Source organism: Mesorhizobium caraganae, from assembly GCF_016836705.1.
Classification (GTDB): Bacteria; Pseudomonadota; Alphaproteobacteria; order Rhizobiales; family Rhizobiaceae; genus Mesorhizobium; species Mesorhizobium caraganae.
Genome location: NZ_JAFCGY010000002.1, coordinates 393017 through 443813 on the forward strand (window position 1 = coordinate 393017; position 50797 = coordinate 443813).

At 63.6% G+C, this 50797-nt stretch carries 44 protein-coding genes and 2 pseudogenes (1 of these 46 only partly in view); 25 read left to right on the top strand and 21 right to left on the bottom strand.

The window, feature by feature from the left end; genetic code table 11:
* Positions 1 to 810, top strand: the 3' portion of a protein-coding gene (locus JQK88_RS09550) for a dihydrodipicolinate synthase family protein (RefSeq protein ID WP_246749784.1). 87 nt of this gene lie to the left of the window's left edge; 810 of the gene's 897 nt are visible here — the last part of the coding sequence; its start codon lies off the left edge, out of view; the stop codon is at positions 808 to 810.
* A gap of 94 nt (positions 811 to 904) precedes the next feature.
* Here JQK88_RS09550 and JQK88_RS09555 read toward each other — a convergent pair whose 3' ends face one another.
* Positions 905 to 1327: a hypothetical protein gene (locus JQK88_RS09555; protein WP_203278155.1), complete on the bottom strand. Its 423-nt coding sequence runs from the start codon at positions 1325 to 1327 to the stop codon at positions 905 to 907.
* Between the two features lie 125 nt (positions 1328 to 1452).
* Positions 1453 to 2004 carry a cytochrome c gene (locus JQK88_RS09560; protein ID WP_312037255.1) on the bottom strand — a complete coding sequence of 184 codons (552 nt, stop codon included), beginning with the start codon at positions 2002 to 2004 and terminating at the stop codon, positions 1453 to 1455.
* 532 nt (positions 2005 to 2536) lie between these two features.
* Between JQK88_RS09560 and JQK88_RS09565 the strand changes: the two genes are divergently transcribed.
* The 7 genes from JQK88_RS09565 to JQK88_RS09595 all read left to right on the top strand — a co-directional run bounded on the left by JQK88_RS09565 (position 2537) and on the right by JQK88_RS09595 (position 10405).
* The gene (locus JQK88_RS09565) at positions 2537 to 4063 is read left to right on the top strand and encodes a DUF2778 domain-containing protein (protein ID WP_246749785.1); all 1527 of its coding nucleotides are present in this window, start codon (positions 2537 to 2539) and stop codon (positions 4061 to 4063) included.
* Between the two features lie 173 nt (positions 4064 to 4236).
* On the top strand, positions 4237 to 5022 hold the full coding sequence (locus tag JQK88_RS09570; protein WP_192248616.1) for a ThuA domain-containing protein: 786 nt from the start codon (positions 4237 to 4239) through the stop codon (positions 5020 to 5022).
* 114 nt (positions 5023 to 5136) lie between these two features.
* Complete coding sequence (locus tag JQK88_RS09575; protein ID WP_203278157.1) at positions 5137 to 6195, top strand: Gfo/Idh/MocA family protein; 1059 nt, start codon at positions 5137 to 5139, stop codon at positions 6193 to 6195.
* Positions 6196 to 6216: 21 nt separating this feature from the next.
* On the top strand, positions 6217 to 6618 hold the full coding sequence (locus JQK88_RS09580) for a GFA family protein (RefSeq protein WP_203278158.1): 402 nt from the start codon (positions 6217 to 6219) through the stop codon (positions 6616 to 6618).
* A 54-nt stretch (positions 6619 to 6672) separates the two neighbouring features.
* A complete protein-coding gene (locus JQK88_RS09585) occupies positions 6673 to 7488 on the top strand; it encodes an N-formylglutamate amidohydrolase (RefSeq protein WP_203278159.1) in 816 nt (271 codons plus the stop codon).
* Positions 7485 to 9347 carry a flavohemoglobin expression-modulating QEGLA motif protein gene (locus JQK88_RS09590; RefSeq protein WP_203278160.1) on the top strand — a complete coding sequence of 621 codons (1863 nt, stop codon included), beginning with the start codon at positions 7485 to 7487 and terminating at the stop codon, positions 9345 to 9347. The genes JQK88_RS09585 and JQK88_RS09590 overlap by 4 nt, the downstream gene beginning before the upstream one ends.
* Positions 9348 to 9358: 11 nt before the next feature.
* On the top strand, positions 9359 to 10405 hold the full coding sequence (locus JQK88_RS09595) for a glutathione synthetase (RefSeq protein ID WP_192248631.1): 1047 nt from the start codon (positions 9359 to 9361) through the stop codon (positions 10403 to 10405).
* A gap of 42 nt (positions 10406 to 10447) precedes the next feature.
* On the opposite strand, the gene JQK88_RS09600 is transcribed toward JQK88_RS09595, so the two are convergent.
* Positions 10448 to 10990: a class I SAM-dependent methyltransferase gene (locus JQK88_RS09600; protein ID WP_246501465.1), complete on the bottom strand. Its 543-nt coding sequence runs from the start codon at positions 10988 to 10990 to the stop codon at positions 10448 to 10450.
* A 294-nt stretch (positions 10991 to 11284) separates the two neighbouring features.
* Between JQK88_RS09600 and JQK88_RS36030 the strand changes: the two are divergent.
* From JQK88_RS36030 to JQK88_RS09610, 3 genes and pseudogenes are all read left to right on the top strand, one after another.
* A pseudogene (locus JQK88_RS36030) lies at positions 11285 to 11914 on the top strand (AfsR/SARP family transcriptional regulator); the annotation flags it as partial.
* A 206-nt stretch (positions 11915 to 12120) separates the two neighbouring features.
* Positions 12121 to 12828 (top strand): alpha/beta fold hydrolase, encoded by a 708-nt coding sequence (locus JQK88_RS36035; RefSeq protein WP_246749786.1) that lies wholly within the window; start codon positions 12121 to 12123, stop codon positions 12826 to 12828.
* A 98-nt stretch (positions 12829 to 12926) separates the two neighbouring features.
* The gene (locus tag JQK88_RS09610; protein ID WP_203278161.1) at positions 12927 to 13664 is read left to right on the top strand and encodes an alpha/beta fold hydrolase; all 738 of its coding nucleotides are present in this window, start codon (positions 12927 to 12929) and stop codon (positions 13662 to 13664) included.
* Here JQK88_RS09610 and JQK88_RS09615 read toward each other — a convergent pair.
* The 8 genes from JQK88_RS09615 to JQK88_RS09650 form a co-directional block, all read right to left on the bottom strand.
* A complete protein-coding gene (locus JQK88_RS09615) occupies positions 13661 to 14389 on the bottom strand; it encodes an amino acid ABC transporter ATP-binding protein (RefSeq protein ID WP_192249214.1) in 729 nt (242 codons plus the stop codon). The two genes, JQK88_RS09610 and JQK88_RS09615, sit on opposite strands and share 4 nt — an antisense overlap.
* A 56-nt stretch (positions 14390 to 14445) precedes the next feature.
* On the bottom strand, positions 14446 to 15120 hold the full coding sequence (locus JQK88_RS09620) for an amino acid ABC transporter permease (protein ID WP_192248643.1): 675 nt from the start codon (positions 15118 to 15120) through the stop codon (positions 14446 to 14448).
* Complete coding sequence (locus tag JQK88_RS09625) at positions 15117 to 15794, bottom strand: amino acid ABC transporter permease (protein ID WP_203278162.1); 678 nt, start codon at positions 15792 to 15794, stop codon at positions 15117 to 15119. Before JQK88_RS09625 ends, JQK88_RS09620 begins: the two co-directional genes overlap by 4 nt.
* A 122-nt stretch (positions 15795 to 15916) precedes the next feature.
* Positions 15917 to 16705, bottom strand: a complete 789-nt coding sequence (locus JQK88_RS09630; protein ID WP_203278163.1) for an ABC transporter substrate-binding protein — start codon at positions 16703 to 16705, stop codon at positions 15917 to 15919.
* 112 nt (positions 16706 to 16817) lie between these two features.
* Entirely contained in the window at positions 16818 to 17981 is a 1164-nt protein-coding gene (locus tag JQK88_RS09635) for a saccharopine dehydrogenase family protein (protein ID WP_203278164.1), read from the bottom strand.
* The gene (locus JQK88_RS09640; RefSeq protein WP_112560910.1) at positions 17978 to 18487 is read right to left on the bottom strand and encodes an Lrp/AsnC family transcriptional regulator; all 510 of its coding nucleotides are present in this window, start codon (positions 18485 to 18487) and stop codon (positions 17978 to 17980) included. Before JQK88_RS09640 ends, JQK88_RS09635 begins: the two co-directional genes overlap by 4 nt.
* 183 nt (positions 18488 to 18670) lie before the next feature.
* Positions 18671 to 19402 carry a 3-keto-5-aminohexanoate cleavage protein gene (locus JQK88_RS09645; protein ID WP_192248655.1) on the bottom strand — a complete coding sequence of 244 codons (732 nt, stop codon included), beginning with the start codon at positions 19400 to 19402 and terminating at the stop codon, positions 18671 to 18673.
* Between the two features lie 208 nt (positions 19403 to 19610).
* The gene (locus JQK88_RS09650) at positions 19611 to 20084 is read right to left on the bottom strand and encodes a MarR family winged helix-turn-helix transcriptional regulator (RefSeq protein WP_192248658.1); all 474 of its coding nucleotides are present in this window, start codon (positions 20082 to 20084) and stop codon (positions 19611 to 19613) included.
* 154 nt (positions 20085 to 20238) lie between these two features.
* On the opposite strand from JQK88_RS09650, the gene JQK88_RS09655 reads away from it, so the two are divergent.
* Positions 20239 to 21054: a p-hydroxycinnamoyl CoA hydratase/lyase gene (locus JQK88_RS09655; protein ID WP_192248661.1), complete on the top strand. Its 816-nt coding sequence runs from the start codon at positions 20239 to 20241 to the stop codon at positions 21052 to 21054.
* A gap of 33 nt (positions 21055 to 21087) precedes the next feature.
* Positions 21088 to 22581 carry an AMP-binding protein gene (locus JQK88_RS09660; RefSeq protein WP_192248664.1) on the top strand — a complete coding sequence of 498 codons (1494 nt, stop codon included), beginning with the start codon at positions 21088 to 21090 and terminating at the stop codon, positions 22579 to 22581.
* Between the two features lie 22 nt (positions 22582 to 22603).
* On the opposite strand, the gene JQK88_RS09665 is transcribed toward JQK88_RS09660, so the two are convergent.
* The 3 genes from JQK88_RS09665 to JQK88_RS09675 are packed head-to-tail and all read right to left on the bottom strand — an operon-like array spanning position 22604 to position 26690.
* Positions 22604 to 23911 (bottom strand): c-type cytochrome, encoded by a 1308-nt coding sequence (locus tag JQK88_RS09665; RefSeq protein WP_203278165.1) that lies wholly within the window; start codon positions 23909 to 23911, stop codon positions 22604 to 22606.
* 10 nt (positions 23912 to 23921) lie between these two features.
* Positions 23922 to 26222 carry a xanthine dehydrogenase family protein molybdopterin-binding subunit gene (locus JQK88_RS09670; RefSeq protein WP_192248671.1) on the bottom strand — a complete coding sequence of 767 codons (2301 nt, stop codon included), beginning with the start codon at positions 26220 to 26222 and terminating at the stop codon, positions 23922 to 23924.
* A 15-nt stretch (positions 26223 to 26237) separates the two neighbouring features.
* Positions 26238 to 26690: a (2Fe-2S)-binding protein gene (locus JQK88_RS09675; protein ID WP_192248673.1), complete on the bottom strand. Its 453-nt coding sequence runs from the start codon at positions 26688 to 26690 to the stop codon at positions 26238 to 26240.
* A gap of 76 nt (positions 26691 to 26766) precedes the next feature.
* Here JQK88_RS09675 and JQK88_RS09680 point away from each other — a divergent pair, with 76 nt between their 5' ends.
* A complete protein-coding gene (locus JQK88_RS09680) occupies positions 26767 to 27165 on the top strand; it encodes an AMP-binding enzyme (protein WP_192248676.1) in 399 nt (132 codons plus the stop codon).
* A gap of 42 nt (positions 27166 to 27207) precedes the next feature.
* On the opposite strand, the gene JQK88_RS09685 is transcribed toward JQK88_RS09680, so the two are convergent.
* The gene (locus JQK88_RS09685) at positions 27208 to 27870 is read right to left on the bottom strand and encodes a phytochelatin synthase family protein (protein ID WP_192249218.1); all 663 of its coding nucleotides are present in this window, start codon (positions 27868 to 27870) and stop codon (positions 27208 to 27210) included.
* 150 nt (positions 27871 to 28020) lie between these two features.
* Here JQK88_RS09685 and JQK88_RS09690 point away from each other — a divergent pair, with 150 nt between their 5' ends.
* The 3 genes from JQK88_RS09690 (at position 28021) to JQK88_RS09700 (ending at position 31002) form a co-directional block, all read left to right on the top strand.
* Entirely contained in the window at positions 28021 to 28440 is a 420-nt protein-coding gene (locus JQK88_RS09690) for an OsmC family protein (RefSeq protein WP_203278166.1), read from the top strand.
* 20 nt (positions 28441 to 28460) lie between these two features.
* Positions 28461 to 29204 (top strand): 2OG-Fe(II) oxygenase, encoded by a 744-nt coding sequence (locus tag JQK88_RS09695; protein ID WP_192248683.1) that lies wholly within the window; start codon positions 28461 to 28463, stop codon positions 29202 to 29204.
* A gap of 175 nt (positions 29205 to 29379) precedes the next feature.
* Entirely contained in the window at positions 29380 to 31002 is a 1623-nt protein-coding gene (locus JQK88_RS09700) for an ABC-F family ATP-binding cassette domain-containing protein (RefSeq protein ID WP_192248686.1), read from the top strand.
* 54 nt (positions 31003 to 31056) lie between these two features.
* Here JQK88_RS09700 and JQK88_RS09705 read toward each other — a convergent pair whose 3' ends face one another.
* The gene (locus JQK88_RS09705; protein ID WP_192248689.1) at positions 31057 to 32580 is read right to left on the bottom strand and encodes a winged helix-turn-helix domain-containing tetratricopeptide repeat protein; all 1524 of its coding nucleotides are present in this window, start codon (positions 32578 to 32580) and stop codon (positions 31057 to 31059) included.
* Here JQK88_RS09705 and JQK88_RS09710 point away from each other — a divergent pair.
* A complete protein-coding gene (locus JQK88_RS09710; RefSeq protein ID WP_192249264.1) occupies positions 32544 to 32876 on the top strand; it encodes a hypothetical protein in 333 nt (110 codons plus the stop codon). The genes JQK88_RS09705 and JQK88_RS09710 overlap by 37 nt on opposite strands.
* Positions 32877 to 32990: 114 nt before the next feature.
* On the opposite strand, the pseudogene JQK88_RS09715 reads toward JQK88_RS09710, so the two are convergent.
* From JQK88_RS09715 to JQK88_RS09725, 3 genes and pseudogenes are all read right to left on the bottom strand, one after another.
* A pseudogene (locus JQK88_RS09715) lies at positions 32991 to 35593 on the bottom strand (bifunctional diguanylate cyclase/phosphodiesterase).
* 299 nt (positions 35594 to 35892) lie between these two features.
* A complete protein-coding gene (locus JQK88_RS09720) occupies positions 35893 to 36786 on the bottom strand; it encodes a hypothetical protein (protein WP_203278167.1) in 894 nt (297 codons plus the stop codon).
* A 244-nt stretch (positions 36787 to 37030) separates the two neighbouring features.
* Positions 37031 to 38677 (bottom strand): acyl-CoA synthetase, encoded by a 1647-nt coding sequence (locus JQK88_RS09725; protein WP_246749788.1) that lies wholly within the window; start codon positions 38675 to 38677, stop codon positions 37031 to 37033.
* Positions 38678 to 38944: 267 nt separating this feature from the next.
* On the opposite strand from JQK88_RS09725, the gene JQK88_RS09730 reads away from it, so the two are divergent.
* The 7 genes from JQK88_RS09730 (at position 38945) to JQK88_RS09760 (ending at position 47548) form a co-directional block, all read left to right on the top strand.
* Positions 38945 to 40045, top strand: coding sequence for a KamA family radical SAM protein (locus JQK88_RS09730; protein ID WP_203278168.1), 1101 nt, complete (start codon positions 38945 to 38947; stop codon positions 40043 to 40045).
* 138 nt (positions 40046 to 40183) lie between these two features.
* Positions 40184 to 43993, top strand: coding sequence for a methionine synthase (gene metH / locus JQK88_RS09735; RefSeq protein WP_203278169.1), 3810 nt, complete (start codon positions 40184 to 40186; stop codon positions 43991 to 43993).
* Positions 43994 to 44177: 184 nt separating this feature from the next.
* The gene (locus JQK88_RS09740; RefSeq protein ID WP_203278170.1) at positions 44178 to 44417 is read left to right on the top strand and encodes a DUF680 domain-containing protein; all 240 of its coding nucleotides are present in this window, start codon (positions 44178 to 44180) and stop codon (positions 44415 to 44417) included.
* Between the two features lie 116 nt (positions 44418 to 44533).
* Positions 44534 to 45505, top strand: coding sequence for an MBL fold metallo-hydrolase (locus tag JQK88_RS09745; RefSeq protein ID WP_203278171.1), 972 nt, complete (start codon positions 44534 to 44536; stop codon positions 45503 to 45505).
* 30 nt (positions 45506 to 45535) lie between these two features.
* Complete coding sequence (locus tag JQK88_RS09750) at positions 45536 to 46015, top strand: tetratricopeptide repeat protein (protein WP_203278172.1); 480 nt, start codon at positions 45536 to 45538, stop codon at positions 46013 to 46015.
* Positions 46016 to 46398: 383 nt separating this feature from the next.
* Positions 46399 to 46920: a DoxX family protein gene (locus JQK88_RS09755; RefSeq protein WP_203278173.1), complete on the top strand. Its 522-nt coding sequence runs from the start codon at positions 46399 to 46401 to the stop codon at positions 46918 to 46920.
* 310 nt (positions 46921 to 47230) lie between these two features.
* Positions 47231 to 47548 carry a DUF2934 domain-containing protein gene (locus tag JQK88_RS09760; protein ID WP_203278174.1) on the top strand — a complete coding sequence of 106 codons (318 nt, stop codon included), beginning with the start codon at positions 47231 to 47233 and terminating at the stop codon, positions 47546 to 47548.
* A gap of 130 nt (positions 47549 to 47678) precedes the next feature.
* On the opposite strand, the gene JQK88_RS09765 is transcribed toward JQK88_RS09760, so the two are convergent.
* Both JQK88_RS09765 and JQK88_RS09770 read right to left on the bottom strand, forming a co-directional pair.
* A complete protein-coding gene (locus JQK88_RS09765) occupies positions 47679 to 49547 on the bottom strand; it encodes a CHASE2 domain-containing protein (protein ID WP_203278191.1) in 1869 nt (622 codons plus the stop codon).
* A 20-nt stretch (positions 49548 to 49567) separates the two neighbouring features.
* On the bottom strand, positions 49568 to 50098 hold the full coding sequence (locus tag JQK88_RS09770; RefSeq protein WP_203278175.1) for a FecR domain-containing protein: 531 nt from the start codon (positions 50096 to 50098) through the stop codon (positions 49568 to 49570).
* Between the last annotated feature and the right edge of the window lie 699 nt (positions 50099 to 50797).

A 50797-nucleotide genomic window follows, 5' to 3' on the forward strand; every position in this document is an offset into this window, starting at 1 on the left:
ATCAACGATTACGTGCTGCGCCAGGGCCTGGCCGGCCTCTATGTCGGCGGCTCAAGCGGCGAGTCCGGCCTGCTGACGGTGGACGAATTGTTGGCGCAGCAGGAAGTGGTCTTTACAGGCGCCGCGGGGGCAGGGGTAAACCTGATCGCTCATGTCGGTATGCCGAACCTGCGCGATTCCATCCGCCTCGCGCGGCACGCGAAAAAGCTCGGCTATCACGCGCTGTCGGCGCTGCCGCCGCATTCCTATCCGTTCTCCGACGAGGAGGTTTTCGGTTACTACCAGGCGCTGGCGGCGGCGACCGACCTGCCGCTGATCGTCTACGAGATCCCGTTACGCACTGGCCGTCCCTTGCCGCTGGCGCTGCTGGTCAGGCTGCTCGACCTCGGCAATGTCGTCGGCATCAAATACACCTCCACCGACTTGTTCAAATATTCGCAGCTGCGCAAGCGGCAGCCGCAAAAGCTGTTCTTCTACGGCTTCGATGAGATCTACGCCGCTGCCGGCATGCTCGGCACCGAAGGCGGCATCGGCACCACCTACAATCTGCTTGGACGGCTCTATGTGGCGGTTGACCAGGCGGTCCGTGACGGTGATCTGCTGCGGGCGAAAACCCTGCAGATGGTGTCGCAGGATTTCGTCGAAGTGCTGCTCGAAACCGGCGTGCTGCCGGGTATGAAAGCGGCCTTCCGGGTCATCGGTGTCGATTGCGGTCCAACCCGCGCACCGATGGCGCCAGCCGTCAAGGACGCCGAGGATCGGATGCGCGCCGTTCTCGCCCGCCCGGCGATCAGGGAGTGGCTGGCGTGAGATGGCCGCGCTGACGACGGAACGCGGTCGCCTCGTCTGGCCCGGCCGGACTCGCGACGGCGTGCAACCGCCCGTCCGGCCGGAATCCCATCTGCTATGCAGGTATCAATACGGCGATGCGATGCACGCCGACCTCCTTGCTTGTATTCGTCGATTCGTCGGTCTTGCCCTTGGCGCACGTATACATGTCGCCCACCTTGAGCTTGAATTCCTTGTCGGCTTTCTTGATCGTGAATGCACCTGAGGTGATGGTGCACACCATGTCGTTGTCCATCACCGACTGAGGCGCGTGTGCTCCGGGCTGAAACACCACGTCGACAATTGCGATGCTCTTGTAGGCGGGAATGTCTGCATTGCCGGTGCCGACCTCAACCATCCTGACACCGGGCGCAATCTCCTTACCCTCTTTCGGGCCGTATTTCTTGATTTTTGCGGATGCCGCCAGAGTGAACAAAGGCGTTACCGCGGCGGTCGTCAGACCGAGGGCAATTGCAGACCTGCGATTCATGGTTTTCATCGCATCCTCCCGATGCTCGTCATGCATGGATATGCACGACCGGGAATATATTAGCACAAACGAATTTACTTGTATGCCAAGCGGCTCTGGCGCAGACCCGCAAAGGGGGTCGCTCCGCCGGGTGCTCACTGCACCTTTTGCCGGAACTTCGAATGACAGTTCGAGCAATCCTGCAGGATGAGATGCAGGATATGCTCCGCCGGCAGTTTGGCCGGATCGGCTTCCGCCGGCATCGCGCGCTTGCCGAGCAGGCTGCCGCCGCCCATTGCCAGGCCGGCCCCCATGCGCATGTCGTCGGTGATGCTTTCAGGCGCGTGCTCGGCCTTGGCGGCCAGCGCGTCGGCCAGCGTCCCGATGTGATTTGCCAGCGCCTCGAATTCCGCCCGCGACTGATCGATCTCCAGCCTGGCCTGCGAAGGTGGCCCAAGCGAGGCGCTCGGAAACTCGGCAATCAGGGCAGGGCCGGTGCGTGCGCGAAGGGTTTGCGCCGCCGCCTTGAACGTCGCGGCGTCGTAGGCTTGTCTGCCGTCAAACATGCCGGCGATGGTTTTCGCCGCCGCCGCCATCTCCTTCATCGACGCCTGCCGTGCCGTCACGATCGGTCCATCGCCGGCAGAGGCGGCCATCGTGAGGGCGCAGACGAGCCACAGCAGCGCCGCTTTCACAGTCCACCTCACGGTGCAATGTCCTCGCCGCCCCATCCAACCGTGATAAGCCAGCCGCAGCAGGGGTTCGACTTCAGGTCGGATTCTTCTGTCGTGGTGCCGATACTCATCGGTAAATATCCGTGGTCGGAGGCCTCTGTCTCTGAGCGGATAGACCTTCCAGCCACCGGAAGGTCAACTGCTTGAAACAGCCGATCGGCGGGCAATCAGCGCGGGCTTGCAGAGACCTGACGCAGCGTTTCCTTGACTTGGATCGCAAAAACGGGCAGCAAAGCACAGGTGAGGGAGAGCATTTCTACCGTGGCGCAGACCATGGAGGGCTCTTTTTCGTATCGACCGCCGCACAATGTGCGACCGGTGGAGGGATTGGTTAACCAACTTTGTCCATCTTTTGATTCAATCGGCAACAGACGCGAAAGGTGCAGGGGGCACCAGCGAACTGTGGATGTCACGGATGCGAGGGTCGCAAGCCTGCATGCCGATTGAGAGTGGTTGTATGGCGTTTTTGCGTTTGAAAGACCGGGGCGACAATCCTGAACGGGATTTGACTTCGAAGAGATCCGGCCAGCGCTGGGTGGTGGTGCCGGTTATCGGCGCGGCCCTTGCGCTGTGGTCGGTGGGGACCATGGCCGGCCTCTATTCGCTGGGAACCTCGCTCACTGCCGCTTCCAACACCTTGCCGCAAAGCCTGCTTCTGCCAAACGCCGCGCTGGCCGATTCGCGCCGCAGCCTTGCCAATTCGTGGGCGCCGCGGCTTTCGGCACAAAAATTACAGGCATTGCTGCTCAGCCAATGCGACGCCGGCTGCAGGCGCGCCGCCGCGAGCTTCGCGCATGACGGCAAGACGGCTCGGCTGAAGCCGGCCGCGCATGCCTCGAATGCCGATGTCGCGCAAAACATCGGTACGGCGCAAAACACCAGCATCGCACTTGTCACCCCGCGCGATGCGCGCTTCGACGGCGTGGTGGCCAAGGCAAAGCTGTCGCCGCAAAAGCTGGCTGCCGCCTTCGCCAAGGCCTCGAATGCGCCCTTCATGCTTGCCAGCCTTCCGGCCGCTGCCCGTTTCGCCGAAGTCCGCATGCCCGACCAGAATGGCCCGGCCTCGGAGCGCTTTGGGCCGGAAGTGGCCGAGATCGAACGCTCGTCGCGCCTGGCGTTGGCGCTGGCCAACACCTTGCCGGATCAGGGCGCCGACATGCTGGCGCCGCCGCCGGCCGTCGCGGCAATCGTCGAAGCGCAAAATCCTGAGCAGGCCGAGGTTCAGGTGGCCTCGCTGCCGCCGCAGGATGATCTGCCCGACAACATTGCACTGCCGGGTCGGCGTCCGCGCGCCGAAACCGCTCAGCCTGCAGAGGCGCCCAGCAAGCCCAAGGCGCAAGCGGCCAAGCCTCAGGCGGCCAAGCCACAGACCGACCGGGCGGCCGAGACCGCGGCACCCCAGTCGCCGGGCATTGTGTCGCCGCGCTCGCCGCGCAATTCCCAGGACGTCGCCGCACTGCCGGGCGTGCCAGGCAGCGAGACCATCCGCACCAAGCCGGGCAAGCGGGTGAAGGCGCAAGCCGGCGAGATGCTGGCCTATGCCACACCGGATGTCCCGGCTGGCGGTGTCGGCCGCGCGTTCAAGGATCTGTTCGCCACGCCCGGAATGGGCGGCGGCGTCGCCGTCTACGACATCTCGGCCAAGACCGTCTACATGCCCGATGGCTCGCGGCTCGAGGCCCATTCGGGGCTAGGCTCGATGGTCGACCAGCCGCGTTTCGTCCACAAGAAAAATGTCGGCCCGACGCCGCCCAACACCTATGATCTGAAGCTGCGTGAATCCCGCTTCCACGGCGTTGAGGCGCTTCGTCTCACCCCAGTCGACGGCCGGAACAAATACGGTCGCGATGGCCTGCTCGCCCACACCTACATGCTGCGCGGCGGCCGCGCGGAATCAAACGGCTGCGTTGTCTTCAAGGACTATGCGCGCTTCCTCTCCGCCTACAAGAAGGGCAAGATCAAGCGCCTTGTCGTCGTGCCGCGCCTGACCAAGCCGCTGACGCGGGTCGCCCAGGATGGGCGGGGAGCGTAGGCAGTAGGGCAGTAGGCAGTAGGCAGTAGGCAGTAGGCAGTAGGGGAGGAAGTCTCCCCGCGCTTTTTCCTTGTTCCTGCCCTATTGCCTATTCCCCACTGCCTATTCCCTTTTCCACGCCCGGCAGTCTATGACTGATCGCGGCGGATCGGCTGGAATTCCACGAGGACATCATGACAATACGCGCTGTCGTTTGGGGCGAGAATATCCATGAGCGGACCAATGAAGTGGTCGCCGCCCTCTATCCCGAGGGCATGCACACGACCATCGCCAAGGCGCTGAACACCGACAAGGCGATCTCCGCCTCGACCGCCACACTCGAACAGCCCGAGCATGGCCTGTCGGCCGATCGTCTGGCCGAGACCGACGTGCTGGTCTGGTGGGGTCACAAGGACCATGGCGCCGTTGCCGACGAAGTGGTCGAACGCGTCGCCCGCCGCGTCTTTGAAGGCATGGGGCTGATCGTTCTGCATTCCGGCCATTTCTCGAAAATCTTCAAGCGGCTGATGGGCACGCCCTGCACGCTGAAATGGCGCGAGGCCGGCGAGCGCGAGCGGCTCTGGGTGACCAGCCCCAGCCATCCGATCGCCGAAGGCATCAGTGAGTATTTCGAGCTCGAGAACGAAGAAATGTATGGCGAGCAGTTCGCCGTGCCGGAGCCGCTGGAGACGGTCTTCATCTCCTGGTTCCAGGGCGGCGAGGTGTTCCGCTCAGGGCTGACCTACCGTCGCGGCGCCGGCAACGTCTTCTACTTCCGCCCCGGACATGAGACCTATCCGACCTATCACGATGCCACAGTGCACAAGGTGCTGCGCAACGCTGTGAAGTGGGCGCACAACCCGCAAGGTACCAAGTCGGCGATCCTCGATGCGCCGAATGTGCCGGTCGACAAGGCGCTGGAGACCATCGTCGAGCGCGGCGGCAAGCTGCACGCCTCGGGCGAGGCGGGTTTCCGCTAAAACAACCCCAGGAAAAGGCGCAGCGGCTTTCCGTCTGGAGTTGCGTATGAACAACGCTTGGACCACATTCGGCTCATTTCATTGAATCGAACCAATTTCGCTCGGAGTGCAAAAATGCGGCTTTTGATATTGGGTACCGGCTGGATGGCACAGGAGCATGCCCGCCGCTTTGGCGCCATTGATGGCGTCGAGATCGTCGGCGCTGTCGATGTCGATGAAAAGCGCGCCGGCGAATTCGCCGACGGCTTCAAGATCCCGAAACGCTTCACCTCGTTGGAGGCAGCGCTCGACTGGGGCGGCTTCGATGCGGTGGCCAACGTCACGCCTGACCGTATCCACCATCCGACGACCATGGCGCTGATCGCGGCCGGCAAGCCGGTGCTGTGCGAAAAGCCGCTCGCCGAAAACTTCGGCAAGGCGAGCGAGATGGCTGACGCGGCGCAAGCCGCTGGCATCGTCAACATGGTCAACCTCACCTATCGCAACGTTGCTCCCTTGCAAAAGGCGCGGCAGATGGTGCTGGCCGGCGAGATCGGCACCGTCCGCCACGTCGAGGCCTCCTATCTGCAGAGCTGGCTGGTGTCGAAATTCTGGGGCGACTGGCGCACCGATCCGAAATGGCTGTGGCGGCTGTCGCGCGGCCACGGCTCCAATGGTGTGCTCGGCGATGTCGGCATCCACATCCTCGATTTCGCCAGCTATGGCGCGGCGCTCGACATCGACCATGTCTTCTGCCGGCTGCGCGCCTTCGACAAGGCACCGGGCAACCGCATCGGCGAATACGACCTCGACGCCAATGACAGTTTCGCCATGACACTGGATTTTTCCAACGGCGCCTTCGGCGTGGTGCATGCCAGCCGCTGGGCGACCGGCCATATGAACGAACTGCGCCTGCGCATCTATGGTGACAAGGGCGGCGTCGAGGTCGTGCACAATCTCGAGGGCTCGGAGCTGAAGGCGTGCATCGGCGACGACATCGAGAGCGCCAAATGGGAGACCCTCGACGCCGGCACTGTGCCGTCGAACTACCAGCGCTTTGTCGATGCCGTCAGAAGCGGTGTGCAGGCCGAACCTTCGTTCCACCACGCTGCCGAACTGCAAAAGGTGCTGGATCTGGCTGTCGTGTCGGACGAGAAGCGTACGGAGTTGAGGGCCAGCGCCGACACGCAGTGATGTGAAGGGGAGGAGCAAGCCATGGTCACGCGGCGCGCGCAATGTCTCTGCGGCCAGCTGTCAGCAACCTGTACGGGCGAGCCGGTGCGCATCTCGGTCTGCCATTGCCTAGACTGCAAGCGCCGCACCGGCAGCGCCTTCAGCTACAATGTCCGGTTTGCGGAAGGCGATGTATCGATCGAGGGACGGGCGAAGCAGTTCACCCGCACGGGCGATCAGGGCGGCCGCATCATCTACAATTTCTGCCCAGAGTGCGGCGCCAGCGTCCACTACCGGATCGACACGCAGCCCGGCGTGATCGCCATTCCCGTCGGCGCCTTCGCCGACCCGTCCTTCCCGCCGCCCTTCCAGTCCTTCTACCACGACAGCCGGCGCTGTGACTGGGTCGAGATCAAAGCCGAGCCGCTGGCGACGTTCGACTGAAGGCCGCTTTCGACACGAAGCGGAACCGTCCGCACGCTCCGCGCATTTCGGAGCATGAACAAGACGATTTCCAACACCGATACGGGCGGATCGGGCTGGACGATCAAGCTCGGAGACGGTCCTGTCGTCGGTACAGCCATCCACAGCGGCACCGACGTTGGCAGTGCTTGCCGAGGGCTTATGTGTCTTTCTGATCCAGACCGGCTTCGAGAGGAAGATCCGTTCACTGAGCGCTTCATCGCCGATTTCCCGACCCGGATCATCGTTCATCGGTCGCGCTTCCAGGTCGATCTGAACCGCGCGCGCGACGCTGCCGTCTACTTGTCGCCGGACCAGTCCTGGGGGCTCAAAGTCTGGCGGGAGTTGCCGGCCGAGACCATCGTGAAGGAGTCTCTGTCCTTTCACGACGCCTTCTACAGTGAGCTGAAGCGTGTCCTCGCCGATATCGAGAAGCGCTATGGCCGGTTCGTTCTCGTCGACGTCCACAGCTACAATCACCGCCGCGATGGGCCGCAGGCCCAGCCGACATCTCGCGATCTCGCGCCCGACATCAACATCGGGACGTCTTCCATGGACCGCGAGCGCTGGGCGCCGGTCGTCGATGCGTTCATCGAAACGCTTCGCGGCCACCAGCTCAACGGCGAGCCGATCGACGTGCGCGAAAACGTGTCCTTCCAGGGCAAGGGCGAACAGACGCGTTTCGTCCACACCAATTTTCCACAGACCGGCTGTGCAATCGCGGTGGAGTTCAAGAAAATCTTCATGGACGAATGGAGCGGCGAACCCGACTGGACAGCAATCGATCAACTGCGCGCCATACTGGCGTCGACTGTGCCTGTCCTGGCAAAGGCGCTGCGGGCCATGCGATGAAGCCCAAGCTTGTCGAGTCCACATCTCCACTGCTGCAAATCGAAGCGGACCTTGGCGCGCTTTTCCGCGTCGGCAAGCCGATCCGCCGCGAGTTCGGCAACGGCAATCGTTTGCACATCGATCGGCCGCTGCCCTTTCTGTGTGTCCATGTCGGCTCGCATCAGGACGCCGCATTCCATGCCGTCTCCGCCAACGCCTCCTATCTGATCGCCGCCGACATCGAGCTTGCCGGCGAGGTCGCGCGGCTGGTGGCGGGCCGGCTACACGATCACTGCGGCGCGTTCCTCTTGCTGGACATCGGCGAGTTGGCCGAAGACCGGTTCCTGACCGAGGATGTTCCATTCCTGCCGCCTTTCGAGATTGCGCTGGCCTGCGGCAGCACGGCGCCGGAGAAGGCGGCGCGCAAGCGCTTCGCCGATGCTGCATCCGCGCGTGAAGCCAAATACCGCACGCCCCGCGTCGACGAGCTCAGTCCCACCACACGTGCCGAAGCACGGCTCTGGGACGATCCCGGTGATGTGGCGTGCCTGACGGTGCGCTTCGCACCGATCTACAGGGTGCCCGGCACCAAGCGCGTCTACCCCGAACTCCACGATCTCGTCGTCGCCAACATGGTCGATTCCGCGCTTCAGGCCGTCAGTGCCTTCCTGAAGGCATCGAGCCTGGAACAACCGGCGACCCATCGTTCCCTCGGTCGCCGCGCCTATATCGACGCTGTCGCGCGCGCCGACCGTGCGATCGACAATGTCGCGTCGACCTTCGATTTTCTGCTGGCCGTCACACCGATCAATGCCGAACCCGCCTGGCGGGAATTCCAGGCAGGCGCTTTCGAGCGTGTGCCCGCACTGCTTTACCGGCCGCTCGAGCTTGAGGTCGCCGACCAGAAGCGGAGGCTCTATTCGATCTCGCTCGATCATCTGGAAGATACGCTCCTGACCAGGCTGCTCTCCGAAAAGCAGCAGGAGCTCGATCTCCAGCTGTCGATGCTCGCGGCACGCGAGACGCCGCGATTCGTCGAACTCGGGCGAGCCCTGTATGGCAGTGTCGAACCGAGCCTGGCGGCGAGGGCGCGCGCTATTCTCGAAAAGCTCCCGCGCGTTGCCTCGGCCGCCCGGCAGAAGGGCCTCGATGCCGACGCCGTTGCCGCCGCCGCGCGCGACATGATCGCCGGATACCGGGCCGCCTATCCCGATTTCGAGGCTTCGGTGGAGATCCGCGGCGACCTGCCGGCCGGCCTGCTGGTCTCGCGAAGCCGGTTGCTGGTGTCGCGCGATACCAACCTTCCGCCGGAGCGTCTGACGGCGCTGCTCAGCCATGAGATCGGTGTTCATCTGCTGACCTATTTCAACGGCGCCGCGCAGGGGCTCGCCATCTTCTGTAGCGGGCTCGCCGGCTATGAAGGCATGCAGGAGGGACTGGCCGTGCTGGCGGAGTATCTGGTCGGCGGCATGACCGCGGCGCGTTTGCGCCTGATTGCAGCGAGAGTGATCGCCTGTCAGGCGATGCTCGAGGGGGCAACATTCGAGGAAGCCTTCCGCAGTCTGCGCAGGGATCTCGATGATCGCGAGGCCTTCAACGTCATTCTGCGCGTCTACAGAGGCGGCGGTCTTGCAAAGGACGCCATCTATCTGCGCGGCCTGTTGCAGATCCTCGATCACTTGAGGAATGGCGGCAGCCTAACGCCGTTCTGGATCGGCAAGATCGCCGCCGCGCATTTCGGCGCGATCCAGGAACTCAACGCACGCGGTCTGCTACGAGCGCCGCGCCTCGAACCTGCGTTCCTCTCTTCCGACGCGGCGCGGCCGCGCCTCAGGAAAGCGATGGCGGGAATCGATCCGATCGATATGGTTGAAAGCTGAGGGGCTCCACAATGCGCATTGCGTTCTTCGTCAATTCCATTGAAACCGAGACGCCGGGATACACGACGACGGCGTTGGCGCTGGCGGCCGTCCAGCGCGGTCATTCCGTCGTCTATGTCGAGCCGGGCGATTTCATCCTGCGCCCTAATGATGATCTGGCCGTCAGCGTGACGGCTCTGCCCGATGCTGCCTACAAGACATCAGGCAAGCTTCATGCTGCCCTGCAGGCTGCCGCGAAGCAGAAGAAGACCGTCGCCATGAGCGACATCGACATATTGTTTCTGCGTAACGACCCGTCGCTGGATGGCGCCGGTCGGCCATGGGCGGCCAATGCCGGCATCATGTTCGGTCGGCTCGCAGCCGAACGCGGCACCATCGTCGTCAACGATCCGGGCGGTCTGGCGCAGGCACAGAGCAAGCTCTATTTGCAGTCTTTCCCCGAAGCGGTCAGGCCGGCGAGCCTGATATCGCGCAGCATCGCCGAGATCCGCGCCTTCATCGACAAACAGCCGAAGGGCTGTATCGTCAAACCGCTGCAAGGGTCGGGTGGCAAAAACGTGTTCCATATTGCCAAGCCCACCGATTCCAACCTCAACCAGATTTTCGAGGCGGCCAGCGGTGACGGCTATCTTATCGCGCAGGTCTACCTTCCGGAAGCCAAGGCCGGTGACGTCCGCTTGTTTCTGATGAACGGCCTGCCGCTGGTGCGCGACGGCAAGTACGCAGCCTTTCGCCGGGTTCCGGCCAAGGGCGACGTCCGCTCCAACATCCATGCCGCCGGCACCGCCCGCAAGGTCAAGGTAACGGCCACCATGCTGGGCATAGCCGAAATGGTGCGCCCCAAATTGATCGGCGACGGCATGTTCCTGGTCGGGCTCGACATCGTCGGCGACAAACTTCTGGAGATCAACGTCTTCACGCCGGGCGGGCTGACCCGGCTGGCCGACATGTACGCGACGGATTTTGCCGCAAGCGTCATCGCTGCGCTGGAGGAGAAGCAAACGCTGCGGCAAGCCTATGGAAAGGCCATGACCAATTCGCGGCTGGCGACGCTGTGAGGAGCGAGGCAGTCGCGACCTGATCTTCTGCGCGAAAGTCCGTCAATTTGGCGGTGGGACCGCGACCCCGGCGTGGTGACTTCCCAGATGCCAGAGGGACAGCGGAAATCGTCCGCGCTCATCATGGACGAGCCGAAAGCCCGACCCGCTGATCAGGCGCAATGGATTGCGATTGAGCTGGCAGCCGCCGGCGATTCCTCCCCACGTCCGGTTCAGGCGCTCCTGCCACCTGCGGCAACGCGGCCCCTCTGCTTGGCCGTGCTCGATGAAGATCAGCCGGCCCGTGGACTTCAAGATGCGCCGGATTTCACTTAGCGCCGCCTCAGGGTCCGGAATGGTGCAGAAAGCGTAGGTGACGACGACGGTGTCGGCAAAGTCATCGGCCAACGGCAGGGTTTCGCCTCTGGCGCGGAGGCATTCGACATCGAAAGGCATGGAACGGCTCTTGGGTCCGGCCAACCCGAGCATCGTGCCGTCGGGATCGACGCCCACCAGCCGCTGCACCTTGGCCGGGTCGTAGTAGGGAAGGTTCAGGCCGGACCCGAAGCCGACCTCCACAACAATGCCCTCTGCCTGCGGGATCATTCGCTTTCGCATGTGCGCGAATGCGTTGGCCGAACAGCCTGCGTGGACGAAGTAGGGAGCAATGCAGCGTGCGTACCAGGAGAGGCAGGATTGGCACATGTCTCAGCCTCCTTGCTCGGTGTTCGAGGCGCCGATGGGGCCGCCAGCCTCGGGCATGCGCTGAAAGGTGAGAGTATTGACCAGTGACATTTATCGCTCCAAGGGTGTCTTCAGACGGGCCAAATGGCCCAACGTCGTGGGGATAGGTAGAAGGCCTGCGTCCCCTCAACGTCCCCGCTCGGCGCATACGGATCGATGGAGCGATTGCAGTTCCGACTTCTGGGTTTTCCGGAGTTCCGTCTGAACGGGCGGCGGGTGGAGCTTGTCTTGCGCAAGGCAGCCGCGCTCCTCATCTATCTCGCCGAGGCCGATGGCCCCGTAGCGCGCGAGGTTGCCGCTACACTTTTGTGGCCCGAAACCGACGAGGACGCCGCACGGGCGCGCCTTCGGCGCACGCTGTATAAAATCCGCATCGCGTTCGGCAGCGAGGTTATCGCCGCCAGCGGAACATCCCTCAGCCTGCATCCGGCGCTGTCCGTCGAGGTCGACTCCAGGGTTTTCGAGCATGCCTGTGATGTCGGGCCTCTCGACGAGGCCGCTGATATCCACAAGGGCGACTATCTCGTCGGCTTCTCACTGCCGGACTGTCTGGAATTCGAGGAATGGGTCTTCTTCAGGCGCGAGGCCCTGCGCAGCCGGCTGGTGCAGGCGCTGGAGCGGCTCGTCGAAGCGAAGATCGCCGGCGGCGAGCCTCGCAGCGCGGTCGTGCAAGCGACGCGCCTTGCGGCCCTGGACCCATTGAGCGAAAGCGCACACCGTCACCTGATCCGCGCCCACCTGGCGGCCGGGGACAGGGCGGCGGCCGAGCGCCAGGCCGAGACCTGTGTTCGGTTGCTGCGGGACGAACTCGGCATAGCGCCAGACTCCGCCACGCTTGCCCTGCTGCGTGAACCAACGCGCGATACTGGCTCGGACGTGCCCAGAACGCGCTATGTCGACGTGGACGGCGTCCATATTGCCTACCAGATCGTCGGCAGCGGCCCGATGGATATCGTGCTTGTTCCGGGGTTCATTTCGCATGTCGAGCGGGTTTGGGAAGACAGAAGCTGCCGCTCCTGGATCACCGCGGTTTCGCGTCTCGGCCGCCTGATCCTTTTCGACCGGCGCGGCATGGGACTTTCCGACCGCGTTGGCGCCCGCCCAACCGTCGAAGCGACGGCGAGGATATTCTGGCGGTCATGAACGCGGCCGGCAGCCGCAGGGCATTGCTCATCGGTGCATCGGAGGGTGGGCCGGGTTGTATCCGTTTTGCCGTGAACCATCCTGATCGCCTGATCGGCCTTGTTCTCTGGGGTTCCCTGGCGAAAGGCAGCCGCGCGCCCGACTATCCTTTTGCCCTGACCGTCGCCCAATACGACCTGTGGAAGCAACGCCTGCTCGCCGGCTGGGGTGGTCCGGCGGAAATCCAGACATTCGCCCCGAGCCTGGCCGCGGACCGCCAGGCGCAGAGCTGGTGGGCCGGATTGCTCAGGGCAGCCTCCAGTCCCGGCGCGGTCGCAGGTTTGCTCGAAGCGCTGCGTGATACCGACGTCCGCCATCTCCTGGCAAAAGTTTCGGCCAGGACGATGGTTCTGCACCGCTCCGGCGACCGTGCCGTGCGCGTCGAGGCCGGGCGGTTCCTCGCAGCCAAAATCCCGGATGCGCGTTTCGTCGAGGTCGCCGGTGACGACCACTGGTTCTGGGTCGGCGATCAGCAGCCGCTGCTCGACAGCATCAGCGCGTTTGCACGAGGCAGCTGATCGCAGCCGGGGACGATCAGGGGACACCCCCTGTGTAGGGCGACGCTCACAACTCTTGATGTCTGTTGTGAAGTTTGCGCCCTGCAGAAGGAACGATCATGTTCGTTGTATCGGAAGACGGAACCCGCATTGCCTATGAGGTGATCGGGACGGGAAAGCCGCTCGTGCTGTTGCACGGCTTTACAGCAGATCACACGATTTGGCGTGAAGTGGGCTACGTCGAGCGGTTGGCGGGGCGGCAACTGATACTGATCGACGCTCGCGGTCATGGCAGAAGCGACAAGCCGCATGTGCCCGAAGCGTATGATGCCGGGCGATGCGCGACAGACGTCGCGGCGGTTCTGAATGATATCGGCGCAGTCAATGCCGACATCTGTGGGCATTCCTTGGGCGGCACCATTGCCCTGGCGTTTGCCGCCCACTACCCGAACCGGGTGCGCTCGCTTGTCGTCAACGGGGCGCATCCCTTCGGTCAGGATCTGAGTCTGCTCAGGGCGGCCGTGAGCGTCGGCATAGAACCCTGGATCTCGTATCTGCGCACCGAGAGCTGGCCGTTGACAGACGGGAACGTCAGGCAACTCAGAAACAATGATCTTGACGCCCTGCGGGTATGCGTTGCACTGGACCGGTCCGATCGGTCGGCACCGTTTGTCGGCTTTGATCGACCGATCCTTGCAATCAGCGGAGAGGCCGATCCGTTGTGTCCGAAGGTCCGTGATTTTGCAGCCCTTGCCGGCGCCGACTATCTCGAACTCGTCGGATGCAATCATTTCCAGGCGTTCTTGGCGGTCGACCCGATATGCGCGCGCATGGAAGGGTTTTTGGCTCTACCCTAGTGCCTGAGAATCTTGCTCAGAAAAGCCCGGCTGCGGTCCGTCTTCGGGGCGGAGAAAAACGCCTCCGGCGTGCCGCTTTCGACGATGGCGCCGGCATCCATGAACACCACGCGCTGCGCCACCTTGCGGGCGAAGCCCATTTCGTGCGTCACCACCATCATGGTCATGCCTTCTTCAGCCACCGCGACCATCACGTCGAGCACTTCGGAAATCATCTCGGGGTCGAGCGCCGAGGTCGGCTCGTCGAACAGCATGATCTTGGGCCGCATGCCGAGGCAGCGTGCGATCGCTACGCGCTGCTGCTGGCCGCCGGAGAGCTGTGAGGGATACGCGTTGACCTTGTCGGCGAGGCCGACCTTGGCCAGCAAGTCGCGACCGGCCTGCTCGGCCTCGGCGCGTGGGATCTTGCGGACATGGATTGGCGCCAGCGTGACGTTTTCCAGCGCGGTCTTGTGCGGGTAGAGATTGAACGACTGGAAGACGAAGCCGATCTCGGTGCGCAGCAGCGTCATGTTGGTGGCGGGGTCGCCGAGGCGCTGGCCGTCGACGATGAGGTCGCCGTCCTTGATCGTCTCCAGGCCGTTGATGCAACGGATCAGCGTGCTCTTGCCCGAGCCGCTGGGGCCGCAGACGACGACGACCTCGCGCGGCTCGACGCTGAGCGTGATGTCTTTCAGCACATTGAGCGGGCCGAACCATTTGTTGACGCCGCGAAAGTCGATCATGCCGGTTTTGGCCTGGCTTGGCGTGCTCATATTCGTGCGCCCTTTGGGGTTCGATGTCACAGCTGCACCTCGCCATGCGCTTGGCCCATGCGCCGCTCCAGCCGGCGGGCGAGCATGATCAGCGGATAGCAGACGATGAAATAGCCGACGCCGACGAGGAAGAAGACCAGCAGGCCGTTCGGCACGCGCTGCACCACCAGCCAGCCGACCCTTGTGAGGTCGGTCAGCCCGATGGCCGAGACGACCGAAGAATCCTTGATCAGCAGCACATATTGCCCGACCAGCGGCGGCAGCACGATGCGCATCGCTTGCGGCAGCACCACCTGGCGCATGCGCTGCCAGCGCGACAGGCCTGACGCCAGCGCTGCCTCGACCTGGCCGGTCGGCACCGAACGGATGCCAGCGGCGACGATTTCGCAGATGAAGCAGGCGGCCAGATTGGTCAGCGCGATGATGCCGGCGGTGAAGGCGCCGAGCTCGATGCCGAACTCCGGCAGGATGAAGAAGATCAGGAAGATCTGCACCAGGAACGGCGTGCCGCGGATCAGGTCGACCCAGGCGCCGATCACACTCGAGATCAGCCGGTTGCCGCCGGTGCGCAATATGCCGAGGCCGAAGCCGAGCGCCGTGCCAAGCACCAGGCTGATCAGCGACAGCATCACCGTCATGCCGAGGCCGCGCAAGGCGAGGGGATAGCTGCCAGCGAGGCTTTGCAGCTGCTGCCAGATCATGTGCTGCTCCTTGCCGGCTGCAAGCCGAGCCAGCGACTGGACAGCCCCGCCAATCCCTTGAGGCAATAGTAGAGCAGCAGATAAAAAGCGGCGATGGTGAGAAAACCTTCCGCCGGCATGAAGCGGTCGGACGCCAGCAATTGGCCGGCGCGCGTCAGTTCGGAAACCGAGATCAACGACAACAGCGCCGAATCCTTGACCAGCACGATCGCCTGGCCGAGCAGCGGCGGGATCGTCACCTTGAACACTTGCGGCAGGATGACGAGGCGCATGCGCAGGACATAGGTCATCCCCGAGGCGACGCCGGCTTCCACCTGGCCGCGCGGGATCGACAGGATGCCGGCGCGAATGATTTCGGCGATATAGGCGCCGCTGTTCAACGACAAAGCGAGGATGCCTACGACGAGCTCGGGCAGCACGAAGCCGAGCCGCGGCAGGCCGAAATAGAGGAAATAGAGCTGCGCCAGCAACGGCGTGGCACGCACCGCGTCGATATAGGCCTTGGCCGGCACGCGAAACAGCTGGCTGCGCTGCAGGTTCATGGCGGCGAGCACGACGCCGACGGCAAGCGCACCGGCAAAGGACAGCGCCGACAGCCAGACGGTCGTGATCAGACCCTGCCCGAACAGCGGCAGATATTCGATGATGGTGCGGAAGCTGAAGTTTTCGAGCATGGGCGCACGGTGGTGAAGAGGGAAAGGGAATAGCGAGTAGCGAGTAGCGAAGTAGGGAGCAGCACAAAGCGTGGCCGGAACGGCCATTCCCTATTCGCTACTCCCTATTCGCTACTACCTCCTCAGTGATCCTTCTTCCAGGCGTCGGAATTGACCCAGTAGTCGAGGTTCTTCTGCAGGCGGCCGTCGATGCTGACCTGGTTGAGGAACAAGTTCATCCAGACCAACAGGTCTGGCTCGTCATAGCGGGTGGCGAATGCAAGCGGCTCCTTCGACAAAAGGTCCGGCATGATGGTGAAGGTGCCGGCGGGATAAGCGGTCGACTGACCCTTGACCGCGGAGACGTCGTTGACGCCGCAATCGGCCTGGCCGTTGTTGACGGCGTCGAGCAGCAGCGGACCGCCGCCCTTGTAGCTCTTGATGTCGGCATCCGGGAAAGCGTTCTTGGCTTCCTTTTCGCCGGTGGCGCCCAACAGCACGGCAATCTTGGTGCCCTTGGCCTTGCAGTCCTCGGCGGTCTTGAACTTGCTGTCGGCCTTGGTGAAGACGGTGCTGCCTGTATACATGTAGGGCGTGGTGAAGGCGACTTTCATGCCGCGCGCCAGCGTCGGTGTCATGTCGGCGACGAGCAGGTCGGCCTTGCCCGACAGCAGCGCCGGAATCAGCCCATCCCAGTCATAGTCGAGGAAGGTGATCTTGACGCCCATTTCCTTGGCCATCAGCTCGGCGAGTTCGACCGAACTGCCGGTGCGTTCGCCATTGGCGCCGACCAGCGAGAAGGGCGGTCCTTGCGTCTGCACCGCGACGCGCAATTCGCCGCGCTTGGTGATCTCGTCGAGCGTTCCGGCACTGGCAGCAGCGGTGAGACCCGCAAGCGCAAGTCCGGCGATGAAAAGCTTGGCAATCTTCATTTGGCATTCCTCCTTGTTGTATTGTTCCACTGCGTCGTTTGTTATTTTCACCCTTTCGGGTGCTTTTTGAGCGGCAGCGCCGTTTGCCGGCGGCACCACCGTTCGAAAATCCTCAGTCCAACGCCACCGTCTCGGCAACCGTGATACCGCGCCTCGCCAGTTCGTCGAAGAACGGTCCGTCGGGCACATGCTGCAGCGGGTTCAAAAGCCCGGGTGTGATAATCTCGCGCCGCGCCAGCATCTGCGCCACGATGCTGGCGGGGTAGCCGACGCCGAGGCTCATGCCGAAGAGGCCGGAGGCCAGATCGCGTTCGATGATCAGGTCCGACGTCACCGTCTTGGCGCGACCACCTTCGAGACCGGAAAAGACGTTGCGCATCACGCAAAGGTCCTTCTCGTCGGCGCCGTACTGCAGTTGCGGGCCGAGCAGCCTGCCGAGAAATTCGCGTGGGCTGGCGCCAGTGCCGGCCACCTTGTCTTCGGAAAGGAAGCCAAGTTCCTTCAGCGGCGCCCAGAATGCCGACCAGCCTGGCCAGCGCAGCGTGTAGCGGCCCGAGCGCTGCAGCCCCTTGGCGGCCTCCAGCATCTCGACATAATGCAGCGCGTCGCCATTGGGAAAGGCCTCCAGCCGGCCGAGGCCGGCCACGTCGATCTCGTGGATGAAGCGGTTGTCGTGCTGTCGGCCGGCCGAGACTTCGACGCGCTTGCCGTCCTCGATCATCACGCTGTCGCGGTTCTGGCTGACCAGAACCATGTCGAAATTCCAGCTCACCTTGTAGCAGAGGGGCTTCGCCATCGCCTTCGGTTCAGGGATGCCGCCGCAATAGGAATCGATCGAGGAGATCGTAGAGAATTGCTTTGCGGCGCGCGCGTAAAGCACAAGATCGATGCCGGGGTCGAGCCCGCATTCGGTCATGATCGAAACGCCGGCCCGTTCAGCCTCTGGCGCCAGATCGGCAATGGCCTTGCCGTAATTGGTGGTGACCAGCGGCGTGCGCGTCGCGATCGCCGCCTGCACCGCCTCGCGCATCAATGGCTGCGGCAGGAGATCGATGACGGCGTCGACATCGGCCAACACAGTGGCGAGTGCCGGACCGATCGCGCCTTCGGGCACGGCGAAACGCACGCGAGAAAGGTCGGTCAGGCCGGCAAGCCGGGCAGGGCCATCAGCTGCTGTATCGACGCAGACGATTTCCTCGACGCCGGCGCTGGCGACGAGATCGGCGATGGCCGCGCGGCCTTGCAGGCCAAGGCCGCCGAGAACTGCGATCTTCATGCCGGCTCCTTGCGGGCCGGTGTTTCTTCCGACCAGCAGCCTTCGGGAAGGCTGACCCATTTGTTGCACGAGGCCATGACGACAAAGGTCTCGCTGCGCACCACTTCGCCGGGAATGCCGGCGCCCGGGATGAGCTCGCTGGTGATGCGGTAGAGGTCGGCGACATCGCCGGCGACGGTGACGTCGACAATGATGTCGAAGCGTCCGGTAACCACCGAGGCCGAGTTGACGAAAGGCAGTTCCGAGATTCGCTGTGCCAGTTCGCGGGCGCGGCCTCTGCCTTGCGCGTTGATGCCGACAATGGCCGAGATCAACTCCGGGCGCTCGGTCAAATTGAGCAGCCCGACGATCTTCAGCAAATTGCGGTCCAGCAGATTGCGCAGCCTTGAGCGCACCGTCGGCACCGAAATCGCCATCGTCTCGGCGAGCCGGTTGATGCCGGGTTGGGCATCCTGTGACAACAGCTTGACCAGCCGTCGATCGGTTTGATCGAGATGTTCACGCAAAAGGCAAGGCTTTCATAAAGGAGAAAAATGGAAGGCAATTTCTTCCTGATATGAAAATAGCCTATGAGAAATTTTTAATAACAGCAAGAGCGGAATTATCGCTCGCTGTTGTGCCAGCTTCGGGGAGGATGGCGATCTCCCCGCGAGGGCAAGGTCAGCCATCATCGACGCATTCGTCAGCCGCTACGCTGATCGGCCAGTTCGGAAAATCGCCACCGCAGCAGCCACCAACGCCGCATTGCCGGAGGCTTCAGTGCCATCCGGCAGGTCCTTGCCGTCTTCCAGTCCGACGCGTGTCGACCAGTTGCACTCCGCCGCCCGGCGCACGAACGGCCAGACCGTGGCGTCGGCGCCATGCAGCAGGATTGCGCGCCGTATCCCGGCACGCTCCAGCACCTTTTCGATGCCGTCCGACACGGCAAAGGCCGCGTCCTGCGTCTGTTCGGAGATCTCGATCAGGATGCGCAGCACGCGTCCGCCATGGTCGAGGCTGACGAGACGCTCGGCGTCGGCGACTGAAGCCAGACCGGCTTCGATGCCGATGCCACACTGACGCAGGCTCTCCATGACGATGGGCGCCGCCGCCTCGCTGAGATTGACCGAGGCATAGTCCGGCAATTCGCGCCAGCCGGCGATGGCGACCAGCGTGCTGGTATCGTCGTTCTCGATCCAGGCGCCGGTGGAGACGCCGATCAGCGTACCGGGGCAGGCGCGGCGCAGCGCCGCGATCGTCGGATCCATCGCTGCCGGCGAAAGGCTCTCTCGCTTGTCGGCTCCGCGCGCATGGACATGCAGTTCGGCCGCGCCGGCGGCAATCGAAGCCGCACCGTCGCGCGCCATGGCTTCGGCGTCGAGTGGGAGGGCAGGGTGGAAATCGGCGGCGCGGGCGCCATTGATGCAGGCCTGGACGATCATGATTTCGCGCTCCTGTTGCGGATGGCGCGAGCCTAGCAAAGGGCAGGGCGGAGAGGGAACGGGCACGGTGAAGACTGCTGACAGGCGGATGCGACCCGGCCTGAATCAGACTGGCAGGATGCGCCGCTATCGCCTTGTTCGAAAAAGGTCTTCAGCGAGATCGGTGGCGGCATGGCAAATGGCTAGTGACGAACGCTTGCAGAAGAACTTACTCTTCCTCGATCCAGATCAGGCGCAGCAGGCGCAGTAGCGTTGCGCGCTCTTTCTTCGTCAGCCGCTGCAGGAACCGGTCCTCGTGCCGGCGCACGTGCCTGCGCCATGCCGGCATGGCCGCTTTGGCTGCCTTGGTCAAAGCGAGCACCTGCACGCGCCTGTCCTGCGCATGGTCGTCGCGTTCAACCAGGCCGCGCCCCTCGAGTTCGGCAAGCAGTGGCGCCATGTTGGCGCTCTTCATACCGAGCAGGCGGCAGAGTTCGGCGGCGCGGATACCGGGCCTTTCGTCGATCAACGCGAGCATGCCGTAAGTGACCGGCCGCAGCGCCGCGTCGACCAGTTCGACCGTGAAATCATTGAGCGCCAGGGCCGAAGCGCGCCGCAGATTGTAGCCAATCTGCGCGTCGAGCGTGTCTTCCGGCGCTATCCTGGCCTTGCGGGGTTTGCTGCGGATTGTGGCCTCGTCCATGCCGCAAGCGATCACCGCGATCAAGGCCCTTGTCAAGCAGAAAATACTATGCGACATAGCAATTATGAAAGCTATGTAGAATAGCGATTAATGCAAGGCAGGTTTGGAGCGCGGCTCTTCGCTTGCCATGCACGCAAGCAGGAGGAGAATTGCCATGACCGAAGAGACCGTGGCCTTCGACGTCGAGAACGGCATCGCCTGGGTGCGCTTCAACCGACCCGAAAAACGCAACTGCATGAACCCGGCGCTCAACCGGCGCATGATGGAAGTGCTGGATGGGCTGGAATACCGCGACGATGTCGGGGTGCTGGTACTGTCGGGCGAGGGCAGCGCCTGGTCGGCGGGCATGGACCTCAAGGAGTATTTTCGCGAGACCGAGGCCAAGGGGCTAGGCGCCGTTCGCAAGGCGCAGGGCGAAGCCTATGGCTGGTGGCGGCGGCTGCGCTGGTACCGCAAGCCGACCATCGCCATGGTCAATGGCTGGTGCTTTGGCGGCGGCTATGGCCCGCTGTTTGCCTGCGATCTGGCTTTCGCGGCCGACGAGGCGCAGTTCGCGCTCTCCGAGATCAACTGGGGCATCCTGCCCGGCGGCGGCGCCACCAAGGTGGTGGTCGACCTGCTGTCGATGCGCGACGCCATGTATCATGCGCTGACCGGCGAACTCATCGACGGCAGGAAGGCGGCAGCGTGGAAGCTGGTCAATGAAAGCCTGCCGCTGGAAAAGTTGAAGGCGCGTGTCGCCGAGGTGGCGAACATTTTGCTGAAGAAAAACCCGGTCGCGCTTAAGGCGACCAAGGACGCCATCCGCCGCGTCGCCGAGATGACCTACGACAATGCCGAGGACTATCTGGTGCGGGCGCAAGAGGCGGCCAACTCCTACGACAATGACGGCCGCAAGGAAGGCATCCGCCAGTTCATTGATGAGAAGAGCTATAAGCCCGGCCTCGGCGCCTACGACAAGGCAAGGTGATCAGCCAAGATCCGATCGGGGAGGAGATGCGAGATGCCGGCCTGGACGACGCCAGATCCCGTGGCCTTGCATGCCGCGACGCAACCCGAGCGCCTCGCTTGCGTCGACCTCGCTTCCGGGCGGCGCTGGACCTATCATGCGCTCGATGATGCCATCCAGCGTGCCGTCGCCGTGCTCGAAAGCGGCTACGGCATCGAGCCGGGGCAGCGCATCGCCACCGTCGCCCGCAACAGCGCGGACCTGCTGATCCTGCAGCAGGCCGCCATGCGCCTCGGCGCCATTTTCGTGCCGGTCAACCGGCGCCTCGCTGCGCCTGAGCAGCAAGCGATCCTCGCCGATTGCGATCCCGCGCTGGTGCTGCACGATGCCGCGTTCGATACAGCACCGCCCAAGGACTGCATGACGGTCGAGGTCGCTGACTTTGCGGCGGCGGTGGCAGCGCAGGCGTTGGCGACGCGCCGGCCCTTGCCTGCGGCCGATCAGCCCTCCGTCATCCTCTACACCTCGGGAACGTCGGGCCGGCCGAAGGGAGTGATCATCACCGAGGCCAACGCCTTCGCCACCGCGGTCAACTTCGGCGTGCTGGGTCGCGTCGGCAATTCAAGCGTCTTCCTGTGCGACGCGCCGATGTTCCATGTCATCGGCCTCATCACCAGCCTGCGTCCGCCCTTGCTGCAAGGCGGCACCGTGCTGATCTCGCCCGGCTTCGAGGCCGGTCTCACCAACCGGCGGCTGGCCGATCCCGAGCTCGGCGTCACCCACTATTTCTGCGTGCCGCAAATGGCAAAAATGCTGCGCGACGGCGTGGGTTTCGATCCGGCGAACTGGACCACGCTCACCGCTATCTTCACCGGCGGCGCTCCCAATCCCGCCGCCGACATCCGCTGGTGGCTGGAGCAGGGCGTGCGCATGGTCGACGGCTTCGGCATGACCGAGGCCGGCACCGTGCTCGGCATGCCGCTCGAGGCCGGCCAGATCGCCCGCAAGGCAGGTTCCGCCGGCCTGCCGGGACCTTCGGTTTGCCTGCGCATCGTCGATGATGACGGCAACGACGTCGCCCCGGGCGAGGCCGGTGAGATCTGGCTCAGCGGCCCCAACATCACGCCCGGCTACTGGAACCGGCCGGACGAGACGGCGCAGGCCTTCACATCCGATGGATGGTTCCGCACCGGCGACATTGCGCGCCGGGATGCTGAGGGTTTTGTCACCCTCATCGACCGCCGCAAAGACATGTTCATCTCCGGCGGCGAAAACGTCTATCCGGCCGAAGTCGAGCTCGTGCTGCTCGACCATCCCGACATTGCCGAAGCGGCCGTCATTGGCATCGCCGATGAGCGCTGGGGCGAGGTCGGACGGGCTTTCGTTGTGCTGAAGGCGGACCGTGTCCTCGATCCGGCAGCGCTTGCGGCGCACTGTGCGGCCCGTATCGCCCGCTACAAGGTGCCGAAGGAATTCCTGCTCACCGACGCGCTGCCGCGCACCGCGTCGGGCAAAATCCAGAAGCACATCTTGCGCAGCCGGCAGTGAGCTGGAGCATCACCGCCTGGCGTCATTGCGCCCGCGCTTTGGCGGCGTCAGCCGGCGTGATGGCGGATTGCTTGCCGCCGAAATGCGCCAGCACATAGTTGCCGAGGGCTGCGATCTCGGTATCCGAATAGGCACTGGCGAAGGCCGGCATCGCCTGCTTGCCCAGCGGCGTCGTCATATGCGCGCCTTTCAGGATGACCTGGATGAGATTGGTGCCGTCGGGGTCGTTGACCGTGCGGCTGCCGCGCAGTGCCGCGTAAGGCGTCTGCAACCCTTCACCATTCCATGCGTGACAGCTGGCACAGGCGCCCTGGAACAACTTCAGGCCGAGCCCGCCTTGCGCCACTGAGTCCGGAGAGGGACCGTAGGCGATGGACGTCGTCAGTGTTGCCGGTGGCTGCGCTTCGACGATCGCCTTGTCGCTGCTGACTTGCGGCGGCACGGCTTTCACATAGGCGACGATCGCCTTGATGTCTTCCGGCGTCAGATGGCGCAGGCTGTAGTCGACGGCTTCCCCCATGCTGCCGGTGGCCGCACCGCGCCCTTCCGCATGGCCCTTCGACAGATAGTCGAACAGTTGTTCGTCGCTCCAGCTGCCGATGCCGGTCGTCTTGTCCGAACTGATATTGTAGGCCTTCCAGCCCTGCAGTTCGGCGCCGGCGAATTTCTTGCCGTTGTCGAGCCCATAGAGCAGGTTGCGCGGCGTGTGGCATTCGCCGCAATGCGCCATGGCTTCGGTGAGATAGGCGCCGCGGTTCCATTCCGCGCTCTGCTTTTCGTCCTGTGGCAGCGGACCGTTGGCAACGAACAACAGGTTCCAGAACCGCAGGACATAACGCTGGTTGAACGGGAAGCCGAGATCGTTCTTCGGCGCCTCGGCGTGGACCGGCGGCAGGCTGAACAGATAGGCCTTGATCGCCAGCGCATCTTCCGTGGTCATCCGCGCATAGGCGGCATAGGAAAAGGCCGGGTAGAGATTGCGGCCTTGCTTGTCGATGCCTTGATGCAGCGCGCGCACGAACTCCGCGTCGCTCCAGTCGCCGATGCCGGTTTGTTTGTCGGCGGTGATGTTGGGCGAATAGACGGTGCCGAACGGCAACTTGAAGGCAAGGCCGCCGGCATAGGGCGTTCCGCCTGATGTCGTGTGGCAGGCGACGCAATCGGCGGCGCGCGTCAGATATTCGCCGCGGTCGATCAGCGCCTGGCCTGTCGGCAGCTTTGCCGCTGCCACCGAAACATCCGGCAGCGGCGCCGGCCTGAAGAGGAAGATCGCAACGGCAACGGCGGCGACGACCACGACAGCGAGGATGGTCCGGACCAATCTTTTCATGGCTCGGCCCTCACAGCGTTTCGGCTTCGGTTTCGACGCCGGTCTCCGGGCGCTCCTTGCCGTTCGCCAGCACCGCCAGCAAGGGCGCCGCCAGCGGCGGCATCATCGACACGCTGGTCTTGTCGGCGCCGTCGCTCTTCAGCTGGTTGCGGTCGATGGGCAGGCTGCGCAGGCGTTTTCCTGTTGCGGCGAAGATCGCGTTGGCAAGGGCAGGGCCGGCCGAAACCGTTGCCGTCTCACCGATGCCGCCAGGCGATTCCAAGCTCTTGACGTGATAGACCTCGATCTTCGGCGCCTCGTTGATGCGCAGGATGCGGTAGTCGTGAAAATTGCTCTGTTCGACGCGGCCATTGCTGAAGGTGATGCCGCTGTAGAGCGCCGCCGACAGGCCAAAGATCAAACCGCCTTCGATCTGGGCTTCGACCGTGTTGGGGTTGATGGCGATGCCGCAATCGACGGCGACCACCGCACGCTGCAGCGTGATCTCGCCGGCCGGTGAAACCGAGATTTCCAGCACTGCGGCCATGAAGCTGCCGAAGGCATTGTGCAGCGAAATGCCGCGGCCGCTGCCGGCTGGAAGCGGCGAGCCCCAGCCGGACTTCTCGGCTGCAAGCTCGAGCACGCCGGCCGCACGCGGCTGGTTCTTGGTCAGCGCCCGGCGGTACTCCACCGGGTCCTTGCCCGCCGCATGGGCGAGTTCGTCCATGAAACTTTCGACCACGAAGACATTGTGCGTCGGCCCGACGCCACGCCACCAGGTGATCGGCATCGGCGGGTCCTCGCGCACCCAGTCGACCTGGATAACGGGCAGGTCGTAAGGCGGTTTGGCTGCGCCGTCGACGGCGTCGTCGTCAAGCTTGTCCTGCGGCCAGCCGCCCGGAATGTAGTTGCCGAGCACCGAGCCGCCGGCGACATGGTCGATCCACACCGTTGGCAGGCCGTCGGCACCGAGACCAGCGGAGAGGCGATCGTAGTAGGTGGGCCGGTAGAGGTCGTGCTGGATGTCTTCTTCACGCGTCCAGATGACCTTGACCGGGTAGCTCACCTGTTTGGCGATCGCCGCCGCCTGGCCGACATATTCAGCGACAAGCCGGCGGCCGAAACCGCCGCCGATCAGATGATTGTGCACGATGACCTTGTCGAGCGGAAAGCCCGTGACCTGGGCGGCCCAGCCTTGCGCCTGGGTGGGCACCTGGGTGCCGAGCCAGATCTCGCATTCGTCGGCGCGCACATGCACGACGCAGTTGATCGGCTCCATCGGCGCATGCGCCAGGAACGGCAGCTCATAGCTTGCCTCGACCGTCTTGACGGCAGCTTTCAGCGCGCCGGCGACGTCGCCTTCCTGGCGCGCCATGATCGGCGTCTTGTTTTTGGACGCCGCCTTCAACGTGTTCATGATGTCGGCGCTTGAAAGCTTGGCGTTGGCGCCTTCGTCCCAGGTGATGGTGAGGGCCTCAAGGCCTTTCTTGGCCACCCAGAAATGATCGCCGATCACGGCGACCGCGTTGTCCAGTCTGACGATATCGCGCACGCCGGGAACGGCACGCGCCGCGGTCTCGTCGACAGCGCCGAGCTTGCCGCCGATCACCGGACAGGCGGCGACCGTCGCCACCTTCATGTCGGGCACACGCACATCGATGCCGTAGACCACAGCCCCATTGACCTTGCCTGCTGTGTCGACCCGGCGCAGCGACTTGCCGATCAGCTGAAAATCCTTGGGGTCCTTGAGCTTGACATCGCTCGGCACCGGCTGCTTGCCCGCTGCGTCGGCGAGCGCGCCATAGGCCAGCTGCCGGCCTGTCGGCTGATGCGTGACCACGCCAAGCTTGGCGCTGCATTCCGAAACCGGAACCGACCATTGTGCGGCTGCTGCCGAAACCAGCATCGTGCGGGCTGCAGCACCTGCCTTGCGCAGCGGTTCCCAGGTTGCCCGCATCGAGGTTGAGCCGCCCGTTGCCTGGCCGCCCAGCAGCGCAGTCGTATAAAGCTTCTCGTTGGGCGGCGCGTCGACGACCGTGACCTGGTCGAGGCCGACCTCCAGTTCCTCGGCGATCAGCGTGGCTTCGCCGGTATGGGTCCCTTGTCCCATCTCGATGTTGGGCAGGATGAAGGTGATCTTGCCGTCGCTGTCGACGCGGATAAAAGCGTCGGGTGAAAAGGCGGCGATGACGTCGCCTTCGACGGGCTCAGCCGCGGCAAAACCGGGCCTGATGCCGGCGCCCAGCATGGTGAAGCCGAGCAGAAGTCCGCTGCCTTGCAGGAAGGCGCGGCGCGAGGTGACTTTTTGCGGGGAGGAGGACGGCTTGCTCATGGCTGGCTATCTCCCTCAGGCCTTCGCGGCCTGTTTTATGGCCGCTCGTATTCGCGCGTAGGTGCCGCACCGGCAGATGTTGCCGGACATCGCCGCATCGATATCGCTGTCGCTGGGGTCGGGATTGCGCTCCAGCAGCGCCGAGGCCGACATGATCTGCCCGGACTGGCAATAGCCGCACTGGATGACTTCGAGGTCGAGCCAGGCCTGTTGCACTTTCTTGCCCGATTGCGTCGTGCCGATCGCTTCGACGGTGGTGACATGGCGCGAACCGACCGACGCGACCGGCAGCACACAAGAGCGCACCGGTTGTCCATCAAGCTGCACCGTGCAGGCGCCGCACTGGGCGATGCCGCAACCGAACTTCGTGCCGGTCAGGCCGATGACATCGCGCAGCACCCACAGCAATGGCATATCGTCCGGCACGTCGACACTGCGATCCTCGCCGTTTACATTGAGCGCAATCATGGCCTCTCCTCGGTTATCCGCATCCCCGTGGATGATGCAGTAGGCACAAATTTGCCGGTCGTGTCTAATCACATGCATGTTGTTTCGGCGATGCGCGTGTGAACCACACTCGCGTGCGCCGCGGCGGGACGAGGACGGTTTCGTCACGCTGGTCGACCGCCGCAAGGACATGTTCCTTTCCGGCGGCGAGAACGTTTATCGAGCTGAGGCCGAGATGGCGTTGCTCGATCATCCCGACATTGCCGAGGCGGCTGTCATCGGCATCGCCGACGAGCGCTGGGGCGAGGTCGGCCGCGCTTTCGTCGTGCTGAAGGCGGGCTGCGTCCTCGACCCGGCAGCGCTCGCGGCGCACTGTGCCGCCCGCATTGCCCGCTACAAGGTGCCCGAGGAATTTCGGCTCACCGACACGCTGCCGCGCACGTCGTCGGCCAAGATCCAGAAACATATATTGTGCGGCTGGCCGGCGCCGGGTTGAGGTAGCGAGTGCATCGTTGGTGCGAAACCGCTTAGGGCCCTGCTACTCGATCAGAAGCAAGCCGCGCTTCTTGTCGCCATCGCTGTCGATGGTGTCCATAGCCGAGAACAGGCGTTCACGCTCGATCAGCCAAGGCTTGTAGCGCTCGTTGACGTCGAGAACGAAAACCAAGTCCTCGGCCTCCAGATAGCCGCCGATCGGTGAAAAATGACCACTGCCGGCGCCGAATATCGTCTCTCGGGTAAAGTTGATGATGTAGCGGCGGCCGGGGTCGTTGGCGTGCTTCATGTGCTCGCGGAACTCGTCGGCGCTCAGATTCCGAAGCACGGAGACTTTGCGCCCGGTTTTCGCCTGAGCGACGTCGGCAAGCTCGTCCAGCGTCAGGCCGACGATGCAAAAGCCAGTCCAGCACTTTCCGGTTCCCGCGAGCACTTCGGCTTCGGTCGTCTCCTCTTCGCCGATCGAGCGGAATGTGTTTGCAACACTTGCCGGACCGCAGCGTGAACCGTTCGATTGCCAGTCAAGGTTGGCATTGAAGGTAGCAGCCACGGGCAACTTCCAGGCGCTGTCGATCAATGCCGGGGTACGAACAACCGACGACTGGATGGCGTCTGGCGAGACTGGAGACGGACCGACAATCAAAAATGCGGCACCGCAGAGCAGGCCAACGCCGGCAATCACAGCCAAAATGAAACTGCGCTTCATTGCTGAACCTCGAAGCAGACGATTTTGTTCGTCGGTCGATGTTGCGATGTCGGCCCCGAGACTACCATATACCGGCATTGCGTGGCAGGGGGCGCGGCCGCCAGGGCGGCTGCGCCTTGCATTTTGCCCGGCCCCGAAAGGATAGTTGAAATGGCAGAACTCAAGGTCAGGACCCGAGAGACCGGCGCGCTGGCCGTGATGCCGCCGGGCGGCTTGCCGGTCGTGACAACACCGACCGGCGGCAGCGTCGATGTGGTGACCGGGGTCAACGCTCCGGGCTTCAATCCGCTCGACCTGCTCTATGCCTCGCTCGCCGCCTGCATGGTGCTGAGCGCCCGCATTGCCGCCACGCGCCTCGGCGTCGCCGCCAACCTCGGCGAGGTCCGCGCCGATGTGAGGGGCGAGAAGGCAGAAGGCGATGTCTCCCACGTCGCCTCACTCCGCTGGAGCACCCCTCATCCGTCTCGGCGCTGCGCGCCGATGCACCTTCTCCCACAAGGGGAGAAGGTAAAGCCGCGCCCGTGTCCGCAGGAATCGGGTGGTTCGCACCTCTCATCCGCCCCACTTTGATCGTATCAAAGGAGGCATCCATGACCATCCATTCGATAACCGCCAAACGCGCCACCCGTTCGGCCGAGGCGCGCGTGGCCGCGCAGGACTGGAGCGCTCTAATCGGCGAACTGAACAGCTATGGCAGCGCTGTCATGCCGGCTCTGCTCTCACCCGAGGAATGCGCCGAAATCGCCGCGCTCTATCCGCATGAGGAACATTTCCGCAGCCATGTGGTGATGGCCCGTCACGGCTTCGGCAAAGGCGAGTATCGCTATTTTCGCTACCCGTTGCCGGATCTCATCGGCGGCCTGCGCACCGCGCTCTACCCCAGGCTGGCCGGCGTCGCCAACGACTGGAACGAGCGCATGGGTGTTGCCCAGCGCTATCGCGCCGACCACTCCGCCTTCCTCCAGCTTTGCCACGAAAACGGCCAGACGCGACCGACGCCGCTGCTCCTCCAATATGGTCCCGGCGACTTCAACTGCCTGCACCAGGACCTCTACGGTGACCTCGCTTTCCCGCTGCAGGTGGCTATCCTGCTGTCGCAACCCGGCGAGGATTTCACCGGTGGCGAATTCGTGCTCACCGAACAGCGCCCGCGCATGCAGAGCCGCGCCGAGGTGGTGCCGCTCAGGCGCGGCGACGCGGTGATCTTCGCCGTGCACAATCGCCCGGTGCACGGCACCAAGGGCCACTACCGGGTCAACCTCAGGCACGGTGTCAGCCGCTTGCGTTCGGGACAGCGGCATACGGTGGGGATTATCTTCCACGACGCGAAGTAAAGGTGCGGCGCTGAAGCTGCCAATCTCCCCCCAAGTGGGGGAGATTGGCTGTCACCGTCGCCATCGCCAATTTTCACTGTCGACGCTGCGGCGTTTGCGCTCTTCCCTCGTCGCCTTCATTCGGGTAAGCGCTCGGGCAATCCCGCACATCCCCTTTACCCTCCCGGACCGCCCCATGATCCGTCTTGAAAATATCGGCAAGCAAAACGGCCGCCAGATCGTCTTCATCGAGGCCTCGGCCGCCTTGCAGAAGGGCGAGAAGGTCGGCCTTGTCGGGCCGAACGGCGCCGGCAAGACGACGCTGTTTCGTATGATCACCGGCCAGGAGCAGCCCGACGAGGGCCAGGTGCAGGTCGATCGCGGCGTCACCATTGGCTATTTCAGCCAGGATGTCGGCGACATGGCCGGCCATAGCGCGGTCGCCGAAGTGATGAACGGCGCCGGGCCGGTCAGCGATGTGGCGGCCGAAATGGCCGAACTCGAGGCGGCCATGGCCGATCCCGAGCAGGCCGACCGGATGGACGAGATCATCGAACAATATGGCGAGGCGCAGCATCGCTTCGAAGAGCTCGACGGCTATGCTCTCGAGGGCCGCGCCCGGGAAGTGCTCGACGGCCTCGGCTTTTCGCAGGAGATGATGGACGGTGATGTCGGCAAGCTGTCCGGCGGCTGGAAGATGCGCGTGGCGCTGGCGCGCATCCTGTTGATGCGGCCCGACGTGATGCTGCTCGACGAGCCGTCGAACCATCTCGATCTTGAAAGCCTGATCTGGCTGGAGCAGTTCCTGAAGGGCTATGAAGGCGCGCTGCTGATGACCTCGCACGATCGCGAGTTCATGAACCGCATCGTCAACAAGGTGGTCGAGATCGACGCCGGTTCGCTCACCGCCTATTCCGGCAATTACGAATTCTACCAGCAGCAGCGGGCGATCGCTGACAAGCAGCAGCAGGCTCAGTTCGAGCGCCAGCAGGCGATGCTGGCCAAGGAGATCGCCTTCATCGAACGCTTCAAGGCGCGCGCGTCCCATGCCGCCCAGGTGCAGAGCCGGGTGAAGAAACTCGACAAGATCGACCGCGTCGAGCCGCCCAAACGCCGTCAGATCGTCAATTTCGACTTCCAGCCGGCGCCGCGCTGCGGCGAAGACGTCGTAACGCTGAAGAACGTCCACAAAGGCTATGGCAGCCGCAGCATCTATGAGGGGCTCGACTTTCAGGTTCGCCGCCGCGAACGCTGGTGCATCATGGGCGTCAACGGCGCCGGCAAGTCGACGCTGCTGAAGCTGGTCGCCGGCGCCTCCGACCCCGATGCCGGCACGGTCGCGCGGGGGCCGAGCGTGAAAATGGGCTATTTCGCCCAGCACGCCATGGAGGTGCTGGAGGGCGAGCGCACCGTGTTCCAGACGCTGGAGGATGCGTTTCCGCAGGCCGGCCAGGCGCCGCTGCGAGCGCTCGCCGGCTGTTTCGGTTTCTCCGGCGACGAGATCGAGAAGAAATGCCGCGTGCTGTCAGGCGGCGAGAAGGCGCGGCTGGTGATGGCGCTGATGCTGTTCGACCCGCCCAATCTTCTGGTGCTGGACGAGCCGACCAACCATCTCGACATCGCTACCAAGGAGATGCTGATCACGGCGCTGTCGCAGTATGAGGGCACCATGCTGTTCGTCTCGCACGACCGCCATTTCCTGGCTGCACTCTCCAACCGCGTGCTGGAACTGACGCCGGAAGGCATTCACACCTATGGCGGCGGTTATACTGAATATGTCGAGCGGACCGGCCAGGAAGCGCCGGGGTTGCGGGGGTAACCCCGCCCGGCAGACGGAAGCCTCGGCTCTCGTCCAAAGCGGCGACCGCACCGCCTAGGGCTTCTCGTCATACGCAGCAAGTGCTTTGGCGACGCCGGCAACGAGATGTTCAACATCACTTGCATGTTCATACGCAATCCCGGTTTGCGCAAACTGCATCGGCGAAAAGTCAGGCGCTATCCGCTTGACCTCTGCCATGATGCGCTGAGCCTCCTTCAGGTCGCCGAGTTGCGCGTGGCACCCCGCCAGCCTTGTCAGTCGCCAGGGAGACTTCGAGGGGACCTTGGACATGCTGACAAGCGCGGCCTTGTAGTCTCCAGCCGAGTACAGCGCGATGGCGCGATCATAGTGGTACCAATCAGGATGGATCGGGTTGATCCGTATCGCACTGTCAATCGCCGCGAGTGCTTCAAGAGGCCTGCCCCTCATCGAGAGCAAGAACCCCATTTGCGCAATCGTATCGGCGTCATAGGGATTGAGGTCGAGCGCGCGCTGAAGGTGATGTTCGGCCGCGTCGAACTGGCGGGCAGAGATCAAGGCCTGGGCGAGCACGCGATGGCAGCGCGGCTCTTCCGGCGCCAGGGTCACCGCGCACTCCGCGCGCTCGATCAGTGAACCAAGCAATTCCGGGGACGCCTCTGCATAGCCACCGATAATGAGATCGGCGAGCGCGATGTAGGAATGCGCCAAGGCATAGGTCGGGTCTTTTTCGACCGCAGCCCGGAAAAGGTCGCGCGCAGCCTTATTGTCATCATCGCCATAACCGCGCAGCCGGGCCAGTCCACGCAGGAGAAGCTCGTATGCGGCCAGGCTGTCGGGAGGCTTCGGGGTTGCCTGCTTGACACCTGCGTCGTCAAGTCGAGCGACGAGCCGGTTCACCACACGGCTGGCGATTTCTTCCTGCATGTCGAAGATCTGGCCGCCGGACGCGGAAAAGGTTTCGCTCCAGAGGACTCCTCCCGTCGAGGCAGTCATGAGACTGACGGTGACCCGCATGCCGTCGGCGCGAGTCGTCGCCCTGCCGCGGACCAGATAGGTTGCGCCAAGGCTGTCGCCAACGGCACGCCAATCGGAAGCGGAATCCGAGGCAAAGGCAAATCCGGAATTGCGTGCCAGCACGTCGACCCTTCCGAAGCGAGCCAACGCATTGACAATGTCCTCGGCAAAACCGTCGACCAAGGGGGTGTCTTCCGGCGCACCCTCATTGCTGAAACGCAGCACCGCAACGCTCGGCTGTCCGGAGCGCACTTGCTTTGGCGCGTCGGGAGGAGAGAAGACGTAGCCGCGCTTGGCGACCGTGCGGATGATGGTTTGGCTTTCGTCCTGCAGCGCCTTTCGCAACTCCCTGACCGCCTGCGTCAGTGAGTCCTCGGTCACAAAAACGTCTGGCCACACCGCCGACATCAGTTCAGACTTGGTCGCGACACGCCCGACATTCCTGCTGAGATAGGTCAACAGGTCAAACGCCTTGGAGCGCAGAGCGACAGGTTTCCCGTCGCACAACAGCAGCCCGCGGGCAAGATCAAGCTCGCAACTGCCAAGTGCCAGTGGTACGTGCCCTGGGTTTTCTCGCGACATTGAATGCCGATCTGACCAGCTCGACCAAACGCTGCCTGATTGGGGTCCCAATCGGCGCGGACGTCAAGGGATCAGGAGAATTTGATCCGCCTTCACCTTGGCTGGAAGCCATCCGCCTCTCCATGGCGATGATCTCGAGCATTTCGAACATTGTTCCAGGCATGGGCGCACAAGGGGACGCAGCCATGACGGTGGATGCATATTCCAGCAGTTCCTGCCGGGCGGCTTGGCGCGTGCTCTCATTCACTGACATGTTCGACCTCCTCCAGTTCGTCCATGAGAACAGTGAGGCCTAAGAACGGGCGCGTACCGGCAGATTTCTGAAATTCTGCTGAATCTTTCTGTCGATCCATGTCGAGCGGACCGGCAGGAAGCGCCGTGGTTACGGGGCTGGCGCTTTCCTTGGGACGTCAGCTCGCCGCCAGCCATTTGCGGGACTGGGCGAATGTCTTGAAGGCTTTTGCGTCCATCGGGTAGCCGAACAGGAAGCCTTGCAGGATATCGCAGCCAAGCTCTTTTAGTATCTGCGCGTGCTCCATGGTCTCGACGCCCTCGGCGATCACTTCGATACCGAGCGACTTGCCGATGTCGATGATGGACGACACCAGCTGCCGCTGCGCGGTTGAGCTGGTGATGGGTGTGACCAGCTGGCGATCGATCTTGAGGCGACGCGGGCGCAACTTCAGGAGCGAGACGATCGAGGCATGTCCGGTGCCGAAATCGTCGATCTCGATGTCGATACCGAGCCCCTTTATGTGCTCGATGTTCCAGGTGACCAGTTCGTCGTTTTCGTCGAGGAAAATGGACTCCACCAGCTCGAACGACACGGTCCCTTTCTTGATGGCAAGCTTGCGCAAACCCTTGATCAGGTCCTTGTCCTCCAGGCGCCTGGCGGAGACGTTGACCGACACGCGCGGGATGTTGAGGTGGCTACGCGACCAGCGCTCGAAACTATCAAGCGCCTGCGTCAGGACAGTGCGGTCGATAAGCGCCACGACATTGAGTTCTTCAGCCACCTTGATGTAGGCGTCGGGGGTCAGCATGCCGCGTTGCGGATGGTCCCAACGCGACAGTGCCTCGACGCCGACGATCTCCAGCGTCCTGGCGTCGAACTGCGGCTGGTAGTAGACGACGAATTCGTTCCGCTCGAGTCCGCCAAGAATCTCGTCGGCGGTTTGCTTGGTCCGAACGATCTCGCTCTGCAGCTCTTCGTTGAAAAATTCGTAGCGGTTGCGGCCACGGCCTTTCGCCCGGTACAGCGCGAGATCGGTATTGACGAGCAGTTGCTTGGCGTCGACGCCGCTGTTGGCTGCAATGCCGATGCTTACGCCGAACCGGCACTGGTGACCCAGATAGTCGACCGGCTGGCGCATGGCGTCGATGATGTGGTCGGCAAGCGCGGCGAGCCCCTTGTCGTCACGTCCATGGCTCAGCACGACAAACTCGTCGCCGCCGATACGCGCAACGAAATCGGCACCGCCGACGCTGGCCTGGATGACTTTCGAAGCATGCACCAGCAATGCATCGCCGGCTGCGTGGCCGAGCGTGTCGTTGATCTGCTTGAAGCGGTCAAGGTCAAGATGCAGCAATGCTGCGCGGCCCTCGGCTTCGTGGTTTCGGCAAGCATCTCATCCAGATACCGACGGTTGGGCAGGCCGGTCAGCGAATCGTGCAGCGCGACATGCTCGATGCGGGCCTTGGCCATATTCAGTTCGGCATTCTTCGATTCTGAAAGGCGACGTTCGCGCACGAGATTCTCGTTGAGCAGCACGTCCCAGGTCACATCCCATTCAGCGCCGATCATTTTTGATCTGCCGTTGATGTCCTGGAAGAAACTGGCGCGTGCGCGGACATGGCGAATGGTGCCGTCCGGTCGCAAAAGCCGATACTGCGAAGAGTAGGGGCCCTTTGTCGCGGCGGCCGAATCGAAATCCGCTTTCGCCCGCTCGAAGTCTTCAGGGTGGATCGCCAGCGCCCAGTCGTCATAGCCGCGGGTCTTGCCGTCGGCGGGCTTGCCATAGATTTCGTTGATGCGGTCGTCCCATACGAGCTCGTTGCTGACGAGGTCGTGCTCCCACACGCCTATCCCCGAGGCCTCCAAAGCCAGTTCCAGACGCCTGGACAGGCGCCTCAACTCGGCGTCATTTTTCTGTCGCTCGCCGAAAAGACGTCCGGCCACGAGGATCGGCAGCACCACCAGCGCGCCGGCGAGCGCCATGAGCGTCCACAGCAGCCACTCATTTTTCGGAGCGGTCGGCCAGCCGCCCCTCGGTATGGCCGAAATTTGCCAGGAGCCTGAAGGCAGTTGCACCTCCGCCGTCACCGGATTGCCGGCCACGACATTGTCGCCGCCGAAGAACAGTTCGCCGCCGCCCCCCAGCGCATCCTTGCCGATGAGCGCCACATCGATATCCAGGTCAGGGTCGGTCAGTCCGCTCGCGCTGTACAGCCGATCGATATCGATCACGGCCGAAACAATCCCCCAAAAACGGTCGCCGCCACCCGCCGTCGGCACGAAGACCGGGATACGGCCGATGAAGCCACGCCCGCCTTGCGCCAATTTGACCGGCCCGGCGAGCACCAGCGCGCGCTGGTCACGGGCCCGAAGCGCAGCCATGCGTTGCGCCTCGGTCTTGCGGTAGTCCAGCCCGATGGCTTTTTCATTGCCTTCCAGCGGATATATCAGCGCGATGACGAGGTCGGGCGCGCCGGCAACGTCGCGCAACTGCGATTTTTGCTCGAACAGATTGCGGGCGAGCGCCGCAAATCTCTGCTGGCCCATATAGGGCTCGGTAACGATCGTCGAAACGAGACCCTGAACCAGCTGGAGGTTGCCGGTAATGTTGCCTTCGAGCTTGGCGCGTATGATGTTGACCTTGGCCAGGACGTCAGCGCGCGCCAGCTGATCGGAGACCTCCCTGTTCCTCTGGTCGGCAACCAGGGCACAGACGAGAAGCACAACAAAGGCAATCGCCGCCGGCAAGTTGGCGGACGAAAAAATGGCCCGTTTCAACCGGCCGGGATTGGATGTCTCTCCTGCCAATTCGATCCGAATACCTTTCCAGGGCAGTAGTCCGTCCGCCGACCATAGTAGCTAAAGTTTAAATTTGAACTTCAAGGCGGCCCGGGAATAAACGTTAAGATCTTGGTTATCAGCATAGGGGGGACGAAAGCTGAGTGCCATGCGACGAAAACAAAGGTCTGCAGCGGTTCCTGAACAATGAGCAAGCGGCATCGGGCGGCCGCTCCGAACCTTCGTATCTGAAATCGCAAAAGCCCTCTGATCTCGCCCCCAGGGCCTGTCCGGGGGTCTTACTTTCCCGCCATCTGATCGGCCAGCGCCTGAGCCTGGGCGAGCAGCGCCGGGAAGGCCGGGTCTCCCGGCAGATGCTGGCCCATGCAGGCGCGATAGTCGCTATCGCCTTTGTCCCAGGCGGCGTTGGAGGACTCGAACGCCTTTTCGTCCTTGAGGTCCGACGCCTGGTAGGCCTCCTGGAATTTCTGCGCGGCGGCATCCGCAGCCGCCCAGACGGCGTCGCAGGCGGCGATCTTCGGGACGGCAGGGGCCGCCGGCGCCGCTGTGATCATGACGCTCTTGCCTTTGACGAGCGTAACGATGACGTCCTGCTCGTAGATCGGTCCGACGTCCTGCGTCCAGCCGCCGAGCCGTGCGAAGGCAATGTCGGCGCCTTGAGGCGTCTTCAGCGGAAAGTCGAGCGTCCCTTCAAAGGCGGCGTCGCTGTTGATCGCCTGGGTATAGAAAGCATCGAGCTTCAGCGCCTCATCGATGCTTGCAGGCAGTTTGAAACTCTCGTCGGTCTCGGCGGCTTTGGCCTGGAGCCAGCGCTCCAGCAGCCCTCGCGTCGTTGCCACCAGGGTGGGGCCGTCGTCGCCTTTGGTGTATCGCAGCCCATCGAGCATGCCGTAGCCGATGTCGGAGTCGCTGAGGCTTTCGATATTGATCGTGCCGGTTGCCGGAAAATCCTTGACAGCCAAGGGGCCGATAATGCCGGAAAGACGCTGTTGCAGGTCGGCCAGCGCCTTCTCGTTCTGGGCGTCGATGGTTTCGATCGCCGTGTTCACGTTGTTCAGCGCCGCGATGGCCGCAATCGCCTTGTCGCGCGCGGCGATATAGTCATCCTCCGGCGAGGCCGCGAAAGCAACGCTGCTCACGAGCGCGAACAGAAACGTCCAGACCATCCGCATGATTTAAAACCCGCTCTACGTTCGATTCCAAGGATACATGACAACATTGGGCCGAAAAAGACGGCGTCGGAGCTGCAGATCTCCCCCCTTGAGGGGGAGATGGCCGGCAGGCCAGAGGGGGTCGCCGCGCGTGAAGCGCTGACTCCTTTTTTCAGCGCGAGACGACGTTAGCGCTTCACGCGCAACGACCCCCTCTGTCGCCTTCGGCGACATCTCCCCCTCAAGGGGGGAGATTGGCGCCTAATCACCCCTTGCGCTTCTCCACTTCCGCCTTCCTCAGCAGGAAGCGCTGGATCTTGCCGCTTGGGGTCTTCGGTAGTTCGGTGACGAACTCGACCTCGCGCGGATAGGAATGCGCCGAGAGCCGCTTCTTGACGTGTTGGGCAAGCTCTTCGGCGAGGTCCGGATTGCCCTTGTAGGCCGGCGCCAGCACCACGAAGGCCTTGACGATCTCGGTGCGCTGCGGATCGGGCACGCCGACGACGGCCGCCTCGTTGACCGCCGGATGCTCGATCAGCGCGCTTTCGACGTCGAACGGGCCGATGCGGTAGCCGGCCGAGGTGATGACATCGTCGGCCCGGCCGATGAAGGACACCGAACCGTCCGGTTCGTACTCCACCGTGTCGCCGGTGCGGTAGTAGCCGCCTGATATCGCCGGCGTCTCGGCCTGATGATAACCTTCGAACCAGCGCAGCGGCGATCTGCCAATGTCGACGGCAAGGATACCAGGCTGGTTGGGGCCGAGCTCGTTGCCTGCCTCGTCGAGCACCACCATGCGGTAGCCGGGCATGGCAAAACCGGCCGAGCCCGCGCGCACGAGATGCGAGAGCCCATGATGGTTGTTCACCATCATGCCGTTTTCGGTCTGGCCGTAATGGTCATGGATGGGGACGGCGAGATTGGCGTCGAACCAGCGGATCACTTCCGGATTGAGCGGTTCGCCGGCGCTGCTCACCACGCGCAGTCTGCCTTTTACACGAGCGGCAGCCTCAGGCCCTTCCGCCATAAGCAGGCGATAGGCGGTCGGCGAGCCGGCGAGGCTGGTGACGCCGAGCCGCTCGATGATGTCGTAGGTGCTTTTGGCGTTGAAGGCGCCTTCATAGAAGGTCGTGGCGATGCCGAGCTGCAAAGGTCCGGTGATGGCGTAGTAGAGGCCGTAGGCCCAGCCGGGATCGGCGATGTTCCAGAACACGTCATTCGGGCGCAGCCCGATCGCCTCGCGCATATAGGCGCCGAAGGCCAGCAGGGCACGCAGCGGCACCGGCACGCCCTTGGGCAAGCCTGTCGTGCCGGAGGTCGACATCATCATGAACAGGTCGTCGCCCTTGCGCATCACCGGCTGGCAGTCGGGCGAGGCGGCCGCAAGCGCGGCGCGGAAATCAATGTCGCCGAGAGGCAGCGCCTCGCCGGGGCCAAGAATGGTCGCGATTTGCGCTGGTGTCTCGACCTCGTCGAGCTTGCCGCGATTGGCCGGGTTGGTCACCACGATCTTCGCACCGCTATAGCCGAGACGGTGCTCGATGGCCTTCGGGCCGAAGGCGGTGAACAGCGGCTGGTAGACCGCGCCAATGCGCCATGTGCCGAGAATGAGCGCCGCCAGTTCGGGGATGCGCGGCAGCATGCCGGCGACGGCATCGCCGGCACCGACGCCGGCAGCCTTGAGCGCATTGGCGGCGCGACCCGACATGTCGGCGAGATCGTCGAAGGTGAATTCTCGCAATTCGCCGCCGGCCGAGATCGCACGCAGCGCCAGCCGGTTTTCACCGGTGTAGCGGCCGCAGCATTCGACATAGGCATTGATGCCGGTTGTAGGGTTGCCATGCAACCGGGCGATCTCGTCTTCGATGCGAAAGCGCTGAACGGCATCCTCATAGCGCGGTCTTTTGCTCATGGCGGGCCTCCCTGGCAGCGCCCATCTCCCCCTTGGCGCGCCCGTCAGATTGCCCGAAATCGCGGCGCCGGTCGATTGCGGCGAAAGTCGGGATTAGCCACTTTCTCCCCGTTTTACGGGGAGAAATGCCCGGCAGGGCAATGAGGGGCAGCGTCAGCCTCTGAGGTCGGCGGGAACTCTACGGATCAACGTCGGCGGCGACAGATGGTTGACCAACTCCCTCAACCGGCCGATAGCTCCGCGCAAATTGCTGCTCCGAGACCTCCAATGACCACAGACACCAATCTCAAAGCCGCCGATGCCGACAGCGCCTGGAAGGACGACATCCGTGCCGGCGTTCGCCATGTGCGCGATCTCGCTTCGCTGCCGCTGTCACCGGCCGAACGCTCGGCGGCGCAGGAAGCGGCCGTGCGGCACAAGGTGCGTGCCCCAAAAACCTATCTCGACCTGATCGACTGGAACGATCCCGCCGATCCGATCCGCGCGCAAATCATTCCGTCGCCGGATGAGCTGGTGGAAACCGAGGGCGAGCTCGACGATCCGATCGCCGACCATGCCTTCAGTCCGGTGCCGCGACTGACGCACCGCCATGCCGACCGCGTGCTGTTGTTCCCGACCTATCAATGCGCGGTCTATTGCCGCTTCTGCTTCCGCAAGGAGTCCCTGACCTCGATCGGCCGTGGCTATACGCGCGACGCTCTCGAAGAGGCTTTTTCCTATATCGAAGCCCGCACCGAAATCCGCGAAGTGATCCTGACCGGCGGCGATCCGCTGTCGCTGCCGGACAAGGCCCTGGCCGAAATCCGCGCCCGCATCGAGGCGATCGCGCATGTGCGGCTGCTGCGCATCCACACCCGTGTGCCTGTCGTGCTGCCGACGCGCATCACGCCGGGGCTGGTTGGCGCCTTGCAGGGCCGGCTGATGGTCACCATCGTCACCCATTTCAACCACGCGCGGGAGATCACGCCGGCCACCGAATTGGCCTGCCGCACTTTGCGCCAGGCAGGCTTCGTGCTGCTTAACCAGAGCGTCCTGCTCAAGGGCGTCAACGACACGGTGGAAGCGCTGGAGGAACTCTGCCGCGAACTGATGTATCGCCTGGGGGTAAAGCCCTATTACCTGCACCACGGCGACCTCGCGCGCGGCATGGCGCATCGGCGCACCACCATTGCCGAGGGACAGGCGCTGGCCGGCGCGCTGCGCGCGCGTCTGTCGGGTATCTGCAATCCCGTCTATGTGCTGGACCTGCCGGAAGGCGGCGGCAAGGTGCCGCTTGGGCCGTGCCATATCGAGGCGCGGGAAGGGGACAACTGGCGCATTCGCGGCCAGGATGGCGGGGAGAGGGTGTATCGGGACGTTGTGGGGTAGGCAGCGCCGGTTCCGCCAATGACCGCTGCCGGCCTGCTGTGGGTCATGATGATTGACCGGCCGTGACATGTTCGGTCGCATCCCGTATATTGACATAAAGATATCCTTATGTGATGGTTGTCGCCCCAAGGATAAAAAATGTCGCAGAATTCTGCATCGCTGGCTGCGTTGTTCGGCCCCGTCGCGGTAAAGCCCGACGGTTCCGAAGTGCTTGCGGCACTCACCGCGGCGGCGCGCGAGCGCATCCTCATCCTTGACGGCGCCATGGGCACGCAGATCCAGGGTCTCGGTTTCGACGAGGAGCATTTCCGCGGCGAGGCCTTCGCCGGCTGCGCTTGCCACCAGCAGGGCAACAACGACCTGCTGATCCTGACGCAGCCCGCAGCGATCGAGGAGATCCACTATCAGTACGCCATCGCCGGCGCCGACATCCTCGAGACCAACACCTTCTCCTCCACTTCGATCGCACAGGCCGATTACGGCATGGAGGCTGCCGTCTATGCGCTGAATCGCGACGGTGCGCGGCTGGTGCGGCGCGCCGCCATTCGCGCCGAGCAGGAAGACGGCAAGCGCCGTTTCGTCGCCGGCGCGCTGGGGCCAACCAACCGCACCGCCTCGATGTCACCCGACGTCAACAATCCCGGCTATCGCGCCGTGACCTTTGACGAATTGCGCCTGGCCTATGGCGAGCAGTTGCGCGGGCTGATCGACGGCGACGCCGACATTATTCTGATCGAGACCATCTTTGACACGCTGAACGCCAAGGCGGCGATCTTCGCCTGCAACGAGATCTTTCTCGAGAAGGGCGTGCATCTGCCGGTGATGATTTCCGGCACCATCACCGATCTCTCCGGCCGCACATTGTCGGGCCAGACGCCGACCGCCTTCTGGCATTCGGTGCGCCACGCCAGCCCGTTCACCATCGGCCTCAACTGCGCGCTCGGCGCCAACGCCATGCGCGCGCATCTGGCTGAGATATCGGGCGCCGCCGACACATTCGTCTGCGCCTATCCGAATGCCGGCCTGCCCAACGAATTGGGCCGCTATGACGAGAGCCCGGACTTCATGGCCGCGCAGATCGAGGATTTCGCGCGGGAAGGGCTGGTCAACGTCGTCGGCGGCTGCTGCGGCTCGACGCCGGAGCACATCCGCGCCATCGCCGAGGCGGTCAAAAAGTACCCGCCGCGCCCCATTCCCGAGATCGCGCGCAAGATGCGGCTGTCCGGACTGGAGCCGTTCACGCTGACCGACGAGATTCCCTTCGTCAATGTCGGCGAGCGCACCAACGTCACCGGCTCGGCCAGGTTCAGAAAGCTGATCACGGCGGGCGATTATGTCCCCGCGCTCGACGTGGCGCGCGACCAGGTCGCCAATGGCGCGCAGATCATCGACATCAATATGGACGAAGGCCTGATCGATTCGAAGAAGGCGATGGTCGAGTATCTCAATTTGATCGCCGCCGAGCCCGACATCGCGCGTGTGCCTGTCATGGTCGACTCCTCGAAATGGGAAATCATCGAGGCCGGCCTGAAATGCGTGCAGGGCAAGCCGCTGGTCAATTCGATCTCGATGAAGGAAGGCGAAGAAGCGTTCCTGCATCATGCCAGGCTGGTGCGCGCCTATGGCGCGGCGGTGGTCGTCATGGCCTTCGACGAGGCCGGCCAGGCCGACACCAAGACGCGCAAGGTCGAAATCTGCACCCGCGCCTACAAACTCCTCACCGAGCAGGCCGGCTTCCCGCCCGAAGACATCGTCTTCGACCCCAATGTCTTCGCGGTCGCCACCGGCATCGAGGAGCACGACAATTACGGCGTCGACTTCATCGAGGCCACCGGCGAAATCACCGGGACGCTGCCGCATGTCCATATCTCGGGCGGCGTGTCTAACCTGTCCTTCTCGTTCCGCGGCAACGAGCCGGTGCGCGAGGCCATGCACGCCGTGTTCCTCTACCACGCCATCCAGCGCGGCATGGACATGGGCATCGTCAATGCCGGCCAGCTCGCTGTCTACGACACGATCGAGCCGGAGCTGCGCGAGGCCTGCGAGGATGTCGTGCTCAACCGCGCACCCAGGGCCGGCGGCACCGCCACCGAGCGCATGCTGGAGATCGCCGAACGCTTCAAGGGCGCCGCCGGCAAGGAGGGCAAGGAGCGCGATCTCGCCTGGCGCGAGCTGCCGGTCGAAGGGCGCATTTCGCATGCGCTGGTCAACGGCATCACCGAATTCATCGACGCCGACACCGAGGAAGCGCGGCTGGCCGCCGAGCGTCCGCTGCATGTCATCGAAGGCCCGCTGATGGCCGGCATGAATGTCGTCGGCGACCTGTTCGGTGCGGGAAAAATGTTCCTGCCGCAAGTGGTGAAGTCAGCGCGTGTCATGAAGCAGGCAGTGGCTGGATTGCTGCCGCATATGGAGGCCGAAAAACTGGCCAACGCCGCCAATGGCATCGACAATGGCGAGCGCCAGACGGCGGGAAAAATCCTGATGGCGACGGTGAAGGGCGATGTCCACGACATCGGCAAGAACATCGTCGGCGTCGTGCTCGCCTGCAACAATTACGAGATCATCGATCTCGGCGTCATGGTACCGGCGGCGAAGATCCTGCAGACGGCGCGCGAGCAGAACGTCGACATCATCGGCCTCTCCGGCCTGATCACGCCGTCGCTGGACGAGATGGTGCACATGGCGGCCGAGATGGAGCGCGAAGGCTTCGACATTCCGCTGCTGATCGGCGGCGCGACGACCAGCCGCGTGCACACGGCGGTGAAGATCCACCCGCGCTATTCCAAGGGGCAGACGGTCTATGTCACCGACGCCAGCCGGGCCGTCGGCGTGGTCTCGTCGCTGCTCTCGAACGACGGCAAGGCCGACTATGTCGACACGGTGCGGGCCGAATACAAAAAAGTCGCCGACGCGCATGCCCGCTCCGAGGCCGACAAGCAGCGGCTGCCGCTGGCCAGAGCGAGGGCCAATGCGCACAAGGTCGACTGGTCGGCCTACCAGCCGCCGAGGCCGTCCTTTACGGGCGTGAAAGTGTTCCAGGACTGGGACCTGGCGGAGCTGGCGCGCTACATCGACTGGACGCCTTTCTTCCAGACCTGGGAGCTGAAGGGCCGTTATCCCAAGATCCTCGAGGATGAAGCGCAGGGTCCGGCAGCGCGCCAGCTGTTCGAGGATGCGCAGGCGATGCTGAAGAAGATCATCGCGGAAAAATGGTTTGCGCCGCGCGGCGTCATCGGCTTCTGGCCGGCCAATGCCGTCGATGACGACATCAAGCTGTTCACGGATGAGGCGCGCTCGCAGGAGCTGGCGACCTTCTTCACGCTGCGCCAGCAACTGACCAAGCGCGACGGCAAGGCCAATGTCGCGCTGTCGGATTTCGTCGCGCCTGCCGAGAGCGGCAAGCCCGATTATATCGGCGGCTTCATCGTCACCGCCGGCATCGAGGAGGTGGCGATCGCCGAGCGCTTCGAGCGGGCCAATGACGACTATTCCTCGATCATGATCAAGGCGCTGGCCGACCGTTTCGCCGAAGCTTTCGCCGAGCGCATGCACGAGAAGGTGCGCACGGAATTCTGGGGCTATGCGGCCGACGAGGCGCTCGCGCCGGACGATCTGATCGGCGAACCCTATCGCGGTATCCGCCCCGCGCCCGGCTATCCCGCGCAGCCCGACCATACCGAAAAGGCGACTTTGTTCAGGTTGCTCGACGGCGAGGGCAATGCCGGCGTCAGCCTGACCGAGAGCTACGCGATGTGGCCCGGCTCGTCGGTCTCCGGCCTCTATCTCGCTCACCCCGAAAGCTACTATTTCGGCGTCGCCAAGGTGGAGCGCGACCAGGTCGAGGATTACGCCCGCCGCAAGGCCATGCCGCTGGCCGAGGTCGAGCGCTGGCTCGGCCCGATCCTCAACTATGTGCCCGTGGACTACGCAGAGGCGGCGGAGTAGCGTTCTGACGGTTGGCGAAATTGCCAAGGCGTCGCAAGCGCGCCTGATCCGGCCCAGCGTCTGCTCGACCGCCCCCTGATTTCTCCCCTTTCAAAAAAATCTCACCGCACCGGGGAATAAAGCACGGCCCTTCCGGGTCTTGTTGTCAGCGGGGCCCAAAGAAACGAAACAAGGAATTTCGGACATGACCAAGCTCGCTTTCAGCGTGGCTGCGATGCTGCTTGCCTCGAGCGCTGCCTTTGCCGGCAGCGACCACTTCACCAACAAGGCCAACCAGCCTGGCGTGGACACCAATGCCACCGCGTCAATTCCCTACACAGCGCACCAGGACGGCGTCGATGCCAAGGTGACGACCGGGCCGAACCAGGACTCGGTGCAGGACATCATTGCCCGGCACAACCGCGACAGCATCTGGGGTCGCTGAGTGATGGGCGCCGGCGCCGGATCCGCGCCGCCGCCTCAACCGATCAGGACGGGAGCCAGCGCTCTCCGTCATCTCTCTTCCGCGACTTCGGACACCACTCACAAGAGGAAATCACCATGTTCACAATGACACGTCGCACATTGCTTGGAACCGCCCTCGCTGCAACCGCCTTCGGCCTTGCCGGCAAGCTCGAATTCACTCAAGCCGCCTTCGCCGAAACGCCGGTCGAGCCTTCGATCGGCTTCTACAAATACAAGGTCGGCGACATCGAGGTCACCGCCATCTATGACGGCATCTGGCGCAAGCCGCATGACCCGGCCTTCATCAAGGATGTCTCGGTCGACGACACCAAGGCCGCACTCGCCAAGGCGGGGCTGACCACCGACTTCATGCCCATCCCGCTCACCGTCGTCGTGCTCAAGATGAACGGCAAGCTGATCATGATGGATGCCGGCTCGGGCGTCGGCCAGTGGCAGACCAACGCCACGCATCTGCCGGCCAACATGGCCGCCGCCGGCATCGACTACAAGGCGATCGACACCATCATGATCTCGCATTTCCACCCCGACCATGTCTGGGGCCTGATGGAGAAGGGCACCAACGCGCCGGTATTCCCCAATGCCGAGCTGATCGTCAACGCCACGGAATACAATTGGTGGACCGACCCGAGCCGGCTGGCAAAGCTGCCGGAGGGCCGCAAGCCCGCTGGCAAGCGCATCGCCGAAAATTTTCCGAAATGGAAGAACTGGAAACTGGTTCAGGATGGCGCCGAAGTGGTGCCCGGCATCCAGATCATCGCCGCCCCGGGCCACACGCCGGGCCATTCGGTCTACCTCGCTAACTCCGGCAAGGAGCAGCTGATGATCTCGGCCGACACCATGTATGTGCCGGCCCTGCTGGCGCCGCATCCGGAATGGCAGGGCAGCTACGATCAGGACGGGCCGACGGCGATCACTACCCGCCACAAGATCATCGACCGGGTGATTGCCGACAACATCCGGATTTCCGGGTCGCACTTCCCGTTCCCCGGCACCGGCGTCTTCGTGAAAGATGGCAATGCCTACGGCTTCACGCCCGTGCAGATCTGAGCACGGCAACCCAACTAAGCGAGAAAGACAATGAAACAGATCTATCTGGGCAGAAACGCTTTGTTCGGCCTGCTCGGCGCCATTGCCGTGCTGACCGTGGTTCCCGCGGCCACAATCATGCCGGCCTATGCGGTCGACGACATCGAAGGCACCGACGCGCCCGACCTCACCGCTGTCCAGGCCAAGATCGCCGTCAAGGACTACAAGGGCGCATTGGCCGACCTGCGCGCTCTCGCGCAGGACAACCAGCAGGCCGACGTCTACAACCTGCTCGGCTTCACGCTGCGCAAGACCGGCGATTTCACCACCGCCCTGACCTACTACAACAAGGCGCTGGAGCTGAAGCCCGACCACAAGGCCGCCCGCGAATATCTGGGCGAGCTCTATGTCGAAACCGGCGACATGGCCAAGGCCAACGAGCAACTGGCGTCGTTGCAGAAACTCTGCCCCGGCGGCTGCGAGGAACTCGAAGACCTGCAGAAGGCCATCGCCACCAAGGTGACGCAGTAGGCGCGGCGCAAATTCCCCTCACCCGGATTGCCAAACCGAATTGCAAGGGCAATTCGGGCAATCCGACCTCTCCCCGAGGGGAGAGGAGGGGCGGCGACAATGCGCCCGTCTCTTCTCCCCTCGGCGGTCCGAAGGACGGGCGAGGCCCGTGACTCGCCCCGGCAGAGGTGGCCGCGAAGCGGCCGGATGAGGGGGCGTTGGCGCTGAGCTCGGCCCCTAACGCACACCAGTTTGGGCGCCCGTGGCCGGCGCCCAAACGCCGGAGCCGGCGCCCCATCCCTCAAGCCGGCTCCGGCCCCTCGGACATCATCACCACATCAGCGCCATCCGCGCCCCCACCGGGCGCGCGGCGGCTGCCTGCACCCAAAATCCGGAGCCAGACCATGCTACTGACCGACCACACCGCGAAGCTGCACACGCTCGCCGCAAAATATCACCTCAAGGACGTCACCCTGCTTGCCGGCCGCCTGCTTATGTCCTTCATCTTCCTGCATGAGGGTGTGACACTGGCCATCCATTTCGACGGCGCCGCCAAGGCGATGGCAGCCCAAGGCGTCGGCCTGCCGCTTTTCATCGCGACCATCGCGCTGCAACTGGGGGCAGGGCTCTCCGTTGCAACAGGCCTGCTGACGCGGCTGGGCGGCATCGGCCTCGGCCTGTTCTGCCTAGCAACGGCCACGCTGTTCCACACCAATTTCGCCAGCCAGAGCGAATTGCTGAATTTCGAAAAGGATCTGGCCATATCGGGCGGCATGTTCGTGTTGGCCGCGGTTGGCGCCGGCAGGTTCTCGCTGGACTGGCTGGTGGCCTGCTATCTGCAGCAGCGCCAGCGCGACAAGGACATGGTGGCGGCACTTCTGGCGGCGGAGAATGACATGACGTTGAAGGTGACGCTGCCGGTTTGAGGGAGTGCAAGGGCGAGGGGGAAGTCATCCTGCACCGTCGCGCTCCACGGCGACCCCCTCTGCCCTGCCGGGCATCTCCCCCACAAGGAGGGAGATTGGCCGTCACCTCGGCCGTCGCCAACCTCCAACGTCACAGAACTGGCGAGGCGCCGAAGATGCTAATCTCCCCACAAGTGGGGGAGATGGCCGGCAGGCCAGAGGGGGGCGCCGTAGAGCGCCGCCTTTTTCCGTCAGCTCCACCAATCACGCAAATTCTTTGGATCGTTCGCGCCGGTGCGGCGTTCTTCCCTGACACCAAGGAGGAACGACGATGGGTGACGAACGGCACGAGAAGATCCAGAAGCGCGCTTACCAGATCTGGCAGCGCGAAGGCGGTGGCGACCCCGAGCATCACTGGCACCGGGCCGAAGCCGAAATCGACCGGGAAGCCGCCTTGCCGCTGACGGCCGACGACGCGCTGCCGCAAACCCGTGAGATCGCCAGCACCGATGTCCTGACAGTCGAGGAACTGGCCGTGCGCACCGGCATATCGGGCGACGAGGCGCAGGAGTTGATTGACAGGCTGGGAACTGACCGGGCGGCGGTGGAGCAGGCTGCGCGCGGGTTGAAGGGGCGACGGAAGTCCTGATTGCGGGCTACGTGCAGGCTTACTTCCATCAGCGGCGTCGAACATCGAGGACGGCTGGCTTTGGTGCACCATTTTGGCGCGCGCGCCGCGCGAAGGCATGGATGGCGCGCCATTGATCACGGGGCCGGATCTACTGCTGCGCCCGCGCACTCTGCCAAAGCCAGATTGCGAGCGAGCTGGATCGCCCACGGATCTGGGTCTCCACAGGACCTCTTAAAGCACCGGATTTGAACAACGCGCAGTCGCGACCGGCGACCTCAAGCATTTCGTAACTCACCGCCACTTCGGCATTCTGGTCGGCAGCGATCTCCATCAAGCGACTTGCAACGTTGACGGTGTCGCCGATGGCCGCGATGTGCTGACGCCCTTCGCCGCCGAGTCGAGAGGCCACGATTGTTCCATAATGCGCTCCAATCTTGAAGCCGATCCGGGATGCGGTCGACGCAGGCAACGAGGCGAGCCAATCGTTGGTGCGGCTGGAGAGCCCGGCACAACAGCGGGCAGCATTGAAGGCGTCGTCTGTCGTCGGTTCCGGCAGGCCGAACAGGATCATGGCGCCGTCACCCATGAAACTCGTGACAACGCCACCGCAGCTTGTCACTTCTTCGTCCACCAACGCGTGAAAATTGTTGAGGAGTTCGCGTGTGGCGCTCGGCCCCAATGTTTCACTCAGTCCGGTGAAGCCGGACAGGTCGATGAACAGGATGGCGGCATCTGTCCGGACGGGTTCCGAGAGGAAGTCGCCATGCTTGGCGAGCCATGCTCCCAGTCCTGGGGCTTCAACGCGTTGAAGCAATTGGCTCTGCGTGGCGAAATATTGGGCCCGGCTCCTGCCCAGCCAAAGCTGCGCGGCCCCAAACAGGATTGCCGGCGGAACGGCAGCGGTCATCGGCAGCGCGGCGCTCAGCCAGATATGGTGCAGGAAAGCGGTCATGTTGACCACCAACCAGATCAGGACCACGCCGGCGACCGCCGCAAGGCCGATGGCGTTTCGGCGCCACGCCAACAGGCCGACAAGAAGCATGGGCAGCGCAACTGCAAAGCCCGCGTCTGCAAGGCGAACGTTCTGGTCGCGCACGATTCCGTCGCCGGCCATCAGATGGGCAACCGCCGTCGACATGACCTCGACGCCGGGCAGTATGGGATCGAACGGTGTCGGGAAGACATCGCCGGTGCCGGTTGCGGTCGCTCCTATCAAGACAATTCGGCCCCGGATAGCGCCGGGATCGAACTGGCCCGCCAGCACGGTCGCGGCGCTGATCGTGCGGATCGTGCCGCGCGGGCCATAGAATGTCAGAGGCAGGATGTGACCAATGTCCGTTCGGATCGACCGTCCGTCGAGCGATAGATCATCGGGCGCAATTCCAGGGTCCTCTCCCGCCGCCATGGCGGCAACACGCAAGGAGAAGGACGCTTGCAACTGATCTCCGGCCCGAAACAGCAACGGCACGAACCGGGGCGTTCCCGTCCTGTCGGTGACCACGTTCACGACACCGACAGCGGCGACATCCGAAAACGCTTTCAGGGGCCACAGGAACCGCTCGGCATTCGGCACGCGGGCGAGGGGTCCTTCGCCCACGGCCAGAGCCCATTGTTTGCCTCCGGGGTAGATCGCCGCTGCAGCGATTACGCTTCTACTCCTGCTCAGCGAACGCGCGAGCACCTCGTCGGTGTCTTTTGCCCCGGGGTCGACCAGCAGCAGGTCGAGCGCAATGGCTTTCGGCCCGAGCGGCTCTATCGTATCGATGATTCGGGCAAGCGTGGCGCGGCTGAGGGGATAGCTGCCCTCGCGCCGCACCGTTTCATCGTCTATTGCGACAATGGTGATCAGCTCCGGCGGCTTTGCCGTTCCTCGAACAAGCGTTCGAAGATCGGTCATCGTTGCCTCGACGCGATCGAGAAACCAGAAATTGCCGTGCCAGTGCGCGAAGCCCAGGCCGGCGCCCCAAAGACCCGCCAGAATGAGCGCGATCAGCGTCGGAAGCCCTCGTCGGCTCATTACCAACTCACTGGGCAAGCTCACTGGCCGAAACGGGCCAGCAATGCGGAAACGCGCTTGGCGGGCCAGTGCTTGACGATGAGTTTGCCTGTCCCGGCCTCGACGTCCACGCCATCGCCCGGTGCGAGGACCACGACGGCGGTGGATGCCGGTCTTTGCACGGCGACGCGACCTCTCAGGACGAAAACAGACGTCTTGCCATTGCCAACGTCGACTGCCCATTTTGTGCCGCGCACCGCGGCGATCGCCTGCGGGGTGATAACCGCGAAGCCACCCTGGACCGCGCCGGCCGGAGCATCGAGCAGCAGCGCTTTGCGCCGCAACCTGACCGCGTCGGGACTGCCGTTTCGATCGCGATCCTCCAGCGTAAAACGTGCGCCGCCTTCCACAATGATGGCAAGGCCTTCCCGACATCTCAGAATCTGTCGGGACGTACCGGCCACCGGCTCGAACGTACACCCTGCATCCTGCGCATGGGCGGCATCCACCCAGAAGACACCGGCAAACAGGACAGCCACCAGGCTACGGAAAAATCGGCCCCTTGCGCGCATCAACGTCTCCTCGCTTTGCGAAACCCTGCGGCAGGAAATTCTTTGCCGTCAGCTTGCCCGCGTGTTTGGTTCACGAGCCGGCACTTGCAGCCGCGTTGGCTTGAGGATGCCGACGGGCAATCGTAACACGACAAGCTGCTCCGGCGTTAAGCATGTTCGGCATGGCGGGTCGCCGGGCAGGCAAGGTGAGGGAGGCGCCCATGGCGACCACAAGCGCCACTGCACCAGAACGCGATGGAGATCCACCGGGAAGCCGCTTTGCCGCTGACGGCCGACGAAGCCCTGCCGCAAACAAAGGAGATTGCCGGCACTAACGTTCTTAGTCGAGGAACTGGTCCGTGCGCACCGGCATGTCGGGGGACGAAGCGCGGGGTCTGTTCGACGCCTGGGCACCGACCGCGCCGCCACCGGACAAAAAGTCTGGGAAGAGGCGCAATCTCGGCGCGTTTGATAACCGCGAAGCGGCGGAGAAACACGAGGCCGAAGGTGCAGTATTTCAAGCGGCATTGAGGAGGTGGTCGCAATAGCGATACACCATTGAAGGCGTTCATTCTCTGTAATTACGAATGACAGCTTCGCGCCTCATGCACGAACCCGCTTCGCGGGAGGGGCGCCTCGTTCTGAGATGGCGCGACAGGTATTGGTCTTGAGCGGGTAGAAGCTGCGATCCGACCATGGAGTTCCTTCAACGAGAGGAAC

Coding starts and splice junctions, on each gene's coding strand:
- JQK88_RS09555 (WP_203278155.1), bottom strand. CDS start 1,327: ATGAAAACCATGAATCGCAGGTCTGCAATTGCCCTCGGTCTGACGACC.
- JQK88_RS09570 (WP_192248616.1), top strand. CDS start 4,237: ATGACAATACGCGCTGTCGTTTGGGGCGAGAATATCCATGAGCGGACC.
- JQK88_RS09575 (WP_203278157.1), top strand. CDS start 5,137: ATGCGGCTTTTGATATTGGGTACCGGCTGGATGGCACAGGAGCATGCC.
- JQK88_RS09580 (WP_203278158.1), top strand. CDS start 6,217: ATGGTCACGCGGCGCGCGCAATGTCTCTGCGGCCAGCTGTCAGCAACC.
- JQK88_RS09585 (WP_203278159.1), top strand. CDS start 6,673: ATGAACAAGACGATTTCCAACACCGATACGGGCGGATCGGGCTGGACG.
- JQK88_RS09590 (WP_203278160.1), top strand. CDS start 7,485: ATGAAGCCCAAGCTTGTCGAGTCCACATCTCCACTGCTGCAAATCGAA.
- JQK88_RS09595 (WP_192248631.1), top strand. CDS start 9,359: ATGCGCATTGCGTTCTTCGTCAATTCCATTGAAACCGAGACGCCGGGA.
- JQK88_RS09600 (WP_246501465.1), bottom strand. CDS start 10,990: ATGATCCCGCAGGCAGAGGGCATTGTTGTGGAGGTCGGCTTCGGGTCC.
- JQK88_RS09610 (WP_203278161.1), top strand. CDS start 12,927: ATGTTCGTTGTATCGGAAGACGGAACCCGCATTGCCTATGAGGTGATC.
- JQK88_RS09615 (WP_192249214.1), bottom strand. CDS start 14,389: ATGATCGACTTTCGCGGCGTCAACAAATGGTTCGGCCCGCTCAATGTG.
- JQK88_RS09620 (WP_192248643.1), bottom strand. CDS start 15,120: ATGATCTGGCAGCAGCTGCAAAGCCTCGCTGGCAGCTATCCCCTCGCC.
- JQK88_RS09625 (WP_203278162.1), bottom strand. CDS start 15,794: ATGCTCGAAAACTTCAGCTTCCGCACCATCATCGAATATCTGCCGCTG.
- JQK88_RS09630 (WP_203278163.1), bottom strand. CDS start 16,705: ATGAAGATTGCCAAGCTTTTCATCGCCGGACTTGCGCTTGCGGGTCTC.
- JQK88_RS09635 (WP_203278164.1), bottom strand. CDS start 17,981: ATGAAGATCGCAGTTCTCGGCGGCCTTGGCCTGCAAGGCCGCGCGGCC.
- JQK88_RS09645 (WP_192248655.1), bottom strand. CDS start 19,402: ATGATCGTCCAGGCCTGCATCAATGGCGCCCGCGCCGCCGATTTCCAC.
- JQK88_RS09650 (WP_192248658.1), bottom strand. CDS start 20,084: ATGGACGAGGCCACAATCCGCAGCAAACCCCGCAAGGCCAGGATAGCG.
- JQK88_RS09655 (WP_192248661.1), top strand. CDS start 20,239: ATGACCGAAGAGACCGTGGCCTTCGACGTCGAGAACGGCATCGCCTGG.
- JQK88_RS09660 (WP_192248664.1), top strand. CDS start 21,088: ATGCCGGCCTGGACGACGCCAGATCCCGTGGCCTTGCATGCCGCGACG.
- JQK88_RS09665 (WP_203278165.1), bottom strand. CDS start 23,911: ATGAAAAGATTGGTCCGGACCATCCTCGCTGTCGTGGTCGTCGCCGCC.
- JQK88_RS09670 (WP_192248671.1), bottom strand. CDS start 26,222: ATGAGCAAGCCGTCCTCCTCCCCGCAAAAAGTCACCTCGCGCCGCGCC.
- JQK88_RS09675 (WP_192248673.1), bottom strand. CDS start 26,690: ATGATTGCGCTCAATGTAAACGGCGAGGATCGCAGTGTCGACGTGCCG.
- JQK88_RS09680 (WP_192248676.1), top strand. CDS start 26,767: ATGTTGTTTCGGCGATGCGCGTGTGAACCACACTCGCGTGCGCCGCGG.
- JQK88_RS09685 (WP_192249218.1), bottom strand. CDS start 27,870: ATGAAGCGCAGTTTCATTTTGGCTGTGATTGCCGGCGTTGGCCTGCTC.
- JQK88_RS09690 (WP_203278166.1), top strand. CDS start 28,021: ATGGCAGAACTCAAGGTCAGGACCCGAGAGACCGGCGCGCTGGCCGTG.
- JQK88_RS09695 (WP_192248683.1), top strand. CDS start 28,461: ATGACCATCCATTCGATAACCGCCAAACGCGCCACCCGTTCGGCCGAG.
- JQK88_RS09700 (WP_192248686.1), top strand. CDS start 29,380: ATGATCCGTCTTGAAAATATCGGCAAGCAAAACGGCCGCCAGATCGTC.
- JQK88_RS09705 (WP_192248689.1), bottom strand. CDS start 32,580: ATGTCGCGAGAAAACCCAGGGCACGTACCACTGGCACTTGGCAGTTGC.
- JQK88_RS09720 (WP_203278167.1), bottom strand. CDS start 36,786: ATGCGGATGGTCTGGACGTTTCTGTTCGCGCTCGTGAGCAGCGTTGCT.
- JQK88_RS09725 (WP_246749788.1), bottom strand. CDS start 38,677: ATGAGCAAAAGACCGCGCTATGAGGATGCCGTTCAGCGCTTTCGCATC.
- JQK88_RS09730 (WP_203278168.1), top strand. CDS start 38,945: ATGACCACAGACACCAATCTCAAAGCCGCCGATGCCGACAGCGCCTGG.
- metH (WP_203278169.1), top strand. CDS start 40,184: ATGTCGCAGAATTCTGCATCGCTGGCTGCGTTGTTCGGCCCCGTCGCG.
- JQK88_RS09740 (WP_203278170.1), top strand. CDS start 44,178: ATGACCAAGCTCGCTTTCAGCGTGGCTGCGATGCTGCTTGCCTCGAGC.
- JQK88_RS09745 (WP_203278171.1), top strand. CDS start 44,534: ATGTTCACAATGACACGTCGCACATTGCTTGGAACCGCCCTCGCTGCA.
- JQK88_RS09750 (WP_203278172.1), top strand. CDS start 45,536: ATGAAACAGATCTATCTGGGCAGAAACGCTTTGTTCGGCCTGCTCGGC.
- JQK88_RS09755 (WP_203278173.1), top strand. CDS start 46,399: ATGCTACTGACCGACCACACCGCGAAGCTGCACACGCTCGCCGCAAAA.
- JQK88_RS09760 (WP_203278174.1), top strand. CDS start 47,231: ATGGGTGACGAACGGCACGAGAAGATCCAGAAGCGCGCTTACCAGATC.
- JQK88_RS09765 (WP_203278191.1), bottom strand. CDS start 49,547: ATGAGCCGACGAGGGCTTCCGACGCTGATCGCGCTCATTCTGGCGGGT.
- JQK88_RS09770 (WP_203278175.1), bottom strand. CDS start 50,098: ATGCGCGCAAGGGGCCGATTTTTCCGTAGCCTGGTGGCTGTCCTGTTT.